The sequence below is a fragment of the Legionellales bacterium genome, from assembly GCA_026125385.1.
Taxonomy (GTDB): Bacteria; Pseudomonadota; Gammaproteobacteria; order JAHCLG01; family JAHCLG01; genus JAHCLG01.
In genome coordinates, this window is record JAHCLG010000005.1 from 1 (window position 1) to 57,671 (window position 57,671).

General features: G+C 39.0%; 47 protein-coding genes and 1 pseudogene (1 of these 48 running past the window's edge). 24 read left to right on the forward strand and 24 right to left on the reverse strand.

Features of this window, described 5'->3' with window-relative positions; genetic code table 11:
* The first annotated feature begins 413 nt into the window (after positions 1 to 413).
* The 3 genes from KIT27_02945 to KIT27_02955 all read left to right on the forward strand — a co-directional run bounded on the left by KIT27_02945 (position 414) and on the right by KIT27_02955 (position 2,665).
* Positions 414 to 842, forward strand: a complete 429-nt coding sequence (locus KIT27_02945) for a hypothetical protein (GenBank protein ID MCW5588601.1) — start codon at positions 414 to 416, stop codon at positions 840 to 842.
* A 270-nt stretch (positions 843 to 1,112) separates the two neighbouring features.
* Entirely contained in the window at positions 1,113 to 1,928 is an 816-nt protein-coding gene (locus KIT27_02950; protein ID MCW5588602.1) for a hypothetical protein, read from the forward strand.
* Between the two features lie 14 nt (positions 1,929 to 1,942).
* A complete protein-coding gene (locus KIT27_02955) occupies positions 1,943 to 2,665 on the forward strand; it encodes a sel1 repeat family protein (GenBank protein MCW5588603.1) in 723 nt (240 codons plus the stop codon).
* A gap of 115 nt (positions 2,666 to 2,780) precedes the next feature.
* Here KIT27_02955 and KIT27_02960 read toward each other — a convergent pair.
* From KIT27_02960 to KIT27_02985, 6 genes and pseudogenes are all read right to left on the reverse strand, one after another.
* Positions 2,781 to 2,993, reverse strand: a pseudogene (locus KIT27_02960) (TraY domain-containing protein).
* Positions 2,994 to 3,250: 257 nt separating this feature from the next.
* The gene (locus tag KIT27_02965) at positions 3,251 to 4,117 is read right to left on the reverse strand and encodes a hypothetical protein (protein ID MCW5588604.1); all 867 of its coding nucleotides are present in this window, start codon (positions 4,115 to 4,117) and stop codon (positions 3,251 to 3,253) included.
* 173 nt (positions 4,118 to 4,290) lie between these two features.
* Positions 4,291 to 5,229: a hypothetical protein gene (locus KIT27_02970; GenBank protein ID MCW5588605.1), complete on the reverse strand. Its 939-nt coding sequence runs from the start codon at positions 5,227 to 5,229 to the stop codon at positions 4,291 to 4,293.
* Between the two features lie 259 nt (positions 5,230 to 5,488).
* Positions 5,489 to 6,997 carry a SpoVR family protein gene (locus tag KIT27_02975; GenBank protein MCW5588606.1) on the reverse strand — a complete coding sequence of 503 codons (1,509 nt, stop codon included), beginning with the start codon at positions 6,995 to 6,997 and terminating at the stop codon, positions 5,489 to 5,491.
* The gene (locus KIT27_02980; protein MCW5588607.1) at positions 6,994 to 8,259 is read right to left on the reverse strand and encodes a YeaH/YhbH family protein; all 1,266 of its coding nucleotides are present in this window, start codon (positions 8,257 to 8,259) and stop codon (positions 6,994 to 6,996) included. Before KIT27_02980 ends, KIT27_02975 begins: the two co-directional genes overlap by 4 nt.
* Positions 8,260 to 8,267: 8 nt before the next feature.
* On the reverse strand, positions 8,268 to 10,196 hold the full coding sequence (locus tag KIT27_02985) for a PrkA family serine protein kinase (protein ID MCW5588608.1): 1,929 nt from the start codon (positions 10,194 to 10,196) through the stop codon (positions 8,268 to 8,270).
* A 239-nt stretch (positions 10,197 to 10,435) separates the two neighbouring features.
* On the opposite strand from KIT27_02985, the gene pepN reads away from it, so the two are divergent.
* From pepN to KIT27_03010, 5 genes are all read left to right on the forward strand, one after another.
* Positions 10,436 to 13,075: an aminopeptidase N gene (gene pepN / locus KIT27_02990; GenBank protein MCW5588609.1), complete on the forward strand. Its 2,640-nt coding sequence runs from the start codon at positions 10,436 to 10,438 to the stop codon at positions 13,073 to 13,075.
* A 92-nt stretch (positions 13,076 to 13,167) separates the two neighbouring features.
* Positions 13,168 to 13,557 (forward strand): type IV secretion protein IcmD, encoded by a 390-nt coding sequence (locus KIT27_02995; protein MCW5588610.1) that lies wholly within the window; start codon positions 13,168 to 13,170, stop codon positions 13,555 to 13,557.
* A 98-nt stretch (positions 13,558 to 13,655) separates the two neighbouring features.
* Positions 13,656 to 14,027: a response regulator gene (locus tag KIT27_03000; protein ID MCW5588611.1), complete on the forward strand. Its 372-nt coding sequence runs from the start codon at positions 13,656 to 13,658 to the stop codon at positions 14,025 to 14,027.
* Complete coding sequence (locus KIT27_03005; GenBank protein MCW5588612.1) at positions 14,014 to 15,456, forward strand: PAS domain-containing sensor histidine kinase; 1,443 nt, start codon at positions 14,014 to 14,016, stop codon at positions 15,454 to 15,456. Before KIT27_03000 ends, KIT27_03005 begins: the two co-directional genes overlap by 14 nt.
* 150 nt (positions 15,457 to 15,606) lie before the next feature.
* A complete protein-coding gene (locus KIT27_03010; protein MCW5588613.1) occupies positions 15,607 to 16,746 on the forward strand; it encodes a hybrid sensor histidine kinase/response regulator in 1,140 nt (379 codons plus the stop codon).
* Between the two features lie 13 nt (positions 16,747 to 16,759).
* Here the strand turns inward: KIT27_03010 and KIT27_03015 are convergent, their stop codons facing one another.
* The 12 genes from KIT27_03015 to KIT27_03070 form a co-directional block, all read right to left on the reverse strand.
* Complete coding sequence (locus tag KIT27_03015) at positions 16,760 to 17,569, reverse strand: nucleotidyl transferase AbiEii/AbiGii toxin family protein (protein MCW5588614.1); 810 nt, start codon at positions 17,567 to 17,569, stop codon at positions 16,760 to 16,762.
* Positions 17,556 to 18,359: a type IV toxin-antitoxin system AbiEi family antitoxin gene (locus KIT27_03020; GenBank protein MCW5588615.1), complete on the reverse strand. Its 804-nt coding sequence runs from the start codon at positions 18,357 to 18,359 to the stop codon at positions 17,556 to 17,558. Before KIT27_03020 ends, KIT27_03015 begins: the two co-directional genes overlap by 14 nt.
* Positions 18,360 to 18,550: 191 nt before the next feature.
* Positions 18,551 to 19,534, reverse strand: coding sequence for a hypothetical protein (locus tag KIT27_03025; GenBank protein MCW5588616.1), 984 nt, complete (start codon positions 19,532 to 19,534; stop codon positions 18,551 to 18,553).
* Positions 19,531 to 19,860, reverse strand: coding sequence for an MmoB/DmpM family protein (locus KIT27_03030; protein MCW5588617.1), 330 nt, complete (start codon positions 19,858 to 19,860; stop codon positions 19,531 to 19,533). Before KIT27_03030 ends, KIT27_03025 begins: the two co-directional genes overlap by 4 nt.
* Before the next feature lies 1 nt (position 19,861).
* Complete coding sequence (locus tag KIT27_03035; protein MCW5588618.1) at positions 19,862 to 20,167, reverse strand: Rieske 2Fe-2S domain-containing protein; 306 nt, start codon at positions 20,165 to 20,167, stop codon at positions 19,862 to 19,864.
* A 6-nt stretch (positions 20,168 to 20,173) separates the two neighbouring features.
* Entirely contained in the window at positions 20,174 to 20,461 is a 288-nt protein-coding gene (locus KIT27_03040) for a hypothetical protein (GenBank protein ID MCW5588619.1), read from the reverse strand.
* A complete protein-coding gene (locus KIT27_03045) occupies positions 20,445 to 21,935 on the reverse strand; it encodes a YHS domain-containing protein (GenBank protein ID MCW5588620.1) in 1,491 nt (496 codons plus the stop codon). Before KIT27_03045 ends, KIT27_03040 begins: the two co-directional genes overlap by 17 nt.
* Before the next feature lie 17 nt (positions 21,936 to 21,952).
* Positions 21,953 to 23,068 (reverse strand): PAS domain S-box protein, encoded by a 1,116-nt coding sequence (locus KIT27_03050; GenBank protein ID MCW5588621.1) that lies wholly within the window; start codon positions 23,066 to 23,068, stop codon positions 21,953 to 21,955.
* A 34-nt stretch (positions 23,069 to 23,102) separates the two neighbouring features.
* Positions 23,103 to 23,555, reverse strand: coding sequence for a response regulator (locus KIT27_03055; protein ID MCW5588622.1), 453 nt, complete (start codon positions 23,553 to 23,555; stop codon positions 23,103 to 23,105).
* A 190-nt stretch (positions 23,556 to 23,745) separates the two neighbouring features.
* Positions 23,746 to 24,717, reverse strand: a complete 972-nt coding sequence (locus KIT27_03060) for a TAXI family TRAP transporter solute-binding subunit (protein ID MCW5588623.1) — start codon at positions 24,715 to 24,717, stop codon at positions 23,746 to 23,748.
* 20 nt (positions 24,718 to 24,737) lie between these two features.
* Complete coding sequence (gene ubiG / locus KIT27_03065; protein MCW5588624.1) at positions 24,738 to 25,445, reverse strand: bifunctional 2-polyprenyl-6-hydroxyphenol methylase/3-demethylubiquinol 3-O-methyltransferase UbiG; 708 nt, start codon at positions 25,443 to 25,445, stop codon at positions 24,738 to 24,740.
* On the reverse strand, positions 25,445 to 26,584 hold the full coding sequence (locus KIT27_03070) for an ankyrin repeat domain-containing protein (protein ID MCW5588625.1): 1,140 nt from the start codon (positions 26,582 to 26,584) through the stop codon (positions 25,445 to 25,447). Before KIT27_03070 ends, ubiG begins: the two co-directional genes overlap by 1 nt.
* Positions 26,585 to 26,740: 156 nt before the next feature.
* Here KIT27_03070 and gyrA point away from each other — a divergent pair, with 156 nt between their 5' ends.
* The 9 genes from gyrA to KIT27_03115 all read left to right on the forward strand — a co-directional run bounded on the left by gyrA (position 26,741) and on the right by KIT27_03115 (position 36,443).
* A complete protein-coding gene (gyrA, locus tag KIT27_03075; protein ID MCW5588626.1) occupies positions 26,741 to 29,308 on the forward strand; it encodes a DNA gyrase subunit A in 2,568 nt (855 codons plus the stop codon).
* A 5-nt stretch (positions 29,309 to 29,313) separates the two neighbouring features.
* Positions 29,314 to 30,399: a 3-phosphoserine/phosphohydroxythreonine transaminase gene (serC, locus tag KIT27_03080; GenBank protein MCW5588627.1), complete on the forward strand. Its 1,086-nt coding sequence runs from the start codon at positions 29,314 to 29,316 to the stop codon at positions 30,397 to 30,399.
* Between the two features lie 6 nt (positions 30,400 to 30,405).
* On the forward strand, positions 30,406 to 31,098 hold the full coding sequence (cmk, locus tag KIT27_03085) for a (d)CMP kinase (protein ID MCW5588628.1): 693 nt from the start codon (positions 30,406 to 30,408) through the stop codon (positions 31,096 to 31,098).
* 79 nt (positions 31,099 to 31,177) lie between these two features.
* The gene (gene rpsA / locus KIT27_03090) at positions 31,178 to 32,857 is read left to right on the forward strand and encodes a 30S ribosomal protein S1 (GenBank protein ID MCW5588629.1); all 1,680 of its coding nucleotides are present in this window, start codon (positions 31,178 to 31,180) and stop codon (positions 32,855 to 32,857) included.
* Between the two features lie 170 nt (positions 32,858 to 33,027).
* Positions 33,028 to 33,717 (forward strand): Fic family protein, encoded by a 690-nt coding sequence (locus KIT27_03095; protein MCW5588630.1) that lies wholly within the window; start codon positions 33,028 to 33,030, stop codon positions 33,715 to 33,717.
* A gap of 92 nt (positions 33,718 to 33,809) precedes the next feature.
* Positions 33,810 to 34,100 (forward strand): DUF1049 domain-containing protein, encoded by a 291-nt coding sequence (locus KIT27_03100; GenBank protein MCW5588631.1) that lies wholly within the window; start codon positions 33,810 to 33,812, stop codon positions 34,098 to 34,100.
* A gap of 2 nt (positions 34,101 to 34,102) precedes the next feature.
* Positions 34,103 to 35,272: a lipopolysaccharide assembly protein LapB gene (gene lapB, locus KIT27_03105; GenBank protein MCW5588632.1), complete on the forward strand. Its 1,170-nt coding sequence runs from the start codon at positions 34,103 to 34,105 to the stop codon at positions 35,270 to 35,272.
* A 7-nt stretch (positions 35,273 to 35,279) separates the two neighbouring features.
* Entirely contained in the window at positions 35,280 to 35,975 is a 696-nt protein-coding gene (gene pyrF, locus KIT27_03110; GenBank protein MCW5588633.1) for an orotidine-5'-phosphate decarboxylase, read from the forward strand.
* Between the two features lie 126 nt (positions 35,976 to 36,101).
* On the forward strand, positions 36,102 to 36,443 hold the full coding sequence (locus KIT27_03115) for a helix-hairpin-helix domain-containing protein (GenBank protein ID MCW5588634.1): 342 nt from the start codon (positions 36,102 to 36,104) through the stop codon (positions 36,441 to 36,443).
* A 159-nt stretch (positions 36,444 to 36,602) separates the two neighbouring features.
* Here KIT27_03115 and KIT27_03120 read toward each other — a convergent pair whose 3' ends face one another.
* The 3 genes from KIT27_03120 to KIT27_03130 form a co-directional block, all read right to left on the reverse strand.
* A complete protein-coding gene (locus tag KIT27_03120) occupies positions 36,603 to 36,926 on the reverse strand; it encodes a hypothetical protein (protein MCW5588635.1) in 324 nt (107 codons plus the stop codon).
* Between the two features lie 163 nt (positions 36,927 to 37,089).
* Positions 37,090 to 37,713 (reverse strand): hypothetical protein, encoded by a 624-nt coding sequence (locus KIT27_03125; protein MCW5588636.1) that lies wholly within the window; start codon positions 37,711 to 37,713, stop codon positions 37,090 to 37,092.
* Positions 37,700 to 38,593 (reverse strand): DNA-processing protein DprA, encoded by an 894-nt coding sequence (locus tag KIT27_03130; GenBank protein MCW5588637.1) that lies wholly within the window; start codon positions 38,591 to 38,593, stop codon positions 37,700 to 37,702. The genes KIT27_03125 and KIT27_03130 overlap by 14 nt, the downstream gene beginning before the upstream one ends.
* Positions 38,594 to 39,003: 410 nt before the next feature.
* Here KIT27_03130 and KIT27_03135 point away from each other — a divergent pair, with 410 nt between their 5' ends.
* From KIT27_03135 to KIT27_03150, 4 genes are all read left to right on the forward strand, one after another.
* Positions 39,004 to 40,578, forward strand: a complete 1,575-nt coding sequence (locus KIT27_03135) for an ATP-binding cassette domain-containing protein (GenBank protein ID MCW5588638.1) — start codon at positions 39,004 to 39,006, stop codon at positions 40,576 to 40,578.
* A gap of 98 nt (positions 40,579 to 40,676) precedes the next feature.
* Entirely contained in the window at positions 40,677 to 41,042 is a 366-nt protein-coding gene (locus tag KIT27_03140; GenBank protein ID MCW5588639.1) for a type II toxin-antitoxin system RelE/ParE family toxin, read from the forward strand.
* A complete protein-coding gene (locus KIT27_03145; protein ID MCW5588640.1) occupies positions 41,042 to 41,365 on the forward strand; it encodes a helix-turn-helix domain-containing protein in 324 nt (107 codons plus the stop codon). The genes KIT27_03140 and KIT27_03145 overlap by 1 nt, the downstream gene beginning before the upstream one ends.
* A 120-nt stretch (positions 41,366 to 41,485) precedes the next feature.
* Complete coding sequence (locus KIT27_03150; GenBank protein ID MCW5588641.1) at positions 41,486 to 42,232, forward strand: SDR family NAD(P)-dependent oxidoreductase; 747 nt, start codon at positions 41,486 to 41,488, stop codon at positions 42,230 to 42,232.
* Between the two features lie 221 nt (positions 42,233 to 42,453).
* Here the strand turns inward: KIT27_03150 and KIT27_03155 are convergent, their stop codons facing one another.
* Both KIT27_03155 and KIT27_03160 read right to left on the reverse strand, forming a co-directional pair.
* Positions 42,454 to 44,127, reverse strand: a complete 1,674-nt coding sequence (locus tag KIT27_03155) for a glutamine--tRNA ligase/YqeY domain fusion protein (GenBank protein MCW5588642.1) — start codon at positions 44,125 to 44,127, stop codon at positions 42,454 to 42,456.
* Between the two features lie 100 nt (positions 44,128 to 44,227).
* On the reverse strand, positions 44,228 to 45,052 hold the full coding sequence (locus KIT27_03160) for a glutaminyl-peptide cyclotransferase (protein MCW5588643.1): 825 nt from the start codon (positions 45,050 to 45,052) through the stop codon (positions 44,228 to 44,230).
* 218 nt (positions 45,053 to 45,270) lie between these two features.
* Here KIT27_03160 and KIT27_03165 point away from each other — a divergent pair, with 218 nt between their 5' ends.
* From KIT27_03165 to KIT27_03175, 3 genes are all read left to right on the forward strand, one after another.
* Positions 45,271 to 46,044, forward strand: a complete 774-nt coding sequence (locus KIT27_03165; GenBank protein ID MCW5588644.1) for a helix-turn-helix domain-containing protein — start codon at positions 45,271 to 45,273, stop codon at positions 46,042 to 46,044.
* Positions 46,045 to 46,114: 70 nt separating this feature from the next.
* Entirely contained in the window at positions 46,115 to 46,552 is a 438-nt protein-coding gene (locus KIT27_03170) for a universal stress protein (protein MCW5588645.1), read from the forward strand.
* Between the two features lie 110 nt (positions 46,553 to 46,662).
* Positions 46,663 to 47,043: a sulfurtransferase gene (locus tag KIT27_03175; GenBank protein MCW5588646.1), complete on the forward strand. Its 381-nt coding sequence runs from the start codon at positions 46,663 to 46,665 to the stop codon at positions 47,041 to 47,043.
* A 114-nt stretch (positions 47,044 to 47,157) separates the two neighbouring features.
* On the opposite strand, the gene KIT27_03180 is transcribed toward KIT27_03175, so the two are convergent.
* A protein-coding gene (locus tag KIT27_03180; GenBank protein MCW5588647.1) for an amino acid adenylation domain-containing protein crosses the window boundary here: on the reverse strand, positions 47,158 to 57,671 show its 3' portion. The gene runs 6,109 nt beyond the window's last position; 10,514 of the gene's 16,623 nt are visible here — the last part of the coding sequence; its start codon lies off the right edge, out of view; its stop codon occupies positions 47,158 to 47,160.

Here is a 57,671-nt window from a genome sequence, read left to right on the forward strand (position 1 = left end):
CACCAGTCTGACTCAATATAATCGATAGCAGTGAAAAGGCGAGGGTGATTATCATAATACCAATGGTATTGGGTAATTTAAAAAAACGATAATTTAAATAGCTGGCAAGTGCGGTAATAAAAAATAGTGAGGCTAATATTGCTTGCAAGGACACAGCTATGCTCTCTTTTGCCGTTAAAAGGAGTAGTTTATAGTAATTTTATCTGCCTTGCTAATCGGATGGATATAGCATTCTACTTGCCTGTAGCCCGTATGAAGCGCAGCGAAATACGGGATGTTAATTATAGAGTTTACTCATCCCCTAGAAACTGCAAAAATAAGCAGACAATATTCATTACGCTTGGGTAGAAGCTCCTTATAGCCTTATCTCGGCGTTACCACACAGAGGATACACGATGCGTTTAAAAAAACTGATGAGTATTTTTTTATTGATAAATGCTTTTTCACTAGTTGTGGCACAGGCGGCGTCGCCTCAAGTGATTTGGACGGCGGTGTTCAACCATATCACTCCGCTTAATCCAAAAACTACTTTAGAGTATTGTCGCCAACACACCCCCAGTGTGATTGTCACCACCATTCAGCAAATTACTAGCAAAAATGGGGTGAAAGGATTAAACGGCGTGACGATCCGTTATTTGTCTTACCGAACTGAGATCAAAGATCATTTATATTTTAATCTCGTGAATGCTATCGTAAGCGGTAAAAATCACGATGGCAGCTCGTGGTCAGAACCCATGAAACTTTATGAACAAACCTTAAGTGCCGCCGGTGAAACGTATACGGTATGGAGTACGGATAAATGCAAGGGCACTTTTCTTGGGACTCCTACAGTGATAGGCTAGAGTGCGATGGCAACTTGTTGATTGATGAACAACAGAATGCAGTTGATACGGATACAGATTGCAATTAAGTCTACAGATAGATTACTATTTTTGGGTATTTCTGTAGACTTAAGATTGAAAAATGCATAAGCTGCAAGCAATTCAAGTGCTGAAAAATCTTGATAAAAATGGAAAAACTTCATTTCTCAAATAAGATTTATGCAAACTATTTTCTCATGACTCACTATTCAAGGTTACAGACTCTTAAAGTAATAACAGGGAGTTAATCACATGATCGATCACAAAAAGCGCTTTGAAGATCGCTTAAAAATATCCTTAAGCGCACAATTTAAAAACGAGAGTGCAACAGAAAACGAAGAGCTTTTTCATTGTGCGCAAGCAAAACAACGTTGCCAAGCCATGCACCAATCTTTGCATGAGGGTAAGTGCATTCTTAAATTCTTGTATTACTCCTTGCAAAAAGTACATGTAGCGCTGAGTGAAGAAAAGTCACAGCACGTTAGTCTGACCCAAAATCTCAATATGTCGCAACTAGAAAAACTAGAGCACGATCTATTCTTACGCATTGAATATTTACAGGCTATGGATGCTGCTGCGTTTGCAGACGAGAAAGAGGCGCATGTAAAATTAGAAACATTTTTAGCTGCTGCGCTCGATAAATTAAATAAAAATTTGCATATTCAAAAAAATGCATTCCAGCATGATTTACAAACTTTGCGTTTTGCCTTTAGCCAGTATATTAAAATTTCTCAGAAGCACCTGACTTCAGCGAGTGATTTATACGATAATTCGAGTGAGAGACAGCATCTGCAAGAATGCAAAAAACGACTTTTATTATTGAATAAATTAGCCAATATAGAAAAAATAAACCATGATAAAGCCATTGATGTGTTTGCCATGTTATTTTCCGAACAACCCTTAGCATGTTTGCGTTATCGAGAATCTCTTCATAGGCTTTATCAGGCACTAGCTGATGAAGTGGAATACCTGTATACTCGTCCAGCATTACGCTATTCTCGTTATCTGCGTCGCGGATTGAGTGACTATGACGAGAATGAAAATAACAGCGAAGATGACGACAAATAATGGAGGTTTTTATCGTGCAAAAATTTAAAATAATGGTAATAATTTTGGCATTCAGTCTTGCTGGGGCTTGGGCCAAAAAACCCGAATCAGATTTTACCGCCACTTGTAGCAAGCAAGATTTAGAACAAATTAAAACCGCCGTAAAATCGGCTAACTGTCGTTTACAATATTTAATGGGCATGATTTATATTCACGGCGTGGTGGTAAAAAAAGATTATGCAAAAGCCTTGGCGTGGCTGAAATTAGCGGCTGAAAATGGCGATGATAATGCACGTGTTTATTTAGGAGTCGCGTATTTTTACGGTAAAGGCGTAAAGCAAGATCCCGAAAAAGCCTTATATTGGTTTCGCCAAGCGGCTCACCAAGGTGATATTAATATCGAAAAATTTTTACAAAAAACTTATTTTAATTCGATCTCCAAAGACAGTCACCATCAAATTATTCCCTATATCGAAGCACAAGCCAAAGCCGGCAAAGCCGATGCGCAATATTTTCTAGGACTGTTGTATACGCAAGGCGTCGGTGGTTTTGCCGAAGACGATGTCAAAGCCTCTTATTGGTTTGAAAAAGCCGCCAAACAAAACATGGCAGAAGCCCAATATAATTTAGCGGTAAATTATTTATACGGTTTAGGCGTTAAACAAGATGATAACCTCGCTATTTACTGGTTCCAAAAAGCCGCCACCAACGGCCTAAAAGAAGCCAAACGCACGTTAAAACTCATCGCCAGCCAATAGGCGTGGCCTGGAAGTAGCCTGGAACGTAGCGTAAGCGGAGATCCAGGATCGAAGTTTTAAAATTTCACTGATCCTGGATCTCCGCTTACGCTACGTTCCAGGCTACACCCTACGATCAATCGTCCAAGCCAAGTGCCTTCTCCACATCCGTATGACTTACGCGCTCGCTGGGGTATTCTAAACGATGAGCAGCTAAATAATGATCTTCGAGATCACCAAGATGCTCCATAATGGCTTCACGAGCATAAAAAGTTTTGGTACGCCCCGTCGCTTTTGCTAAATGAGCAAGGCGTTATTCAATATCGTCAGATAATCGAATGGCTAACATCAACATGACTAAATCCTCAAGAGTTGCTATACATGTATAGCATGGCACAAAAATCCATTGTTGGTTAAAGAAAAATAGCACAGCCTGGAAGCCTGGAAAGTACCGTAGCGAAGATCCAGACTTGATCTCGATTAATCTTCAATCTTTAAACGCGTCACGAAACTTGATTAAATTCAGTATGCGGTTATTTATGTTCCTGGATCACCGCTAAGCTACGATCCAGGAAAATTCCCTGAATAGTTTTCTCATGTTTCTTATTATCTATGCATAGCATACCTATAAGCCAAGATCAGACCGTTCCTACCTGCAGCAAGCCCTTGACTATTTAGCAAGGGAGCCACTAAAAGATTAGCAATTCCTTCTCCAATACTATCATATTTTTTTATGATATATAAAAGAGCACCTATTGCTAGTGATAAACCTCCCCCGAAAAGAATATACTCTTTAACATCATAACCAGATGTATTGTCCGTTAATCCTAATAGCTCACATTGTTGATGTAATTCTTTATTAAAATACGCAAGGGTATTATTTATTACATCTAAAACGAAGGGGGAGTTATTTGATAATTGCTCGGCAGTGTTAAGTTTAAGTTGAATCAAGTTATTACTGGTATAGTTTAAGAATTCGCACACAAAGGTTTTAAGATTTTCTAAAACTATGCCAGGCGTATCGGGAGTTACGAAAGAAAGATCACTAAAATTGTTTTGTTGGAGATAGGTTTTTAAATTCTCTAACGCCGGTCTAATGGCTGAACCGATTGTATTAAAACAAATTGCGGTATTATTGAAAGGAATGTTTGGATTTGAATAACATAGATAAGGAAGGCCACGCGTATTAGTGGCGCTTGCTTTATTTGTCATGCTGGTTAATGCGCCAAGAAAGAAAAATAAAGTGAATTTCTTAAGAGAAAAGGAGCATAAGCTCTTATTAACGCTAAATAAAAAAGAATTAAAAAAATGCTGATTGCTAGTTTCGTCAAACGATTGATTTTTCGTCTGTGGCTTTATCACAATACCTTGTTGTTTTTGCGCATCTTTAATTTTCGCTAATTCCTTTTTTGGCAAGGTGTTTTTATTCGTAGAATTTTTATATCCAAAAAGTTTATAAATATTAGAGAGCATATTAATACCTTTGTTAATTTAGTCGATTAAAAGTAGCCTGGAACGGAGCGTAAGCGAAGATCCAGGATCAGTGAAATTTTAAAACTTCGATCCTGGATCGCAGCACAGCGAAGTTCCAGGCTACGTACTGAATCACCGCTGCGATGCGATCCAAGCTACAGCACTAACCAAGATCACATCCTGTTGGCTGCACCTGAGCTGGAGGTTGGATCTACAGGAGCAGCTGCGGCACCCGCAGCTCCGCCGCCGGCCGCAGCAACAGGCACTACGACACCCGCAGCTGCTCCTGGAAGAGCAACATATCCTGGCGCTGCTGCTGGAGCCTTTTTGCAATCCTTATAACCATAATAACTCCCAACAAAGGCGGCTAGACCGGCAATCCCAAAAATTATATAAAGACCTGTAAAGTCATTCGAAGGTTCCAGCTCATCACACTGGTTATTCAATACTGTACTTAATTTTTTAAGAACGTGAGCTATTGTATTTAATACTAGCGTGCTATTTTTAGCTAAAGATTCTGCCACATTAATAACAAGGTCTAATGGCCCAGATTCTGAATTTTCATAATTGCAAGAAATTGAGGTAAGCATTTTTAAAGCACTTTCGGGTATATCAACCAGAGTATTAAAACCATAACTTACCAAACAAGCGAGCAGATCTTGATACGAAGGTATTTGCCTTGAGGAACCATCGGTATTAATACACAGTGCAGTGTTATTAAACTCCGGTTGTGGATTAGCCAAGCAGGTATATTTAGCGGCAGTGCGCGTTGCTTGGAGTAAGAGGCTAATAATCAATAAAGTTAGGGCATTTTTATTCAGAAGCTTGGAAGACTGATTAATCCCATGTTTAGGTAGTGTATCTTGAATTTTTTTGAGAATGGCTCGTGATAATGTATTGTTACTTTTATTATTTATTTCTGCTATTTTATTCAAAAGCGCTGTGATTGATTCCAGTGACGATGGAGTATTTGGAGTAGGCTTGGAAGGTGTATTAATTCCAGCTTGTTGTTGTGCTTGTTGAATTTTTTTGATGGTATTTGGTGATAATTTGTTTTTACTTTTATTTTTTCCTGCTATTTGTTTAAGAGTGTTAAAAACATTTGCTAACATAATTATACCTCGACTCATTAATATTATATTTATATTTTGCTCATCACAGAATAAGTGGGATGGATTGAGCAACGCGGAATTCGGGAACGGTGAAATTTTAAAACTTTGATCCTGGATCTTCGCTGCGCTACGTTCCAGGCTACATGCTGCGCTCCGTTCCAGGCTACATGCTGCGCTGCGTTCTAGGCTACGTTGCGATGTGCGGGCATTGTAACTCATGGATCTTAGCTTAGTGTGACAGATTAATTCAAGTTCAATCTTATTCTGAACTTTTTTCTGGGCAATGAAAGGTTTTAATAATCTTACCTTGGTGATCGACGGATTCTAAATGGACGTCAAAGCCCCAAAGTGTGTGTAAATGTTTTAGCACTTCTTGAGTTTCGGTTGCAGCGAGTGGTTTGCGATTGTATTGATGGTGACGTAATGTCAGTGAGCGATTACCACGAGTATCCACATTATAAACTTCAATATTGGGTTCGTTCGAACCGAGATTATATTGTTCAGCTAAACTACTGCGCACATGTTGATAACCCGCCTTATTGTGAATAGCGGAAATTTCTAAAAAATCGAGTTCATCATCATCTAAGACACAAAATAATTTTAAATCGCGAATGACGCGGGGCGATAAATATTGGGCGATGAAACTTTCGTCTTTAAAATTGCGCATGGCAAAATCTAAGGTTTGCACCCAATCGCTGTGAGCAATGTGTGGAAACCAATCTTGATCTTCAGCCGTGGGATTATCACAAATACGTCTGAGATCGGTAAAAATAGCATAACCTAAGGTATAGGGATTAATGCCTGAATAATATTTACTATCGAAAGGTGGTTGGTAAATCACGTTAGTGTGCGATTGTAAATTTTCGATCATGAATTCATCAGTCACCGAACCTTGATCGTACAAATCATTAATAATTCGATAATGCCAAAAGGTTGCCCAGCCTTCATTCATCACTTTCGTTTGGCGCTGCGGATAAAAATACTGGGCGATTTTACGAACAATTCGTACAATTTCACGTTGCCAAGGTTCTAATAATGGAGCATTTTTCTCAATAAAATATAAAATATTTTCTTGGGGTTCTTCGGGAAAACGTTTAATGGCTTTGGCATCGTCGTTGGCTTGTTTTTGCGGAATGGTGCGCCACAGATCGTTATATTGTGATTGGCGATATTCCTCTAATCGTTTTTGGCGATCACGTTCTTCTTGCAGCGATAATTTGGGAGGATGTTTATAGCGATCGACACCATGATGACTCAGCGCATGACAGGCATCAATAATGGTTTCTACCGCTTCAACGCCATAGAGTTCTTCGCATTCATGAATATAATTTTTAGCAAATAATAAATAATCGATGATCGAATCGGGGTTAGTCCAAATTTGAAATAAATAATTATTTTTAAAAAAAGAATTATGCCCATAACAAGCATGGGCAATCACTAGCGCTTGCATGGCCATGGTATTTTCTTCCATTAAATACGCAATACAAGGATTGGAATTAATGACAATTTCATAAGCCAAACCCATGGCACCGCGTTGATAATTTTTTGATAAGTTCACCAATTGTTTTCCATACGACCAATGAGCATAACCTAATGGCATGCCATGCGACGCATATGCATCCAACATTTGTTCTGCGGAAATAACTTCAAGCTGATTGGGAAAGGTATCCAAACGATAAGACTCGGCAATGCGCGCGATTTCTTTATCGTACGCATCGAGCAATTCAAAAGACCATTCCGAACCTGTAGAAATGACATTACGTTTCATGCTGGTTGCCTTTTAAATAATTCATGGAGTACGGGAAAAATTTCGGAGCGATTATCAATTTTTTGCATGGCGAAATTGTCAAAGCGTTCATCAAGTTGTTTATAGGCTTCCCATAAACTTTGATGATGTCTTGGCATAATTTCCACATAAGCAAAATATTGTACGAGGGGAATAATGTCTTTTTGTAATAAATCGCGACAATAAGGCGAATCGGCATTCCAATTATCACCATCGGAGGCTTGGGCGGCATAAATATTCCATTCACTAGGAGAGTAACGATCGTCCATGATTTTTTTCATCAGTTCCAAAGCACTCGATACCACGGTACCGCCAGTTTCGCGGGAATAAAAAAATTCTTGTTCATCGGTTTCTTTGGCGGAAGTATGATGACGAATAAATACTAATTCGATTCGCTCGTAATTTCGTGTTAAAAATAAATAGAGTAAAATAAAAAAACGTTTGGCGATATCCTTTTTCATTTCATCCATAGAACCCGACACATCCATAATACAAAACATCACGGCTTGTGTGGTAGGTCTTGGCAGTTTTATGCGGTTATTATAGCGTAAATCGATTTCATCGATATACGGTACGGCAATAATTTTCTTTTTTAAACTGGCAATTTTTTGTTTTAAGGCTTCAATTAAGGCAATATCGCCATTAGTTTTTTCGAGTTGCTCAAGTTCCGTTTCTGCTTCTTTTAATTGTTTTTTATAAGGACTTCCTAAAGCAATGCGACGTGCTTGCGCGCTACGCATGGATCGTACGATATTAATATTGCTTGGAATTCCCGAGGTGGTGTAGCCCGCGCGCACGTATTTATACGAAGGAATGCGAGCAATTTTTTGTTTGATGAGATCGGGCAATTCCATGTCTTCAAAAAATAATTCTAAAAATTCTTCGCGGGAAATTTCAAAGCCAAAATTATCTTCTCCTTCGCCATCTTGGCTGGCATCACCGCCGCCACCACCAGCGCCACCACCACCATCAGGGCGCGACACGCGATCGCCTGAATTAAATTCTTTATTGCCAGGGTGAATGACTTCGCGTTTACCGCCATTAGTATGATGAATAAACGGCTCAGAAAGATCGCGTTTGGGTATTATGATTTTTTCGCCATTTTCAATGTCGGTGATGCTGCGTTTACTGACAGCATCTTCAACTGCTTTTTTAATCTGTTGTTTGAAACGGCGAATAAAACGTTGTCGGTTGACAATATTTTTATTCTTACCATTCAATCTGCGATCGATAATTTGTGACATGCATCACCTCATGACGATTTACGAACACGCAAATACCATTCACACAACAAGCGTACTTGTTTTTTGGTGTAGCCTTTTTCCATCATGCGAGCGATGAAATCTTCATGTTTTTTCTGATCTTCAACAGACGCTTTGGTATTGAAGGAAATAACCGGTAATAATTCTTCGGTGTTGGAAAACATTTTTTTCTCAATCACTAAACGCAATTTTTCATAACTGCGCCAATCGGGATTTTTACCATTATTGTTAGCACGCGCACGCAGCACAAAGTTAACAATTTCATTACGAAAATCTTTAGGATTACTAATGCCCGCTGGTTTTTCAATTTTTTCTAATTCTTCGTTTAATGATTGACGATCAAAGTTTTCACCAGTGTCGGGATCGCGATAGGATTGATCTTGGATCCAATAATCCGCATACGTTACATAGCGGTCAAAAATATTTTGCCCGTATTCAGAATACGATTCTAAATAGGCAGTTTGAATTTCTTTGCCGATAAATTCAATGTATTGCGGAGTTAGATAACCTTTAATAAAGGAAACGTATTTCTCAGCAATTTCCGGTGGAAATTGTTCTTGTTCAATTTGTTTTTCTAGGACATATAATAAATGAACGGGATTAGCCGCCACTTCGCTATGATCAAAATTAAAGACTCGCGATAAAATTTTAAATGCAAAACGCGTGGAGAGTCCTTCCATGCCTTCATTCACACCAGCAAAATCGCGATATTCTTGATACGATTTGGCTTTAGGATCGGTGTCTTTTAAGTTTTCACCATTGTAAACACGCATTTTGGAATAAATGCTGGAATTTTCCGGTTCTTTTAATCGCGACAATACGGAAAACTGTGCCAAAATCTTTAAGGTGTCTGGTGCGCAGATGGCATCGCGCAAGGAAGAGGAGGCCAATAATTTTTCGTAAATTTTAGTTTCTTCAGACACGCGTAAACAATAAGGCACTTTCACAATATAAATTCTGTCTAAAAAGGCTTCGTTATTTTTATTATTGCGAAACGCATGCCATTCGGATTCGTTCGAATGCGCTAAAATAATGCCATCAAAGGGAATAGAAGAAATGCCTTCAGTACCATTATAATTGCGCTCTTGGGTGGCCGTGAGGAGGGGATGCAATACTTTGAGTGGCGCTTTAAACATTTCCACAAAATCCAATACCCCGCGATTGGCTAAGCATAAGCCACCGGAGAAACTGTAGGCATCAGGATCGTTTTGAGAAAAATCTTCGAGTTTGCGAATATCAATTTTACCGACTAACGATGAAATGTCTTGATTATTTTCATCACCAGGCTCTGTTTTTGCAATGGCAATTTGATCGTGTTTCGAAGGATGAATTTTCACTACTTTAAATTGGGTAATATCGCCATTATATTCATGTAAGCGTTTGACAGCCCATGGGGAAAGTGTGGTTGAAATATAGCGACGAGGAATATGATATTTTTCTTCGAGTAGAGGACCATCTTCTTGCGGATCAAATAAGCCTAAGGGAGATTCATGTACCGGTGAGCCTTTTAGCGCATAAAATGGGGTTTTTTCCATGAGCGATTTCAAACGTTCAGCTAAAGACGATTTACCACCACCAACGGGGCCTAGCAAATACAGGATTTGTTTTTCTTCTTCCAAGCCTTGTGCAGCGTGGGTAAAAAACGCCACGATTTGTTCAATCGCTTCTTCCATGCCATAAAATTCCGAAAACGCTTTATACGTTTTAATGACTTTATTGGCAAAAATTCGACTCATGCGTTGATCGTGACTGGTGTCGACATACGTGGGTTTACCTATGGCTTCGAGTAAGCGTTCGGCGGCATTGGCATAAGCCATGCGATCGGTTTTACATAATTCTAAGTATTCTTCGAGTGTTAATTCTTCTTCTTGACGTTTTTCATAGCGTGCTTTGAAATGATTAAAGATTTCGGTGCCCATGGTTTATTCCCCTCGAGTGTGATGCTGAACTGGGATTTACTTGCTCACTTTAAAAGTTACTCAACATCCTACGACAAATCAACCCCTTACATTTGATTATAGACTACAGATGGGCCGAGTAAGAGAGTTTTTGTTTATTTTTTTTGTGCGCTTATCGCGATAGGCCGAGCTTAGCTTGCAACTTAGATTCAGCCTACCTACAATGGCCGTTTTATTATTCAGTAACGAGAATCAGCAAAATGTCACAGACCATGCAAACTATTTATCGCCAAGACTACCAACAACCGCCATTTTGGGTGGATACCATCGATTTAACCGTAGAATTAGGGGAAGAGGTTACCCAAGTGACGTCAAAAGTCGCTTATTATCGTAATCCCGAACAAGCACGTTTACCCTTACGGTTGCATGGGCAAAAATTAACATTAGTCAGCATTCATCTTAATGATTCGCCTTTAACGACAGCGGATTATAGCGTGGATGAACAAGGCTTAACACTGCTAAATCCTCCCGAAACATTTAAATTAACCATCGTCACCCACATCAAGCCCCAAGAAAATACGGAATTAGAAGGGTTATATAAATCCAGCGGCAATTTTTGTACGCAATGTGAAGCCGAAGGGTTTCGTCGCATCACCTATTATCTCGACAGACCCGATGTCATGGCAAAATTTACCACCAAAATTATTGCTGATAAATCCCGTTATCCGGTTTTATTATCGAATGGTAATTTGGTGGCAAAAGGCGAACTCAGCGATAACCGTCATTGGGTGTTGTGGCAAGATCCCTTTAAAAAACCCGCGTATTTATTTGCGCTCGTGGGTGGAAATTTAGTGTGTGTGGCCGATCATTATAAAACTCTGTCGGGGCGGGAAGTGGTGTTGCAAATATTCGTGCAAGCGGGTAACGAAGATAAATGCCAACATGCGCTCGATTCACTAAAGCTTGCGATGAAATGGGATGAAGAAAAATTTGGCTTAGAATACGATTTAGATATTTTCATGATTGTGGCAGTCGATGATTTTAACATGGGCGCAATGGAAAATAAGGGCTTAAATGTTTTTAATTCAAAATTTGTCTTAGCCAATTCCAAAACAGCTACGGATACCGATTATATTTATATTAGTCTAGTTGTGGGACATGAATATTTTCATAATTGGACGGGGAATCGGGTAACATGTCGTGATTGGTTTCAATTAAGTTTGAAAGAGGGTCTAACCGTTTTTCGCGATCAAGAATTTGTTAGCGATATTACTTCCCGCGATGCGCATCGTGTGAATAATATTGTTAAACTGCGTAATTATCAGTTTCCCCAAGATGCAGGTCCTTTAGCTCACAGTGTTCGTCCAGATTCCTATATTCAAATTAATAATTTTTATACCACCACCATTTATGAAAAAGGCGCTGAATTAATTCGCATGATGCAAACCATTGTCGGGGAAGCAGGTTTTCGTCGTGGTATGGATTTATATTTTCAACGTCACGATGGGCAAGCCGTGACTTGCGACGATTTTGCTGCTGCGATTGCCGATGCCAATCAGGTTGATTTTAGCCAATTAAAATTATGGTATAGTCAAGCAGGTACCCCAGTGCTCACCGTATCTTCACAATATTTTCCAGAAACAGCAGAATATCACTTAACCATTCAGCAAAGTTTAGCAGCAACGCCAGGGCAACCTCACAAATTACCCATGCACATGCCAATTAAAATGGGGTTACTCGATGCAAAAACGGGCGAGGCCTTACCCTTACAATTAAAAAATACCCAAGAAACTCACCACGAAATGATTTTAAATTTCACGCAAGTATCACAAACATTTGAATTTGTGAATGTAACATCAAAACCGCTTCCTTCCGTGTTACGAGATTTTAGTGCGCCAGTCAAACTGAACATCGACTACCGTGAAGATGAATTAATATTTTTGTGGCAGCACGATAAAAATAATGTCAATCGTTGGGAGGCAGGACAACGCTTAGTGTTATCGCTCATCTTACGACTGATTAATGATGTTAAAGCACAAAAAACCTTGCACTTAGATGAAAAGTTTATTCAAGCCTTTCATGCCATCATGGAAGATAAGCAGATTGATCCTTATTTCAAATCGCGTTTATTGCGCTTCCCCAGTGAAACTACCATTGCTGAAATGGTTGCCGAAATTCATCCTGATATTCATCGCCAGGTGCGTCATTTTTTACTTGCCACTATTGCACACTCTTTATCTTCGCAATTAATGCAAGCGTATCAGGCGACTCGTGCTCAGCAGCCTTATTCTTACACGATGAGCGAAGTGGGACGTCGCGATTTAAATGGTTTTTATTTGCAACTGTTAGCCGTTTTAGATACGCCTGAGATTGCGGCGATGGCTTATCAGCAATTTAAAACGGCCGATAACATGACGGATACTATGGCCGCTTTAACGGCATTAAACGATATGCAATGCCCAGAGCGTCAACAAGCACTCGATGAATTTTATCAAACATGGCAAAGCAACCCGCTGGTGATGGATAAATGGTTTGCTTTACAAGCCATGTCGGTGTTACCCGACACGCTCGATAATATAGAAAAATTACTCAAACATCCTGGATTTAATTTGAAAAATCCCAATAAAGTGAAAGCGTTGTTAGGGAGCTTTTCTTTGCATAACTTACATTATTTTCATGATGTCAGTGGCAGAGGCTATCAACTCTTAGCCGATGCCATGATTGAATTAGAACCCTTAAATCCATTAATCACCGCCAGAATGTTGGAACCGCTAACGCGCTACCAACGTTTGGAAGCCAAACGCTCCGAGCTGATGAAAGCGCAATTGCAACGCATTGCAAAATTGCCTAAATTATCGTCCGATGTGTTTGAAGTGATTGAAAAAGCCTTGAGTGAATAAAAACTGCCAAGGCTTAATATTTTCTTAAGGTTAATAGATTAAAATGCGACAAGTGTACTTACTTTTGGGCGCTTAATATTGAGGTAAGATCGATGAAACAAAAACTGACATTATTTTGGCTGGGCTTATATGTTATTGTTTGTGGTTTATTCTTGGTGGACCCTGCCTTTGCGAGTTCTGTAAATCCCAATTCATTGGGTGCCATGGCTAACACGTTAACGTCTAACTTTGGTGCTTTAGCACGATTAATCACGGCGGGTTCGTATGTGGCTGGCATGGGATTTGGCGTAGGGGCTATTTTAAAATTTAAAGCCCATAAAGACAACCCCACCCAAATTCCGATTGGTACCCCAATTGCTTTAGTATTTATTGCTGCGGCACTAATTTTCTTACCCGAAATTTTCAAAGCCACGGGTTACAGCTTATTCCAAAGCGGTGGCAGTGTCGGTGGTATTTCTGGGGTGACTTCATTTACCCAATAATAATTATTTTACTGACCGCACGTTCATATATTGATTTTGGGCTAGAAATTGAATAACCTAGCCCAATCTGCATAGAAAAGCTAAGGATGGAACAGTCGATGAGACTCCTCATAGTCGATGATGACTTAAATTTTCAGTATATTTGCCAACGGTTATTGCAATCGAATCCGGCTCTCGAAGAAATTGGCTTTGCTTGTCATGGTGAAGAAGCTCTCAACAAAATTAATCAATACGATTTAGTTTTATTAGACATCAACATGCCAGTGATGGATGGTTTTGAACTCTTAAATGCGTTACAACACTCGTCCTTTGCTCCGCCCCCGATTTTAATGATGTTAACGTCTTCCGAAGAAACACGCGATATTAAAAAAGCGCTTGGCTACCAATTTGTAAAAAAATTTTTAATTAAGGAAGTCGATAATACATTAATGGCGAATACCTTAAATGAGGCCATTAATGAATATTTATGAAAAAATTTTTATTAAATCCCCAGTAGCATTATTATTAGTGAATAACGAACGCAAAATTTGCTTAGCCAATGATGCTGCAGAAGCTTTGTTTGAATATTCAAAAGAAGTTCTTTTAGATGCTAAAATTGATATATTAATTCCCGATTCCAGTAAATCTATTCACCCTGATTATGTAACCCAATATTTTAAAAATCCTTTTCCTCGACGTATGGGGGTCGGTTTGGATTTACATGGTAAGAAAAAATCGGGCGATACCTTTCCAATTGAAGTGGGATTAAATCCGCTGGATGATGATGGTGAATTATTGGTGATGGCTTCGATAATTGATATTACTGAGCGAGTAAAAGCCGAAGAAAAATTTCGTAGCGCGGTGGAGGCCGCACCCAATAGCATGTTGATGGTAAATTCTAAAGGGGTGATAGTATTAGTCAATGAACAAACAGAAAGCTTATTTGGCTATCCTCGATCTGAGTTATTGGGAAAACCCATTGAAATGTTAGTACCCGATAAAGTCAAAGAAATGCATCCCACGTTTGTGCAATATTATATTAAAAATCCCACACCTCGTTCCATGGGAGCGGGGCGTGATTTATTCGGCCAAAAGAAAAATGGTGAGCAATTTCCTGTGGAAATTGGTTTAAGACCGGTATTCGCCCGTGAAGATACTTATATTATTAGTAGTGTCATCGATTTAACAGAACGTGAAGCTGCAAAAAAACGTTTAATTGAAAAAAATGAAGAATTGCAACAGTTTTCGTATCGCACCTCACACGATTTAAAACAACCTTTAGTTAATATCTCACATTTATCGCATTTTGCGTTAGAAGACATTAAGAATGAACAAATTGATAGTGCTATTAACAATATTAATAAAATTCATCATTCAGCAAAAACATTGAAACGTTTATTGGATGATATTTTTTCGTTAACTAAAGTAGATTTTATCAAAGAAGAATCGGTGGAGTTTGATTTTCAGCAATTCTTAGATACCTGTTTAGTAGAATTGGATATTCAACTTGCAGATTCTAAAGTCAAATTTATCACGAATTTTAATCATACGCGATCGCTCATTGTTCAACACACTCGCTTAAAACAAATATTAAATAATTTAATTTCTAATGCCGTTAAATATAGCCATCGTGAAAAATCACAACAATTTGTTAAGCTTAATACCTTTAATGATAATCATTTCTTTTATATTCAAGTGCAAGATAATGGCCTTGGTATACCAAGCGATAAAATTGCTTCTGTGGGTAATATGTTTGTGCGGCTTCATCATAATCACTGTGAAGGTAGTGGTCTTGGGTTGTATTTAGTCAAAACCCATATCGATCGCTTGAATGGTGAGATGAGTATCGATTCTGCCGTCAACCAAGGAACCACGGTAACGCTTAAATTTATGTTGCCTGAGAAAACAGTAGGAAAATGAATAATTTGTAGATAATCAAGCTTAGTGATAAAGTTATCTTACTATACTCAGTGAACGTTTGTTAGGGATAAAAAGATAGCCTAAGTAGACTATAGTTCGATCAGTTATTTTATATTGATACCTCAATAGTCATAAGGATGAGGACAAATCATGCAAGATGTAGTGAAAATTCTGATCGTCGACGATAATGAAGTCGATAGACTAATATATAAAGAACACATTCATAATTTCCCACATCAAAAAAATTATGAAATTACCACAGCCGACACGGCTGAAATGGCGTTAAATTTATTAGCCACTGCACAGTTCGATTGTGTATTAATTGATTATCATTTACCTGACTATACCGGCTTAGAATTTATTGACATGATTAAGCAAAATTTTAACGCTTATCCCCCCATTATTATGTTAACCGGTCAAGGTAATGAAGATGTCGCATCTCAAGCCTTAAAATTAGGAGTGAGTGATTATATTATTAAATCACGCCTCACCCAAGAAGCCTTGCATCGTGCTATTACCAATAGTGTCATTAAACGCTATCTTGAAGATCAATTACGCGAAAAAAATGCTAGTTTATCGCTGGCTAATACCAGTTTACAAAAAATGAATGATGACTTGCATAAATTACATCACGTTTTATCGCATGAATTAAAAACACCTTTAACCGCACTTTATGAATTTATTAATATCTTATTAGATGGGATTATGGGTGAATTAAGCAAAGAACAAAAAGAGATATTAAAAAATGTCCTAGAGTGTTGCGATCAACTAAAAATGTATATTAATGATTTGACTGATTTAATGTTACTCGAATCAGACAAAATGATTTTAGAAAAGGCAGATTTTCTCATTGAAGAATTAATCAATCATTCAATCAAGCTAACTCATACCAATGCCGAGTCCAGGCACATTCAGATGAGTACAGAATTCAATAAATCCATTCATACAATCCATGCTGATGAAAAACGCATTTTGCAAGTTATTATTAATATTTTGAATAATGCCATTAAATTTTCTCCAGAAAATAGCACTATTCATATTAAAGTTTCCTCGACCACGGATAATTATGTGACCATTGCAATCAGCGATGCTGGTTGTGGGATACCCAAAGAGCATCTCAGTAAAATTTTTAATGCCTATTATCAAGTGGAAAACGAAGCAAAGCGCAAAGGTCTAGGGTTGGGGCTTAATATTTGTAAATTAATTATTGATAAACATCAGGGTAGGCTTGAGGTCGAGAGTGAAATTAATCAAGGAACCACCTTCAAAATTATTTTGCCGCAATTTTAGGGAGTATTGAGGATTATTTTTTCCATGGTTCCCCTGGAAGTTGATTAATAAGCTTATCAAATATTACGTGAAACGCTTTCTCTGGTTCCCAAGCACTAGTTGCTGGTAGCACTTGCTTTGCATCACTCAAAAAATCTTTCGACTGACTTTTTTCAAATAGATTTTTTTCATACTCTGCACGACTGATTTTAATTTTATGCTGATTATTATAGTATGTGAATGCTTCTAAAATACTATGACAATTCACGTTAAGTTTGGTAATCGCCATCCAAAGATCATATAAGTCTCGCCCTTTAGCTCGCTGATAAAGTGCTCTTAGTTTTGTGCCCATTAATTCTTCTAGCGTATACGTTCTTATGCTTGCCTTACCTGAAAACCAAGGATTTTCCACTTGATAGTCTTTTTCTTGAAAGCCAAACACCGTGAACGACTCAACGGTATTAATTTCAATTTTGAGGCGAAGCGGTATTGGAGGGATGTCTTCAGAATTGAAGCGATAAATAAATTTCACTGATCTTGCTGTTTGTTTCCAGGATGCTTTCTCTAACCACGGATCAATAGCATTACGAATCGCCCCCATCACTTCACCTATTGGCTCATCTCTAATTTGTACCAAATCAATATCTTCGCTATATCTAGCTAAAGAATCACAATAAAGTTTATTCAGTGCCGTCCCACCACGAAATGCTAATGTTTCTTGAATAATCGGTTGTTGAAATAGTAAAACTAGCGCGCGACTTAATACTAAATCCTGCTCTACTTGTGATTGGAAAACCCAAGGCGCATATTGTCGCCAATGAATAATATGTTTATTCGGTATCATCTAAGTCGCTCTCCACCTTGGCGTTAATATAAAGTTGCCATTTTTTGCATTTTTCAGCATTATTTATCCCTAGATAGGGTACTAAGGGTATCCTCCTTGATTTTATGGTTTTTAAATATGCTAATAGCGATTGCGCCGTATCCTCATGGCCTAATAATTCTAGTAAATAACCCAATCGCTGTACCCATGCAGATTCTTTAAACACGGTTGTCAATTCAAGCAGTTTTTTCTTGTCTAGTTGCTCTCCCAACTCATGAAGAACGGTGGCAACCCGATTAATGCCAGCACTCTGCCGCATAAATCTCACCAAATCCATTGCGGTGGCTTCTATGGTCGAAACCAACAATGTCCCTGTGGGTGTTTTTAAGAATTCTACAGGTGTTTTGTGGCAAGCTGCATTTTGAATAAATTGAATAGCAACTTTTCCACAAATAATATCAGGGCGAGTAGCAGGCAACACAACTTGAACATTTTGAGGTTGTTGATGAGCGGCACCATGAAACATGGCAGCGCTTAGTAATCCAACATAATAGATTTTGTGCCAGTGCGACATTAAATCATCAATGAAATAATTGGGCGGTAAGCAACCTAATGTTCTAAATTCAGGAGTTAAAATTAGATAGTAACCTTTCGCAGGAGTTGTTATCTCTTTGTTATATAAAAGGCGCTCCAACATCCGTCTAGCAGCTTTGTTTGTTATTCCAAGATCGTTTTGCATCTGCCCAATAGTAAAGGCAATCCTGCCTCGTCCTATTAGTTGATCGATGTATACCTTTGCTTTATAAGTCATATCATAATATTTGCTTAAAGCCCCTTTTTAAGGGGCTTTATATAAAAGTTATGCATATTTTAAGCGGGGATTTTCGCTAAGTCAAACAAATCTTGATCATCTTGTATTTGCTCATGGAGTTGCTTTATGAAAAAATAATTTGAATTCTCTCAAAATCGACAGCGAAATTAATCAAGGAACCACTTTCAAAATTATTTTGCCGCAATTTTAATACTACACTGAGTTAAATACCCTCGATAAAATCGATCTAATTCTTCAAGAAGGAGGGTTGAATTATTTTTTTGTGTCGGCAATAGTGGTTGCAAAGCCGCACTTAACTGCTCAATCGTCTGGTACATGCTGGGGTATAACTGCTTAACCCACTGTTCTATTGAGATGAGATTTTTTTGCTGTAGTTGAATGAGTAACTGCACGAGTGCTTGTGAATAATTTAATTGCCATTGGCAATCCCTATATAACGATAACAGATATTCGGAGAATAAATAATCTTGCTGTTCGAGTGCTAATGGCACCAGTTGATAAAAACAAAAATAATCGAACATAGGCTTAATCACTAGATTGGTTTTAATGAGTGTTTCGCCAAAATCATAGCAAATTAATTGCGTTTCGAGGGTTTTACGTAAAGGTTGCCATGCTGGATGGGTTTGCCAAGTATGGCGTGAAACGCGCTTAAAATCAGCAATATTTGCCGTTACGGTAACAATTTTATTGACAAGACTTTGAATATGACGCATTTCATCGGCAGCTTGAAATAATGCAGCAATAGCTAATTTTCCACTCGGGGCGAGTTGGCCAATATAACTTGCAAGCATTTGCAATCCATGAATGGGAAAGCGTAGGGTGCCAAAAAAATCTTGAAGAAACTGTATCCAGGCTGGCGATAAATTATTGAGATACTGTGGTTCTTGCATGGTTAACAATAATTTTTGAGTAAATTCTTCTTGTTTGCTTTGACGGGTGACGTAGCTACTATAAGTGGTTTTAGCAGGATCTGAAAATTCCTCCCAGTCCGTTGCTTGTAAAGGGGATTCTAATACATATTGTTGATACCACTGTTTAAATGGCGTATTAATTTCAAACGATTTTTCTGGATGATAAAGTAATTTTTCGCTGGTTAAGGTGTAATCATCGGGAATTTTTCGTTGTTTTTCTAAATGCCAATAAGTTTTTTTCATGATCGGTTTTTCTCTTGATCAAGTGGTTGATAAGACCAAATCAGTTTGTCAGCAAGAATTTGCAATTTACCCCGAAAGGCCGTCATATTTTTTTCCAAATCTTGAGGTAAATAAAAAGTATCATTTAAATATTTTTCAATACAAGCAAGAGTAACTTCACAATACTTAGGCACTAATACGCGCCAATACGCTAATTTATCTTCAACCACAACAGGATAATTTAATTCGCGAATGGCTTGAATAATTGCTGCCGAGGTGGTGTTGGGCAGTAGGACTGGACCAACTCCATCACTCAGATCCCAGTTATTAGTATTATCAGTCGACATATTATTCACTCCATTCTAGCCATAAATTATCATCAATCACTTGCAGCGGAAATGAGCGTAATTGTATACAAGGAGGATTAATGCCACAGCCATTGGTCACATCATATTGCCAATGATGTGCACTACAAGTTAATACGGTATTTTCTAGATGACCTGCACTTAATGGCACACCTAAATGTAAACAACGATCTTCATAAGCGTAATAATGATTATTCGCGGCGATAATTACAATGTTGGTGTCATGGATTTTAAATGATCGCATTTCACCTTGCCACAATTCTGAAAGCGGAAATAATTTGATTAACATACTGTATTAACCTTTTAAATCCACTGAATTTACGATTTGCACAACATCAATTCGATCTAAGGGTTTTATTCCAGCAGCCAAAATATTTTTATTAAGTTCTAATTCACGCCCTTGATGAATAACTTTGCTAATGCTGCCGCTTGGCACGCGGACAGCAGCCGCTTGCTGTAATTTTTGTGCTGCGGTGAGTACAGTATCGAGTGAATTGGCTAAAATTAATAGGCCTAAACTATCTCCTTGTAAGAAACCGTATAAAGGAATGAGTTGAGATTCATGATCATTTTTTTGTGTCATGCTGATTTCTCCTTAACCATGAATAATTCCCTCGCATTATATCTTTTCCCCAGATAGTCGCGTCTAAATTAAAATAATGTTTGGCTAATTCAAATACGTTACCAGGCGCTAGACCTCCGAGAATGCGCGAAACTACATCTTGATGCTGAGAATATTTTTCCTGCTCTTGAGTAAAAATCCATTCACACGGTTCAGAGCAAAAAATATATTTTTTATTTTGATGAATTTTTATTCGCGCATGATTATGCAGGGGCGTGCCATTGCACAATACTAATTGACACAATTGGCAAAACCCAATCGGGGTAGCGCCATGCGTATACCACATCACTTCGGGTGGTGACGCTTCCCAACGTTTATCCAGATGTTGCCAAATAGGAGCAATATGAGGCCACGATGTTGGATATTTTTCGTTTAACCATTCGCGCTCTTGTGGATTTGGCATAACAAAATCAAACCAAGTCGTCGCGCGATACGTATAAGCACTGGCATAAACCATATGATGATAATATTCAATATTTTCTAAAAATAAATCCCAATAAAATGGTTTTTGCATGCCGTATTCTTGTAATGAGCGCACATAGTGATCGATAACCCATTCCTGCATAAATTCTTTAAATGACGATTGACGAGCGTGACAAGGAGTAAAATAATCCATGGCAAATCCCGTCATAATCGAAAATAATAACCAGCTACGCCAAAACCATTTATCTAATAAATATTGCGCGTAATCGCGATCGTGTTGAGCAATAATTGTTAATACCGCAGGACCAATTTGAGCATGACGAGCTTCATCGGTTTGAATACTGCTGAGCATTTTTTCAAATAATTTATCATGAGTACCATGAGCAAGTGCTGATAAAGCAATAAATTGTAAATTGGTAAATCCGGTTTCAAACACAAAATTCGTGGCTAAGGCAAATTCAATTGGATTGGCGGTTAATAATAATTCTTCGGCAAAATGTCTGGCAGCGATGGCAATCCAGTTATTGGTATGATAAAACTGGTGCGTCCAATTAAAAGCGGGATCAAATCGTAATAAGGAATGCATTAAGCGTAGCGGGATTTGGGTATGACGTAATTCATCGAGTGCACCAAAGCACGCCATATTGCGCCACGCGCTATCACGACCAAAACGCATAGCGCGTAAATTTCCCACGACCGCCATAAATTCTGCTAAAGGAAAAATTGCCGAATGCAATTTGAGTGTGCTTAACCATGATGGAGGTAATTGTTCGATATCCTGAAGGCGTCCAAATAATTCACTGACTGCTTTGACGCTACGTTCTTTATCCTCTTGTAAAATTACATACTGTTGATAGGTGGTTTTATACGGTTCTTGCCAGCTCGACCAAGCCGCATGCGAAAGCCACGGAGTGCCACTGATTTCAGCAGGATAAAGCTGAGTTTCATCGATATACGTGACATCCCAATCCAATTTACTGCATAAATCTGCAATCTCTTCTGCGCTAGCCACGGCAACTCTCCTATTGATTAGGCGGCAGGTAAGGTAAACGTAAAAATAGCACCTTGATTGGGAATGGCTTTGGCAGAAATCGTTCCCCCATGAATTTCTACAACCTTTTTGCAAATACTTAAACCAATGCCCGAGCCGGTATATTTTTTATCGGTATGTAAGCGTTTAAAAATATCAAATATTTTTTCAGAAAAACGATTATCAAAGCCAATACCATTATCACTAACATTGAATTGCCAAAAATTTTCTTTCGCTTGCCAATCCAGGTGAATTTTAGGTGCAAGATCACTGCGATATTTTATGGCATTACTGATTAAGTTTTGCAAAAGTTGAATGATTTGAATTTTATTTCCCATAACTAAAGGCCAAGGTTCTCCGTAAGTGATGGTGGCTGTATTTTCCGTAATACTACTGTGTAAATTCACTAAAACAGTTGTTATCACTTCGCTCATATCAACGGGCGATAAAGTGAGAGATTCGTTTTTAATCCGGCAATAAGACAGCAAGCCTTCGATGAGTTGTTTCATTTTTTTACCGCTAAAGTCGATCATTCTCACTAATTCTTTTGCATCATCATCTAAATTATTTTCAATTTTACGGGTGAGTAAATCGAGCAAGCCGACAATGTTTCTTACCGGTTCTTGTAAATCATGAGAAACAATATGAGCAAAATTTTCAAGCTCGGCATTGGTATTCAGCAAGCGATTGATTAAAGTTTGTTGTTGCTGTTCGTATTGTTTAATATCGCTAATATCAACGCAGGAGCCAATGTAACCACAAAATTTATTTTCTTGGTCAAAATAAGGAGTGCCTTGATCGAGCAGCCAGTGATAATGCCCATTTTTACTGCGTAAACGATATTCCATGCGAAAGGGTTCGCGACGATTAAATGCCGTTAAATAGACATCGATCATATTTTGCAAATCTTCCGGGTGAACACCTTCCGTCCAACCGACACCAATTTCTTGCTCTAATGTTTTACCGGTAAAACTTAACCAGACATCATTAAAAAAATAGCACTCAGAATTAACATCAGACATCCACAGCATGACTGGCGCTGAGTTTGCCATTGTAATAAAACGCTTTTCAATAATGTAGTCATCTGCAGATGAGTGATGATGTTCAATTACCATATCGCTTCCCCTTATCTTACGAAACTTTTTTCATCTAACCTGGTAGTAAGTTTGTGCCTAGCCAATAATGAACGAGATCAGTGATAGTACGATCGATTTCATGAAATTCTACGGGTTTTTGAATATAAGAATTCGCTCCATTGGCGTAACAGTAACTCACATCGTTGTGGCTGTTTGAGGTTGAAAAAATAATGATGGGAATTAATTTCAAAATACAATCGCTTTTTAAATAGCGCAATAAATCTCTGCCATCTAAGCCGGGTAAGTTTAAGTCTAATAAAATCACACTGACTGGCAATTGCTTATAATCAAATTTTTTATGATCATTTAAAAAATCGAGAGCATCTTTGCCATTGACATGGTGAATGAGTTGAAGATTAAATTGATGACGCTGAAAAACTTGCTTGAGGAGAAAAAAATCGATTTCATTATCTTCAATAATTAGAATGCGATCCATTTCAGTTGCTATATTAACGGTGCTTAACATTATTTCCCTGTTCCCTGTATCTTTAAGCCGATTAAATCTCTGTTAATACTTAGGCATTAAAATTGAAGCGTATTGGCGTCGCTCTCAACATTGTTTTGGGTATAGAACCTAGATTTAAGTGCAAATATTATGCAAAATTAATAACTTATTTTACACGAATAAAGTACAGTGGCAAATAACGATGGTGAATTTAAAAACCTAATTTCCAACCTCGCTCTTGATAATAACGTAAAGCCGCATGGGCAAAGGGTGCCGCATTGCCGGTGAGCGTCAGCGCAGGTTGTAAATTATGGATGAGAGGATCTGCATATTTTAGCGGGGAAAAATGGGTAAATAGCATTTTGGTGACCTCATAAACTATCCAATCCGGGGTATTGGTGGTCGTGATAAGAGTGGCTTGCACACCAAAGGTGGTGACTGCGCTAGAATTACCCCGATATAAGTGTGGTCTAATAGTCATAGTAGTATAAAAAGGAAATTGCGCGGTAACCTGATGAATTTTAGCGGTGGGAATAGTAATTAAGCGAATCGGACAAGTTTGCGAAATATCGTATAAATGTTGATTCGGATGTCCCACCACCTCAATCAAGGCATCAATTTTTCCCTGGCATAGCGCGGCTTTTTCGTTTTCAGTGGGGATATTATTCACGATATGAAAATCATTTTCTTGCCAGCCCAGTAAATGCAATAAGGTTTTAACGGTGGCATAACTGCCAGAACCTTCTTGGCCAATATCAATGATTTTATTTTTTAACTCTTCGTAAGAACGTATTGCTGAATCGTTGCGCACAATGATGGTTAACGGCTCGTTATAGAGTGAAAACAATGAGCGCAAATTTTTATACTTGAGTTTGCTATCCTGTAAATAAGTGGGATTACCTTGATAGGCATGAAATTGCCAGTCCGATTGTATAATGGCAAATTGAATTTTTCCCTGTTCTAAGGCTAATAAATTTTCTAAGGATCCATGGCTTGCAATAACCCCACAATGAATCGTTTTTTGATGCTGATTAATGACATTACAAAGGGCTTGTCCCAGCGGATAATATAAGCCCTGTTTCTTTCCCGTACCAATAGTAATAGTATGAATAGGGAGATTAGCAAAGCAAAGCGTGCTTAAAAATAACAGACTAAAAAACAATTTCCTTATTAAAATTAACATACACGTATTCCTTGTCGATTTTATGCAGGTGGTTCAAGTCGACAATAGGCTAAATAATTAACCTGACAATTTTGATCTAAACTGAATTGTGAAGTAAAAGGATTATAACGAATTCCTTGCAACTCTTGTAGACTAAGCCCCACTTGTCGACACCACTGACTTAATTCAGAAGGTTTAATAAAACGTTCATAACTATGGGTGCCACGAGGCAATAATTTTAACAAATATTCTGCACCCACAATGGCTTGTAAATAAGCGCTTAGATTACGATTAATCGTCGAAAAAAATGCGGCACCTTGAGGTTTAAGCATAATTTGACACGCCTTGATAATCGCTAAAGGATTGGGAACGTGCTCCAATAATTCCATGCAGGTGACTAAATCAAAAGCGCGAGGATGTGTCTGAGCATATTCTTCAATATTGGCAACACGATACTGAATATTTAATTGTTGTTCTTCGGCATGAAGTTTGGCAATGGCAATGGCTTGCTCTGCCATATCAATTCCTGTTACCTGATTATTTCCTGCTTTTGCTAAACCCTCGGTTAAAATGCCACCGCCACATCCAACATCTAAAATGTTTTTATTTTGTAAAGTCAGCTGTTTTTCGATAAATTTCAGGCGCAAAGGATTGATCGCGTGGAGGGTTTTAAAGCTGCCTTTTTCATCCCACCAATCATAAGAAAGTTCATTAAATTTTTTAATTTCTTGAGGATCGACATTGATCATTAATTTTTTGCTCCGACTGAATATAATAAACGAATGATTTCGTCATGATGAAAATTTTGAGCTAATTGTAACGCGGTAAGTCCAGGGATTATTTCACGATTAACATCGACGCCTTTTTCAATCATGAGTTTTACTAAATCAGTTTTATTACGTTGAATTAAATAAAATAAAGTACCGCGCGCGCGATTGGGTGAAGCGCCTTGTTCGAGTAATTCTCGCACCAGGTTCCAATCATGGTGTTGTGCCGCCCATAATAAGACACTTTGTCCGTGCTTATCGAGGTGATTAATATCGGCTTGGTGAGCTAGTAAAAGGTTTACCATTTCGGGTAGTTGATATTTAACGGCGACAAATAAGGCCGTTTCTCCTTGTTTATTTTCACTGTTGACTGAAATTCCTTGAGCCAATAATTCTTTTACCAACTGAGCTTGATTATTTTTTGTGGCACGAAATAACGCTGAATATTCCGCCTGTTGAATTTCATCAGCAGGAGTTGTGGTATCGCTCACTAACGGTTGAATGTGTTTGGCCTCCAACCATTCATCCCAGTACGATTCGTATCCAACATAGTGAACACGAAAACGCTGTTGATCGATGGCTTTAATAGAGGCTAAATACCATTGATTATGCCATTTCGCTAACACCGTTTGGCCAATGGCGAGTTGAAGCGGTTGCGGATGAGTAATGCTGGGTTCTGCTATCTTTTGAGAAGGCGTTACTAAAATGCGATTGATTTTAATCCATTCATCATGATGACGGCTAAATCCTAAGTAATGAACTTTCCATTCATTGGCCTTTTTATCTATGATTTTGGCACGATACCATTGATTGCGCCATTGCACTTTGATGATATCCCCCACAGCAAAATTAGGCTGAGACGTTTTCGCAGGAGTTGATACCACTTCTTGCTGTGCACTAGGTAACCGCAAGCGATCGTTTCCTACCCATTGATCCCATTCTTCAGAAAATTGAGGTAATCGCACATGCCATTGCTGATGCGAATTTTTGCCAATAATGACGCCAGGATACCAATAGCCTCGCCATTGCACTTCTACGTTTTGACCTATCTGATAAGGAGTCGCGAAGACTTTCAGGCTAATTGCTAATAATCCAATAAGTACGATACGACGTATGGGCATGCCGATATTCCTATGACAATGAATACAGCACAGATAACATATCTTAAGCAAAAAGTGAAGGCGATTGTTGTATTTTGGGTTTACGAAAAGTTGCGGTCTTTCCTTTGCAGTTATGCTAAAATTGCGCGATTTTAGTGACGGTGATTAAGGACATTTATGGCGATTGATATCAAGCAAATTAATATCGAACAGGAATTAAAACAATCTTATTTAGATTATGCGATGAGTGTTATTATTGGTCGTGCCTTACCCGATGTGCGTGATGGCTTAAAACCGGTGCACCGTCGCGTATTGTTTGCGATGAGTGAACTCAATAACGATTGGAATAAACCGCATAAAAAATCGGCGCGCGTCGTCGGTGAAGTGATTGGTAAATATCATCCTCACAGCGATACCGCGGTTTACGATACCATTGTGCGCATGGCGCAACCCTTTACCATGCGTTATTTATTAGTTGATGGGCAAGGTAACTTTGGTTCGGTCGATGGCGATTCTCCGGCCGCGATGCGTTACACTGAAGTGCGCATGTCACGGTTAGCTCACAGTTTATTGTCCGATCTCGAAAAAGAAACGGTCGACTTTCAGCCCAATTACGACGGTAGTGAATTTGCACCGATTGTTTTTCCCACGCGTATTCCTAATTTACTCGTCAATGGTTCATCCGGTATTGCCGTCGGCATGGCTACCAACGTGCCGCCACATAATTTAGGTGAAGTCATTAATGCGTGCGTCGCTTTAATCGAAAAACCCGATTTAGATATCCAAGCATTATTAGAATACATCCCAGGCCCCGATTTTCCCACCGCAGGCATCATTAATGGTCGTGCAGGAATTGTCGAAGCCTATCGCACCGGACGTGGGCGTATTTATGTGCGTGCGCGTGCGGAAATAGAAACGCACGATAATCATCGTCAAGCGATCATTGTCACTGAATTACCTTATCAAGTGAATAAAGCCCGTTTGATCGAAAAAATTGCCGAACTCGTCAAAGAAAAACGCATTGAAGGTATTTCAGGCTTGCGCGATGAATCCGATCGCGAAGGCATGCGTATCGTGATTGAAATTCGTCGAGGTGAAAATGCCGAAGTCATATTAAATAATCTTTATTCACAAACTCAATTACAAAATGTCTTTGGAATTAACATGGTCGCGTTGGATAATGGACAACCCAAAACCATGAACCTCAAACACATTCTTGAGGCTTTTATTTCACACCGTCGCGAAGTCGTCACGCGTCGGACTATTTTTGATTTACGCAAAGCCCGTGAGCGCGCTCACATTCTAGAAGGCTTAGGCATTGCCTTAGTCAATATCGATGAAATTATCCAGCTCATAAAACAATCGGCCAATCCGCAAGAAGCGAAAGCAAAATTAATTAATCAAGCTTGGGCGGCGGGAATGGTTGCCGAAATGTTAGCACGCGCTTCAAGCGATGCCTGTCGCCTCGAACACCTCGATCCTCACTATGGTTTACACAATAATCTTTACCACTTATCACCCGATCAAGCACAAGCGATTTTAGATTTACGCTTACATCGCTTAACTGGACTCGAACAAGATAAAATTATTGAAGAATATAAAACGATTTTAGATACCATCATGGAATTATTAACCATCTTAGCCAATCCCGATAAATTAATGGCGGTGATTAAACAAGAATTACTCGATATTAAAAATGAATTCGCCGATGAACGTCGCACTGAAATCATGGGTGGTCATCAAGATTTAACGACTGAAGATTTAATTAACGATGAGCAAATGGTTGTCACGCTGTCGCATTTAGGCTACGCTAAAATCACGCCCCTCGATGTCTATTCAGCGCAAAAACGCGGAGGCAAAGGAAAAATTGCGGCCAAAGTCAAAGATGAAGATTTCGTGCAAAACATGCTAATTGCCAGTACGCACGATACGATTTTATGTTTTTCAAGTTTGGGTAAATTATATTGGCTCAAAGTGTATCAAATTCCCCAAGCCGATCGCAACGCCCGCGGTAAACCGATAGTCAATTTAATTCCCTTGCAAGCGAATGAACGCATCAGCGCCATGCTGGCTTTAAATCATGCAGAGGAAGGAAAATTTGTGGTCATGGCTACCTCACAAGGCACCATCAAAAAAGTGGCGTTAAGTGAATTTTCCCGTCCGCGTCCGAGTGGATTAATTGCCATCGATTTACACGAAGGCGAAGAATTAGTGGGTGTTGATTTTACCGATGGCCAATCGGAAATTATGTTATTCAGTAATGCCGGTAAAGCCGTGCGTTTTAACGAAGATACGGTGCGCGCCATGGGACGCACCGCTCATGGTGTGCGTGGCATGAAATTATCGCCTTCGCAACGTGTCATTAGTTTAATTGTAACGAAAGAGGGTGGTTCTATTTTAACAGCTACCCAGCGCGGTTATGGTAAACGCACAGTGCTTGATGAATATCGTATTTCTGGTCGTGGTGGACAAGGGGTTATTTCCATTCAAACCAGTGAACGTAATGGCGAAGTCGTGAGTGCTATCCAAGTATTTCCTGGCATGGAGGTCTTATTAATCTCCGATCACGGTACTATGGTTCGCACACGTGTGGATGAAATTTCACAAGTGGGTCGCAATACGCAAGGCGTGCGCTTGGTCAATTTACAAGAAAGCGAAACCTTAGTCGAAGTAAAATTAGTTGAAGACATGCCGGATAATCCCGATGAAACTGCAGTAGACCACCAAGACAATGAAACGGAGTAAATGCCATGCATCGAGTTCATAATTTTAGTGCAGGTCCGGCGGCGTTACCGTTGAGCGTGTTAGAAAAAATGCAGGCGGAATTGTTGGATTGGCAAGGGCGTGGTTATTCAGTGATGGAAATGGGGCATCGTACACCGATGTTTCGTGAAATCGTCGATCAATCTGAACGGGATTTACGCGAATTAATGCATATCCCCAAAGATTATTCAGTATTATTTTTACCCGGTGGTGCGCGCGTGCAATTTGCCATGTTACCGATGAATTTATCCGCAAATTACCCGTGTATCGATTTTATTGAAACGGGTTTTTGGTCGCAAACGGCGATTGCAGAAGCTAAACGCTATGCCAATGTTAATATTGTCGCTAGCAGTAAACAGGATCATTATTCGTATATTCCAGCACGCGACACATGGCAATTAAATCCTAATGCCGCCTACTGCTATTACACCGCCAATGAAACGATTGAAGGAGTGGAGTTTTACGATATTCCCGACGTCGGAGACATCCCTTTAGTCTGTGATATGACATCCAATATTTTAGCACGCCCAATTGAGGTGTCACGCTTTGGTGTTATTTTTGCGGGCGCACAAAAAAATGCAGGCATTGCCGGATTAACCTTAGTTATTATTCGCAATGATTTATTACAACGTCAAAAATTACCGCACACGCCGAGTGTATTCGATTATGCCTTAGAAGCTGAAAAATCGTCGTTACTCATTACTCCGCCTACTTTTTCATGGTATGTCACCAGTTTAGTTTTAAATTGGTTAAAAGAGCAGGGCGGTCTTGAAGCTATCGCGAAAATAAATCAACAAAAATCCGATTTACTTTATCAAATCATCGATGAATACGATTGCTACACCAATCCTATTCAAAAACAGTGTCGCTCGCGATCCAATGTGGTGTTTCGTCTCGCCAATGCAGAATTAGAACATCAATTTTTGCAACAAGCGGAAGCCCGTGATTTATTTTTTCTCAAAGGTCATGCCGTCTCTGGCGGAATTCGCGCTAGTCTATATAATGCAGTCCCTTTAGAAACCGTGCAAATCCTTGCAGAATTTATGCGTGAATTTGCCAATACAATAGGATAATCATCCATGGGTTTTTCAATTCCAGTAATTACCATTGATGGCCCCAGTGGCACGGGCAAAGGTACCATCGGGCAAATGCTTGCAGAACATTTAGGTTGGCATAGGCTAGACAGTGGCGTGCTCTATCGCGCCGTGGGCTTGGCGGCTAAACAACAGTCGATCGCTTTCGACGATGAACAGGCGTTAGCAACATTAGCCCAACACCTCGATATTCGTTTCTCTGGCGACACAATTTTTTTAGCAGGACAAGATGTTTCTTTAGCGTTGCGCCATCAAGACATCAGTGTACTGGCGTCAAAAGTCGCGGCATTGCCTTTAGTACGCGAAGCACTCACCCTTCGACAACGACATTTTCGGCAACTTCCTGGTTTAGTCACCGATGGTCGTGATATGGGTACCGTTATTTTTCCCGATGCCACCCTTAAATTTTATCTCGATGCTTCTGCTGATGTGCGCGCACTGCGTCGTTATAAACAGTTGAAAGCTAAAAAAGTAAGTGTTAAACTCGGCAGTCTTTTGGCTGCTATCAAAGAGCGTGATGAAAGAGATCGAAATCGCAGTGTTGCCCCACTTCGGCCTGCTGAAGATGCAATCCTTATCGATACCAGTGATCTTGATATTAAAGAAGTCTTTAATATCGTCCTTTCAGAAACCGATAAAATCTTAACAGCATCCCAAAATGAACAAGGGCGCGCATAAATCTCCCATTATTTATGTTGCGAAGGTCTAACATTAACAATCCGTGTTGCCAAACACGGTGTATTTCAGGATTATTCATATGAGCGAAAATTTCGCGCAACTGCTTGAAGAAAGTTTTAAAAATGTCGATATGAAAATTGGCAGTATTGTCAAAGCCACAGTGGTTAATATCGATCATGACAGTGTTACCGTTGCTGCTGGTTTAAAATCAGAAAGTATTATTCCCATCCAACAATTTAAAAAAGACAATGGCGAGCTTGAAGTTATCCTTGGTGATCAAGTCGATGTTGCCATTGAATCTTTTGAAGATGGCTATGGCGAAACCATTTTATCTCGCGAACGTGCCAGACGCGCCGAAGCGTGGACTGAATTAGCGAAATGTCATGAAAGCAAACAAACCGTATTAGGTATTATCAGCGGTAAAGTGAAGGGCGGATTCACGGTTGAGTTAAACGGTATTCGTGCTTTCTTACCAGGCTCTTTAGTCGATGTGCGCCCCGTGCGCGATCCTTCTTATCTTGAAGGCAAAGAACTCGAATTTAAAGTCATCAAAATCGATAAAAAACGCAATAATGTTGTCGTTTCACGTCGCTCTGTGGTGGAAGAAGAAAATAGTGCTGAACGTTTTGCGATGTTAGAAAAACTCAGCGAAGGTCAAGAAGTGGTGGGTATCATTAAAAATCTCACCGATTATGGTGCATTCGTTGACTTAGGCGGCATCGATGGCTTATTACATATTACCGATATGTCCTGGAAGCGCATCAAACACCCCAGCGAATTAGTTAATGTGGGTGAAGAAGTTCGCGTTAAAATTCTGAAATTTGATCGCGATAAAAACCGTGTTTCTTTAGGCATGAAACAATTAGGTGATGATCCTTGGTCGGATTTAATCCGTCGTTATCCAGAAGGCGCTCGTCTCTCTGGTAAAGTCACCAACTTAACCGACTATGGTTGCTTTGTGGAAATTGAAACGGGTGTGGAAGGATTAGTTCACGTCTCTGAAATGGATTGGACTAATAAAAATATTCATCCAAGCAAAGTCGTACAACTTGGCGATGTCGTAGAAGTGATGGTATTAGATATCGATGAAGAACGTCGTCGTATCTCCTTGGGTATCAAGCAATGCAAAGAAAATCCTTGGAAAGTCTTTGCTGATAACCACACTAAAGGTGAAAAATGCAGCGGTAAAATTAAATCGATTACCGATTTTGGTATTTTCATTGGGCTTGAAGGTGGTATCGATGGTTTGATTCATTTATCGGATATTTCTTGGGATGTGACTGGCGAAGAAGCCGTGCGCCATTACAAGAAAGGCGATGAAGTGGAAACGGTCATTTTGGCAATTGATGCTGAACGTGAACGTATTTCTTTAGGCATTAAACAACTAGCCGATGATCCGTTTACCACCTTTGCAGAAGCGAATCCTAAAGGCCGCTTTGTAAAAGGAAAAGTAACTGAAGTGGATGCCAAAGGCGCCACCATCGAATTGGCTGAAAATGTTGTGGGCACGCTAAAAGCCACAGAAATCAGTCGCGAAAAAGTCAGTGATGCGCGTAGCGTGTTAAATGTTGGAGATGAAGTCGAAGCAAAAATCACCAACATCGATCGCAAAACTCGTAGTATTACTCTTTCGATTAAAGCCAAAGACACTCAAGAAGAAGCGGCGGCGTTAAAACAATATACGCGCAGTTCCGATTCCGCTCCGAGTGCGACCTTAGGTGATTTATTGAAAGAGCAAATGGATAATCAAGAGAAATAATCTTGTTAATCCATTAGGGCGTGTCGACAATTCACTATGCTGACACATGGCTTGTTGATTTTTGAGCACTAGAATGAAGCACAAAAAACCAACGAGATACGATCAGCAGAGTAGAATCGTCGGCGCCCCTTAACTATTTTTATCCTGAAAATCCAGGTTATAATCATTCAATGAATACTATCCACGATATCATTCCTAATCCAACGAAAGCGCTATTCTTAGCGCAACGTCAACTTAGCGAATTAGTCTGTGATGCTGTGAATTTAGAAGGTATTCACTATACCTTACCTGAAGTCCAAACTTTATTAGACGGGATTACGGTGGGTGGTCATAAGCTGAGTGATGAACGCGTTACCTTAAATCAAGCCAGTGCCTGGAAACACTTGTTTCAACTCATTAAACACCATCAATTTGAATTATCTAAACACATCGTCTGTGAACTTCACAACATTGCAGGTGCCAATGAATCTTTAACGTGGGGAAGTTTTCGCACCGGCAACGTCACCATTGCTGGTACGGATTACCTACCACCCGCACCCAATGAACTCGATAAGTGCTGGAATAATCTCATCGTAGAAGTGACACAGATAACGGATATTTACGATCGCGCAATTACGTTATTTTTGCAAATGGCACGCTTGCAATTTTTTTATGATGTTAATAAACGAATGGGACGATTTATGATGAATGGCTTGCTACTGCAAGCAGGCTATCCCGTGATTAATCTCCCCGCCAGTAAGCAACAAGAATTTAACCAATTAATGCTAGCTTTTTATCCCAGTAATCATATGCAACCGATGGTCAGTTTTATGAAAAACTGCCTTGATCCGCGCATTATTAATATCATGTGCGAACAATAAATTTGTTCAAAGGTTTTTAATTTCAGGCAAGACTTTGAATAGCCTCTTAAGAATATGTTAGAATCCAGCCATTCATGGACAGGGAAATTAACATGCGAATTATTCGATACAGCATTTTATTTATTTTACTCATCCTCGGTGTAACCTTTGCATGTTTAAATGCCTCTCCGGTGATGGTCCATTATTACATTGGTAATAAAGAATTACCGCTAGCACTGCTGCTGGCATTCGCCTTAGGAGGCGGTGCATTTTTAGGTATTATGATTAGCCTTTTTCCCTTATTGCGCTTAAAAACAGAAAATTTTCGTCTCCGCCAACGCATTAAAACGGCGGAACAAGAAGTGGCGAATTTGCGATCGATCCCCATCCAGGATAAACATTAAGAATGAATAGTTTATTCTTATTATTACTACCTGTTGCTGCAGCTTCGGGTTGGTATTTTGCCAAGCGCACACCCACCCATAAAAACAGTCATAAACCACAAGGTATTTCACATCGTGATTATTTTGTGGGATTGAATTATTTATTAAACGAAGAGCCCGATAAAGCCGTTGATATTTTTATTAAAATGATTGAAGTTGATAGTGACACGGTCGAAACGCATTTAGCTTTAGGAAATTTATTTCGTCGGCGCGGCGAAGTTGAGCGCGCGATCCGCATCCATCAAAATTTAATTGCTAGACCGCACTTACAAAAAGAACATCGTATTCAGGCACTGTTAGAACTGGGGCAAGATTATTTGCGGGCAGGAGTGTTTGATCGCGCGGAACGTTTATTTTTAGAAGTATTAGATATGGGGGAACACACTACGCCTAGTTTGCAGCATTTGCTGCATATTTATCAGCAAGAAAAAGATTGGGAACAAGCCATTAGTGTTGCGCAACAATTAGAAAAAAATGGTAGCCAAGATATGCAGCCGGTGATCGCACATTATTATTGTGAAATGGCTGAACGTGCACTTGCCAAAAATAACACTGATTCGGCGCAACGTTCCTTAAAGCGCGCACTTGCTGTCGATCGCAATAATGTGCGAGCGAGTTTACTACAAGCGCATATGGAACTCACGCAAGGAAAATATAAAGCAGCCATTCGTTGCTATAAGCGCGTAAAAAATCAAGATTCTGAATTTTTATCGGAAGCTATTTTACCCTTGGTGCATTGTTATGAACAATTACAAGATGAATCTGAGATGATCGATTTTTTGCGCCAATGCTTAGATGAACATCCGCGTATTTCCGTGGTATTAATTTTCACGGAACGCTTGTTAAAAACTCAAGGCGAAAAAGCAGCGAGTGAATTTTTGGCAGAGCAATTACAACGCAGGCCATCCGTGCGCGGTTTAAAACATTTAATTGAAATTCAGTTAAAAAATGCCGATGGACGAATGCGAGATAACCTTACCATTTTGCGCGATGTCACGCGTTTACTTTTGGAAAATAAACCCATTTATCGTTGTCGGCAATGTGGATTTGCCGGTAAAACATTACAATGGCAATGTCCTACGTGTAAAAATTGGAATACGGTAAAACCCATTCACGGGTTAGAAGGGGATTAATTCATCGATGAAGCACTCTCAATTAATTATTAGTTGTGATTTTAATTCGGCTAGAGAAACGTTCGATTTTGTAAAAAAAATTAATCCAAGCTCATGTCGATTAAAAATTGGCTCGATTTTATTTACTCAATCTGGCCCAAAGTTAATTGAGAAGTTGCAACAACAAGGGTTTGAAATTTTTCTCGATTTAAAATTTCATGATATCCCTAATACCGTGGCCGGTAGTGTTCGCGCGGCAGCACAGTTGGGCGTGTGGATGTGTAATGTTCATAGTAGTGGCGGGCGAGAAATGTTAATCGCAGCGGTGGAAGCGTTAGATCGTTTTCACCACAAACCATTATTAATTGGCGTTACTGTATTAACGAGTTTTGATCAAGCGGGTTTAGCAGCAATCGGAATTACTGCAGATCTAGCGCAGCAAGTTTTTAATTTAGCGCAATTAGCGTATGACTGTGGATTAAATGGTGTGGTTTGTTCAGGTTATGAAGCAAGTTTAATTCATCAACATTGTCCCAAACCCTTTTTATGTGTGACGCCGGGAATTCGTCTTGATGATCAACATCACGATCAAAAACGCGTAATGACGCCACTGCAAGCCTTACACGCTGGCAGTGATTATTTAGTCATAGGACGCGCCATTACGCAAGCTCCCGATCCCAATCAACGCATTGAAGAAATTAATTTGCAGCTTTGCAGAAATTAAACCTATTCGATATATTCCATTTTCAGCTTGAGATATACAGAATTTTCCTGATTTTTTATTAAGCTCATTTTTTTATACTGTGAAGCACTGTCACGTGACAGGTTTACCTCTCAAAGGAGAACTATTATGTCGTTATTTAGAACGTTATTATTCAGTGCAGCACTCATGGGATTAAGCACGCATACCATTGCTAATGCTGCCAATTCGCATCATTCACCGCAAGCACCTCAAGAAAAAGTGGTGGTAAAAAAGGACAAGGAAAAATCTGCAGACCTTGAAAAAGTGAATATTAATACCAGCGATGCCGAGCAAATCCAAAAAATAAAAGGATTAGGGCCTAAAAAAGCGTTGGCGATTGTGGAATATCGCAAAGCCAATGGCAATTTTAAATCGCTTGAAGATTTAGCGAAAGTTCATGGTATTAGTGAGAAACTTGCACAACGGATTGGTGAACACATTACTTTTTAAAGTTTCTATCCATGAGCTTAATTGTCCTGGAATAAAATACCGTGGGGCAAAACCCGCGGTATTTTACTTTATTGGATTTTTCTGTAATGAATGCATGCGCAAGGAGGTAACTAAAAAACAGCTTCAGGCGTTGTCTTAGTGAGCCATTTTCTATACACGCTAATGTAGCCAATTAAAAAAATGCTTTTTCAATTTGATGTCCGGTAATACTTTTTTAACAATACCTAAGGCATCATGTTGGCGAGACGCAAAATCGCCGAAAAATTCCTGTGGATCGATTTCGATTGATTGCACCGGGTGAGGTCGCACATTCCTTTCACTATACACCACATCCACCGCTTGGCTTAACCGGTAGCGCTTTTGTTGCGGCTTAAAATTATAAACCAAGGTCACGTACAATAGCTTATTACTATTTTCAATCAAATCGCTAAGATTAATCGTGACATCAATATCCGAATTAAAATAACGCTGCTCGACTTTCATCGTTGCTCTCCTGCCACTGCGGTTAGGTTAAGTATAGATCGCAGTAAAGAGTTTGAATGGGGTGTATCACGATATGAGTATATTAACTGCACGAAAAGAGGTGAAATGTTTTATAAATGGGTAACACACTCTAGTGCTCTTAGCTCTAAAACATATGATGAGTCTAGCTAGGAATATTTCTCGCAATAAATATTCCTACAATGTTTGTATTTGGAAATTGTTTTTGTAATAAATTTTGAGCGGCTTTGAATCCTGCGCCGCTGGCTATTACATCATCAAAAATAATTAATGATTGTGGGGTAGGATTGAATTGAGATGGGTCTAGTGTAAGATTAGCTAAATGTTCTTCGATTGAAGGTCTATTTAATGTCAAATGAGCCGCTTCTCTATCATTCTTTATGCTGAGCATATCTCGCATATCAAATGAGTCTGAAAGTTGCATTTCATGCAATAGTTGTAACAATCGATTGTCATAGTCAGGATGAGATTTAGTATGTGAAGGTGGAATTGGTATCCAGGTAAATTGCCTGAGCTTAGACCAAACGGAAAGTGATACAAATATTGTTGAAATTTGTTTTATTGCCTGCTGTTTATAACTCCAATCAGAATGATTCTTGCGAGTCACTGGTTTTTTAAAATTGAAAATAAGTTGATTCATCGGGCTGTGATTATAGCCTTGTCTGCTTGCATATTCGCCTAGAAAATAACAGTGATCAGTTTTTTCTAAATAAATATGCTGTGCAATTAAATATTGATCGATCTTTAAAAGTTTATTAATTGTTCCCACTCGCTAATCCTTGCAAGATATCATCAACATCGTAAACTCGAATAGCACCGTCAGCTTCTAGCTTTTGAGGCCAAGACAACGCGGGGTTTTCAAAATTATTGTTAAGGATAAATACTTTTCGGCCCTGTTTTAAAGCAGCTTTAGCTTGGATAAGCGTACCCGAAGTTTGACCAGCCTCAACAATAATAGTAGCCTCTGATAGTGCTGCCATTGTTTTATTTCTTTCTGGAAAAAATAAACGAGTAAATGGAATGCTTTTGCTTTCATAAGACACAATAGGCACTTGGCTAATTAAGAGATGATGGCGACTGATTTCTTCTTGCAGTTTGGCGTTTTCTTTAGGGTAACGTAACCATAAAGGTGTGCCAATCACGGCTATTGTTTTTCCTTTCATTTCAATAGCTGTGCTGTGAGCTACGGTATCAATTCCTGCTGCTAATCCAGCATAAATAGTAAAACCCGCCTCAACCAAAGATTTGACTAAACGTCGAGTGCGCTGTATACCTTCATATGAAGGATGGCGTGTACCAACCACAGAAACACCACGAGTAAATGCTAAATCCCAATTGCCTTGATAATAAAATAAAACTAACGGATAGTCTGCATCGTATAGCTTTTGAGGATAATCCATTGTACCATCGATCCTTACACCAAAATGCAGGATGCCATTATTTTGTAATTTTTGAATAGTACGTTCATAGAACTGAGTCGCTAAAGCTTTATCAACTAAATGACTCGGTAATTCTGAGTTTGAATTTTTTAATTTTTCTCGGAATTGCTTGAAAGATGAAATACCATTGGCCCATAGTGCCTCAAAAGCACCAATTTCTATAGAGGGGTTAATAACATCATTTTCTAGAGAGTAATTTATTGCATGCATCAGCGGTTACTCAATTTATTACATTACGGTAGTATACTGCATAAAAAAAGTTAACGGCAAGCTAAGCTTTTAAACATAAGGCATCAGCTTCATTGGATGATAAGTACTGGTATGCTAGTGTGACAAGGACGTTAATCTATCATCATATACATTGCATTTTATTCCAGCCTTGCTATACTCACTCCATACTTCGTCCACTCAATAACGACAATTAAGTCTAAAGAAATGATAGGCAAACAACAGTTTAATCAAGCACAATTGATTATCATCGCCCATAGCGGTGATGCTTATCTGCTGTCCCATCAAAACGATCCTAAGCTCACCATCAGGCGGGTTGTGTTTAAACGCTAGGATAGATCTATCCAAAAATTTCATTTTTTTATCGACTCGTGAGCAAAGGTTTATTTATTATGATTAAAATCACTAATTTTTCGATTCAACGCGGCGCTAATGTTTTAATTGAAAAAGCCGATGTATTAATTACCGCCAAAAGTAAAGTAGGGATCATTGGCAAAAATGGCACCGGAAAATCGAGCTTTTTTGCCTGTTTTCGTGGTGAGCTTGAGCCTGCCAAAGGGGATATTCATGTCCCCAATCAATTACGCGTGGCTCATTTAGCGCAAGAAATTCCAGCTCTCGATATTTCAGCGCTAACTTATGTGATGCAAGGCGATCATGCCGTTGCGAAAACCTTGCAAGCGATTGCTGATGCCGAAGCCAGTGGCGATATGGATGCGTTAATGGATTTATATACGTATTTAAACGATATTGATGGTTACACCGTTGAGGCGCGTGCTGGAAAAATTCTTCATGGCCTTGGATTTACTGATGACGATTTTCAAAAAAAAGTCAGCGAATTTTCCGGTGGTTGGCGGATGCGCTTGAATTTAGCGCAATGTTTATTAACGCCTGCCGATTTATTATTACTCGATGAACCCACCAATCACTTAGATTTAGAAGCAATTGTCTGGTTAGAAAAATGGATTATTCAATTTCCAGGTACGGTATTAATTATTTCGCATGACCGAGAATTTTTAGATCATGTGACCGATCACATTTTGCATTTTGAACAAAAAACCATTAAAGCGTATACCGGAAATTACACGCAATTTGAAGACATGCGCTTGCAAGCTATGATTTTAAATAACGCTCAATACGAAAAACAACAAGCACAATTAAAACATTTAATGCATTTTGTCGAACGCTTTCGCGCCAAAGCTTCTAAAGCACGTCAAGCACAAAGCCGCTTAAAAGCGGTGGAGCGCATGGAATTGCTCGCACCTATTCATCTGGATTCACCCTTTAAATTTGAATTTTTACCCCCCGAAAAAATCGTTAATCCCATGTTCGTGGTGGAAAATGTCGATGTCGGTTATGATCCACAAGCGCCCTTAATTAAAAAAATTAAATTCAAACTCAGTGGCGATGCGCGAATTGGTTTATTAGGAAAAAATGGTTGTGGTAAATCGACTTTTTTAGCGTGTTTAATGAATCAAATAGAGCCTTTGCAAGGCCAACTGAATCCCATGAATGGAGTAAAAATTGGGTATTTTGCTCAACATCAAGTGGATCATTTAGATTTAAACTTATCACCCGTAGAATTATTGCAAGATGCTGCACCCAAAACTTCCACACAAAGTATCCGCGATTTTCTTGGCGGATTTGCCTTTAATAATGATCGCGTCTTTGAAAAAATTACCTATTTTTCAGGCGGAGAAAAAGCGCGCTTAGCGTTAGCATTAATTGTTTGGCAACGACCTAATTTATTAATTTTAGATGAACCCACTAACCATCTCGATTTAGACATGCGTGAGGCCTTAAATTTAGCCTTGCAAAGTTTTCAAGGAGCTTTAATTGTGGTTTCGCACGATCGTTATTTATTACGCAATACCGTCAATGAATTATGGCTAGTCCACGATAAAAAAATGCAAGAATTCTCTGGCGATATTGATGATTATGCTAAATGGGTGGGGAATAATACCTAAAATACGTCGTATTTTTTAGTAATGATGCTTTTATAATAGAAACTTGAGTCTTGTTCTTGAAAATCATAGCACCAAGTGCTACTATTATAAGGTGTTTTATGAAAATATTCAAATATAAGCATTTTGCCAAATGGGCTAAAAAATATAATTTAACCGACCAAAGCTTGAAAGAAATAGTGACTGAGTTAGAACAAGGGTTGTTGGGTGCATCCTTAGGTAATAAATTGTATAAAATGCGTGTCGCTGGCAAAGGGCGAGGTAAACGAGGTGGATTTAGAATTCTTATGGCATTTGAATCTCATCATCGTGCATTATTTATGTTTGGATTTTCGAAAAATGAAGTTGATACACTTTCACCCAGAGAGCTTCAATTATATCAATTATTAGCAAAATACTATTTAGCGGCAAGTCAGGATGAATTATTAAGATTAATCACAAAGGGTGAACTTATTGAGGTGCAATAATGGCAACGCAACAGAAAACTAAACAACGTTTACTCGCAACCGCAGAAGCCATGGCTCATGGTCTCTACGATGCTAATATTATCAATGCAACGACACTGCGTGAATTTAATGCGTTGTGTCTCCCGCCAGTAAAAGAATTTTCTCCATCTCAAATTAAACGCTTACGTCTGCGTGAAAAAATCAGCCAAGCAGTATTTGCTAAACTCTTAAATACATCGCCATCCACTATTCAAAAATGGGAAAGAGGCGAAAAAACACCCAATGGCATTTCTTTAAAATTACTTAATATTGTTAATAGCAAAGGCTTAAAGGTATTATTATAATTTTCTGGTGTTTATCCAACTCAGGTATGTTTTTGGAAATGGATCATTTACCCTATCAAATAAACCTGCTAGATTAACCCCTATAGTGCTAAAAATTGGTTACTCTAAGGAGTGAATGTTATGAAATCTTTTGCAGTAGTTACAGGTGGCGGAAGTGGTGTTGGTCGAGCGTTAGCAATTAATTTAGCTAAAGATAATAACCTTCAGGTTTTAATTGTGGGGCGTACATTAGAGACATTAAACAAGACCAAAAAACTGGCTGACAATAAAATTCAGATTGTGCAAGCGGATATAGCAACAGAGCTAGGGCGAGCCGCTATTTTAGAAGTCATTCCCAAAGACGCAAGAATAAAATATCTTATTCATAATGCTGCTGTTATAGAGGCTTCTGAACTCAAAGATATTCAACTTAAAGATTGGCGTTACCAAGTTGAGGTTAATTTAGAAGCTCCTTTGTTTTTAACACAAACATTTTTACCCTATTTAACAAATGGCCCTATTCTCAATATTTCTTCGGGTTTTGCTCGTATACCTGCTCATGGTATCGCACCATATTGTATTACTAAAGCTGGTTTATACATGTTATATCAATGCTTATCTTTAGAGCTTGAACAATTTAATATTAAAATAGGCAGTCTGGGACCAGGCGTAGTTGATACCCCTTTCCAAGATAAAATAAGAACGTTCTCTGCCAAAACATTTCCCGCATTGCCCAAATTTCAAGCATTGAAAGAAAACAATAAAATGAATTCCCCTGAAAAAGTCGCTAAATTTATTACCTGGGTATTATCCGCAACGGATGATAAACAATTTTCAGAAAAAGAATGGAGTATAGCAGATGAATGGCATCATAAAGAGTGGGCTTAATCCTATAATTTTTTAAACGGCACTTAAAAATTTATGCAAGAAATTAATAAACTGATTGCTGTGTGTGGTATTGGCTCGCTTTTAGAATGGTATGATTTTTCATTATATGGATCTATGGTGCCAGTAATTTCACGTAAATTTTTTAGTGGTCACAATGTAACTATTTTATTACTCATTACTTTTTTAAACAAGCTCCCAAATCTTGCAACCCCACTCAACGTCTAATCCCCATGCGAAAGATTCCACGAATCACGTAAATCAATGACCCGATTAAAAACCAAATGATCAAGAGAACTTTGCTCATCGATGACAAAATAACCCAAGCGTTCAAATTGATAATGTTGCATCGGTTGTGGGTGGAATAAGTTTTTTTCTACGTAACAGGTCGATACTATTGTTAGTGAATTAGGGTTCAAAATAGAGGGTAGCGTTTCTAGATCGAATTCACTGGCGGGGTCGGTGACTTTAAATAAACGATCGTATAAACGGATTTCGCAGGTGCGATGTTCGCTTGCAGAAACCCAATGAATAACGCCTTTAACTTTGCGATCCGCTGGATTTTTTCCTAAGGTCTCGGGATCATACGTGCAATAAATTTCACGAATGTTTCCGGCCTCATCTTTTACCATGCGATGACATTTCACGATATAGCCATAACGCAAACGCACCTCATAATTTAAGGCTAACCGTTTGTATTTATTATTAGGAGGTGTTTCTAAAAAATCTTCTTGTTCAATATACAATTCGCGAGTGAACGCTATTTTGCGCGAACCCATCGTGTCATTTTGCGGATGGTTGGGCGCATCGACATATTCAACTTTATCCGCCGGCCAATTTTCAATAATTAATTTCAGTGGTTTTAATACGCCCATGGCGCGCGGTGCGTGTTGATTTAAATCATTACGCACACATTCTTCTAAGACACTGACATCAATCACAGAATCACTTTTAGAAATGCCAACTAAACGACATAACTCATGAAAGGCACGAGGAGTAAATCCACGGCGTCTTGCACCAGCAATGGTTGGCATGCGAGGGTCGTCCCAACCATCGACCCATTTATGATCGACTAACGCTTTTAATTTACGTTTGCTGGTAACGGTGTGCGATAAATTCAAACGTGAAAATTCAATTTGCTGTGGGTAGGGCGCAGAAGTTAACTGTTGCACGCACCAATCGTATAACGGACGGTGATCTTGAAATTCTAAGGTACACAGCGAATGCGTGATGTGTTCAATGGCATCGGATAACGCGTGTGCGTAATCATACATAGGATAAATACACCATTGATCGCCGGTGTGAGGATGTATAGCTTTTAAAATGCGATAAATAATCGGATCGCGTAAATTAATATTGGGTGAGCTCATATCAATTTTTGCGCGTAATACATGTTCGCCTTCAGCAAATTCACCCTGGCGCATGCGAGTAAATAAATCTAAATTTTCCTCAATTGAACGATTGCGATAAGGGCTATTACGTCCTGGTTGCGTCAACGTGCCACGATAGTCGCGAATTTCTTCGAAACTTAACGAGCACACAAACGCTAATTCTTTTTTAATTAAAGAAATGGCAAATTCGTAGAGTTGTTCAAAATAATCAGAGGCGTGAAATAAGGCATCCCATTTAAATCCTAACCATTCAATATCGCGTTTAATCGCATTAATGTATTCGATATCTTCTTTGGTGGGGTTAGTATCGTCAAAACGCAAATGGCATTGGCCGCCATATTGTTGAGCCATGCCAAAATTCAGACAAATCGATTTCACGTGACCAATATGCAAATAACCATTAGGTTCCGGTGGAAAACGGGTGATGACTTTACCGCCATAGGTGTTGGCGGTTAAATCGGCTTCAATGCGTTGTTCGATAAAATGTTTAGGTTTATTGTCGCTCATGATTTTGGACTATTTTTAGGGCTAAAGTGGGTGGATATTACCGTAATTAGAGCATGTTGACAATTCTACTGTGTTTAAGTATACGGGTACTCAACAGGCACTAGCGCTCACGCACCACTTGCAACTCTAGCAGTTCTGGCCAAAACTTTCCTGAAATATAAAAATGTTGTGAGTGCGGATCGTAGGCAATACCATTGGGGACTTCTGCTTTTGGATAACGATGGAGCTCTTCGCGCCAGAGAGCTGTAATATCCAGCCACTGTTGTACCACGCCACTCTCAGGATCAATCGCCACAATCACACCACTCTGAAAAATATTCGCATACACTAACCCTTTTACATAGTCTAATTCATTTAAATTAATCACAGGCTTATTCGCAAGAGTGACTAAGCGATATTTTTCCAGCGCATGCGTTTTAGGATTGACATAAATTAAGGCGCTGGTGCCATTGCTTAATATTAAAGATTGACCATCACTGGTTAAACCCCAGCCTTGAAAAGGCAGGGTGAATTGCGTTTGCAATTGCAGGGTTTTAGCATCATAGACGTAGACAATATTGCTTTGATAGGTGAGTTGATAAATTTTATGATTTAATTCTGTGATACCTTCAGCAAAAATAGTATTGGGTAATTGAATCGATTGCGCTATTTTCTGCTCGGCTAAATCATAACGAGATAAACACGACTGACCCAATAAACCACTGCTGAGAAGTAAACTCGAGTCGGAATAAATCAGTCCTTCGATATAATAATGTGGCTGTAAAGGAAACGTTTTGATTACTTGATAGCGAAGTTGTGGTACTTGATTTAATTCGGAAGGCGGCGATGGCAGCGTCAATTGCGAGAATAAAAAGGGATGCCCAAGACTTACTCCCAGCAGCAGTAAAAAAATAATAACGAAACCCTGTTTAAAAGAAAAACGCATCGTTATGCCTTGTAGAAAAAAGGATGATGGTTATTGTAATCGGCAGGAGAGGCGTGCGCTAGATCTTAGGCTGGACAATCATAGTTAAATAAAGCGGACAATGCTTGATAGGTGATTGGGTTATATCCTGTGATCTTTGCGCACGACTGTGCAACATTTGGATGTATAATGTTCAAGGTTTTCGAGTGTTTTCGCTCCTCAATCCTAGGTGATGAAGGTTGACAGCAATTCACCTAAGCATTAGCCTTACCACACTTTACTCTATATACTTTGCGACTCCCATGCCGGATAAACCGTTTCAAATTGCTTGCGATAATTGTTCTTTAGCGAATCTTTGCATGCCGATGGGATTAAGCCAAGCAGAAATTCAGCGTTTCGATCACTTCATTCAACGGGAAAAAATTTTTCATAAAGGGGATACTATTTTTCGTCAGGGCGATCCTTTTCATACGATAGCCGTTGTGCGCTCAGGTGCGCTTAAATTGTATCAACTGGATGAAGAAGGCGAACTCACTGGGTTGCAGTTTGCGCTGGCGGGAGAAATTGTGGGCTTGGATGGAATTAAAGATGAACAGTATCATCTTTCTGCAATAGCCATTGAAACAACCGCCATTTGTCAAATTACCTATCAGGATTTATTACACTTAGCCCAAGAAATTCCTTCCTTGCAAAAATCTTTATTTAGTCTTTTTAGCCAGCAATTGAATCATCATTATCACGTTAATTTAAATGCGACAGCCGAACAACGTTTTGCTAAATTTTTATTAAGCATTTCCGCACGAGTTGCTCGGCGCGGTTATTCTGCCACTCAATTTAATTTAAGCATGTCGCGGCAAGATATTGCGTGTTATTTAGGCTTAGCCACAGAAACCGTGAGCCGGTTATTTAAACGGTTTAGCGATGAGAATATTTTAGCGGTAAAAAAGCGGGAAATAAAAATACACGATTTGCGCCAACTACAAATTATTTCTTGTGGCCATTCTCATCCATAATTGATCTAGGTCAAGTGGTATGGTTTTATATTTGCTACACTTACTTTTCATTATTTAAAAGGAATCTATTATGAGCGATTATCATCATATTCTTTGTGCGGTAGATCTTAGCGATGACAGCCATTTATCGTTGCAAAAAGTCAGTGAATTTGCCAAAAAACATGGCGCAAAATTGAGTCTTATTCATGTGATCGAATATTATCCGACCACGGTTTATCAATATGCGTCAAGTTTTGATGTCGAAGCTAAGCTCACCCAAGATGCTGAAAATCAATTGGCCCGCTTAGGACGCGATTTTAGCGTCGATAGTGAAGATCAATATGTCATGATTGGCTCACCCAAATTTTGTGTCCCCAATAAAGCCAAACAAATTGGCGCAGATTTAATTGCCTTAGGTCGTCATGGCCGTCATGGGATCACGCGATTATTGGGCTCAACCGCTCAAGCCATTGCTAATCATGCCGAATGTGATGTATTAATTTTTCGTCACGCCGATCACAAGAAATAAAGCATCCTGTTCCCGCGGATAAAACCGCGGGATGCCTCTAAAATGTTGTGGGGTGACATTCGCTACATGAAAAGTTTATACTGATTAAAACACCCGAGGAGTAGCGTTATATGGATACCACCCCACTGCAAATTTCACCGCATTTTCAAGCGTTATTTGAAGATGCGCAGACTCGTGTCAAAGAAATTTCGATTGATGAAGTTGAACAATTATTACAACACGACTCCTTATTTTATTTATTAGATGTGCGCGAAAAAGAAGAATTTGATGTCACTTCAATTCCTGGCGCAATCCATTTAAGCAAAGGTTGGCTTGAAGCAAAAATTCATTTAACGGTACCCAATCAGCAAGACATGATTATTCTTTATTGTGGTGGTGGTCATCGTTCCTTGCTTGCAGCCGATAATTTACAAAAAATGGGATACAATAATGTATTTTCGATGAGTGGCGGTATTAAAGCCTGGGCGCGTGCTGGCAAAAAATTATATTAGGGCGTGTATATTATTTTATTGTAGCTAAAATTCAAGTATGAAGAGTCTATACCGCTCGCCAATGAAGATGCGGGGAGTCGGAGATTAAGTCGCAGGCGATCGGTATAGTGAGTTTCACGTTAAATAACCTACCTTAATTAAATAATTAAAATACAATTGACAGAGAGTAAAATAATCATGCGGATAGGTGATGATGTTATTTTTTTCTAAAATTTCACTGGCGTTGGTATTGTCATATACGGGTGGGATGGCGGTTTGACTGAAATCCGCGTGCAAATAAGCCTCACGAAAACGATATAAGGCATTGGTTGCATCAATGGTTGTTAATAATTGTTGCCATTCTGGTAAACTCACTTGACGTAAAGAATGATTAAAGATTTTTTCTGCAAACGAAAAATAAGTCGCATAATCGATTTGATGCGGGTTCGCTAAATTATAACAATCATACGGATGACGTTCTAAACTTAAATACCCGATGGCTTTTGCAATATAATCGACGGGCATCATTTCAATGGTTGCCGGAAAATTAATTTTAATTCCTAATTGCAGGCACGATTTAAATATTGCCCACCCATGATTATCCTGATAATTACTGATCCCAGTGCTCGAATCCCCAGTCACATTGCCCAAGCGGATCATCATCAAATCTAATCCTGCGTCACGTGCGTTGGTCAGCAAAGTTTCCGCTACCCATTTGGATTGCACATAGCCCGCTTCAAATTGATCAAGCATTTCTGTAATGCTTTGCTGCGGCAAGGTTTCGGGATAGCGCTGTTGCTCTGGAAGAATTGCGCTACAGGTGGAAATAAAACATAAACGTTTCGCATGATGCACCGTTGCCAATTTGATTAATTCCACTACGCTCAATACATTAGTTTCACGTAGCGTTTGATAGGGAGCAAGATGATGAACATACGCCCCATTATGAATAATTAAATCAATGGATTTTTGCAATTGATGCCATTGCGCATGTTCTAAACCCAGTTGGGGCTTGCTTAAATCACCCGTAATGATGTTAATACGAGTTAAATCTAAGCTTAATTGATATTCGTGTAAGGTGTTCTGCAGTTTTTGTTGGGCTTCTAAGTTATTATTAGCTCGAATTAAACAATAAATAGTTGCTTTTGATTGTTGCAATAGGGCTTGTAAAATATAAATTCCTACAAAACCATTCGCACCCGTTAATAAAATACGAGACACTTTATTTTTTTGCGGGGTGATTTTTATTGATGATAAATAATTTTCTGCTAAGTGAATATCCTGTTCGATTAGTTGGTGTAATGCCGATCGATCATCCACTGCTGATTCTCCGCGCACTAATGTCGCCAATTCTTCTACTGTCGCATGAGTGAATAATTGTTTTAAGGTGATTGATGGCAGAGATTGTTGCGCAATCAGATTTAACAAACGAATGGCTTTTAGTGAATTACCTCCTAATCTAAAGAAATTATCAGCAACTCCCACTCGTTCTAATTTTAAAACTTCTTGAAAAATAATGCATAATTTTTCTTCAGTCGCGTTGCGAGGTGCAATATAAGTATTTGAACTTTTCATATCGGGAGCAGGTAATCGTTTACGATCCACTTTGCCATTGCTGGTAATGGGTATTTCTGCCAACTTCATATAAAAATCGGGGATCATATAATCGGCTAGAAAAGTTCGTAAAAACGATTGCAGTTCCTCACTGGCAATATTGTTGGGGCTAACATAATAGGCAACTAAAAACTTATCAGCACCATTGTTACTCACGTTGACACACGCTTGAATAATGTCAGGATGTTGTTGCAAACACGCTTCAATTTCCCCAAGCTCAATACGAAAGCCGCGGATTTTCACTTGATCATCCACTCGTCCTAAATAATCAATGTCACCATTCGCAAGCCGACGCACTAAATCGCCACTGCGATAAAGTCTTGCGTGCGGATTTTGACTAAACGGATCGGGAATAAATTTTTCTTGAGTTAATTGTTCACGATGCAAATAACCGCGCGCTAAACATTCGCCACCAATATATAATTCACCGGGAATATTAATGGGTAACGGTTGTAATTGTTCGTCTAACACATATAACTGCACATTACCAATGGGTTTACCAATGGTGATGGGTTGATGAGGTTGGCAATTTTGATAGCTCACGCAGACTGTGGCTTCGGTTGGACCATAACCATTGACGTAATAACGATTGCATGCCCAGGTATTCACTAATTCTGGAGAGCATGCTTCACCGGCGGTAATTAAACAGTGTAAATTGGGTAAATCAACATAATCGGTCGCGTTTAATAAAGCTGGAGGTAGTGTGGCATGCGTAATATTTTTTTCAATAATCGTTTGAGTGATGGATTTGTGAGGTGGCATTTCATCGGCTGATAATACAATTAAGGTTGCACCTGCTGCAAATGTGCTTGCCCATTCACAGACTGAAGCATCAAAATTCATCGAGGCAAATTGTAAAACGCGAGCCGCGCTATGCAATTGATGGGGTTTACGAATTTGGGTTACTAAATTCGTTAATGTTCGATGTTCAATCATCACCCCTTTTGGTTTTCCTGTTGAACCTGACGTATAAATAATATAAGCCAATTGCTGAGGAGATGGCTTGGCTACAATATCGTTGCATGCCTGAGAGGATAAATCCATATTATCTAATGCAATTAATTTAGTGGAATCATAATTTAAACCTGGAATAAGCGAAATAATATTGCCTTTTGAAATAATAGTGATTGCATTTGAGTCATCCAGCATAAATTGCAAACGTTCAAGCGGATAATGAGGATCCAGCGGTAAATAGGCAGCGCCAACTTTTAAAACTGCCAAAATCGCAATAAAAAACTCAGGACTACGTGGTAAACAAATTGCAATAATAGCATCGGGTGGAATTTTTCTTAAATGATGAATTAATGCATGCGCGATTTGATTGGATGTTGTATTGAGTTGCTGATACGTTAATTTTGAATCCATAAATTCTAGCGCAACATGATAGGGATTCTGCTGAGCCTGCTCCAGAAATAAATCAACAATCGTTTTATCGCAAGGGTACGTGGTTTTAGTTTGATTGCAATCATAAACAAGCCATTGGTACTCTTGTGGTGATAATAATGAAAGATTACGGATAGGTTTATCCCAGTGGGTAGGTAATAATTCAAGTAAGGTGTGAAAATGCTGCGCAAAACGTTGTATGGTTGGTTGAGTAAATAATGCCGTATTATAATTAAAGCTTGCCTGCAAACCATTTTCTTGTTGCGTGAACATGACGGATAAATCTAATTTGGCCACGGGAAAATAGCGATCAATATTCAAACTGTCAAGTGAACCTTGCTGGAAATGGATTTGATTTGAGCCAAACTTTTGTAGACTGAATAATATTTGGAAAAGCGGATGACGGCTTTGATCTTTAGGCAGGCTAAGTTCATCCACTAAGCGTTCAAAGGGAATATCTTGATGTTGCTGTGCTTGCTGCACCGTTTGATTGACGTGCTGTAATAAATCAATAAAACTTTGATGAGGGTCGAGTTGTTGGCGCAAAATTAAATTATTAATAAAAAATCCCAACATATTGTCGACTTGCGGATAATGACGATTGGCGGTGGGCGATCCAATAATAATATCCGTTTGCCGTGAATAATAATGCAAAAGAATAAAAAATGTTGTTAGCAAAGTGGTGTAAAGAGTAACGTTATTCTGTTCGCTTAATTGCTCTAATTTATTGCTTAGAGAGGGTGGCAATGATAAATAAATCGTATTTCCTTGAAATTGCGCAAAGGCAGGTCGTGGGAAATCGGCTGGCATTAATAAAGTTTCAATATTGTGTAATTGTTGCTTCCAAAAATTTAATTGCGTTTGTAAATGTTCTTCAGTTAAAAAGTTGCGTTGCCAATAGGCAAAATCAATATATTGAACAGTTAAATTGGGTAGCTCTAATGGAGTTTTTTCAACAAGATGACGATAATATGCTTCCCATTCATGTTCTAAAATATCAATTGACCAACCATCAATTGCAATGTGATGAATGTTAATCACAAAAAAACTTTGTTGCGGTGTGTGAAAAATTGTGGCCTTAATCGGTAATTCATCGCTTAAGATAAAATGATGTTGCACAAATTGAGCTAAGCATTCATCAAGTGTCGGCGCTGCAATGGTAAGTTCAGGGATTTCAAGATTTTGTTCAGTAATAATTTGATAGGGATTGCCCAAGTCATCTGCGCGATAAAGCGTGCGCAAAACTTCATGCCGTTGCACCACTGATTGTAACGCGTGTTTTAATGCGGCAAGCTCAATTGTGCCGTGAATTTCAAAAATGAGAGGAATATTATAATTGGCCGATGGCCCTTCATATTGCTGAATAAACCATAAGCGCTGTTGGGCAAATGACAGTTGTAGTTTTTGTTGGCGCGAAATGGTTGGAATAGCGATCGTCGCTTGTTGTTGTGCTAATACTTCGGCTAATTGTGCAATGGTCGGAAATTGAAAAATCCATTTTAATTCGCATTCTTTGTGTAGTTGATTACGAATTTGCGCGCACAGTTTTAATACTAAAATCGAATGACCACCCAATTTGAAAAAATTATCGCTAACACCAACTTTTTCAACTTTTAATAATGTTTGCCAAATAGTGGTTAATTGAGTTTCTAATTCATTACGTGGCGCAATATATTCTGTTTGGGCTGAAATAATGGGCTCTGGTAACGCTTTGCGATTTACTTTTCCAGTGGGAGATAAGGGAATGGCTGCAATTTTCATGAAATGCGCGGGGACCATGTAATCGGCTAACTGTAAACTTAAAAATTGCTTTAGAGTCGTGGGATCAAGGAGCGTGTTTGCAACATAGTAGGCCACTAATTGTTTATCTCCAGCAATGACTATGACGGCAACACACGCTTGAATAATGTCAGGATGTTGTTGCAAACACGCTTCAATTTCCCCAAGCTCAATACGAAAACCGCGGATTTTCACTTGATCATCCACTCGTCCTAAATAATCAATGTCACCATTCGCCAGGCGTCGCACTAAATCGCCACTGCGATAAAGTCTTGCGTGCGGATTTTGACTAAACGGATCGGGAATAAATTTTTCTTGAGTTAATTGTTCACGATGCAAATAACCGCGCGCTAAACATTCGCCACCAATATATAATTCACCGGGAATATTAATGGGTAAGGGTTGTAATTGTTCGTCTAACACATATAACTGCACATTACCAATGGGTTTACCAATGGTGATGGGTTGATGAGGTTGGCAATTTTGATAGCTCACGCAGACGGTGGCTTCGGTTGGACCATAACCATTGACGTAATAACGATTGCATGCCCAGGTATTTACTAATTCTGGAGAGCATGCTTCACCGGCGGTAATTAAACAGTGTAAATTGGGTAAATCAACATAATCGGTCGCGTTTAATAAAGCTGGAGGTAGTGTGGCATGCGTAATATTTTTTTCAATAATCGTTTGAGTGATGGATTTGTGAGGTGGCATTTCATCGGCTGATAATACAATTAAGGTTGCACCTGCTGCAAATGTGCTTGCCCATTCGCAGACTGAAGCATCAAAATTCATCGAGGCAAATTGTAAAACGCGAGCAGCGCTATGCAATTGATGGGGTTTACGAATTTGGGTCACTAAATTCGTTAATGTTCGATGTTCAATCATCACCCCTTTTGGTTTTCCTGTTGAACCTGACGTATAAATAATATAAGCCAATTGCTGAGGAGATGGCTTGGCTACAATATCGTTGCATGCCTGAGAGGATAAATCCATATTATCTAATGCAATTAATTTAGTGGAATCATAATTTAAACCTGGAATAAGCGAAATAATATTGCCTTTTGAAATAATAGTGATTGCATTTGAGTCATCCAGCATAAATTGCAAACGTTCAAGCGGATAATGAGGATCCAGCGGTAAATAGGCAGCGCCAACTTTTAAAACTGCCAAAATCGCAATAAAAAACTCAGGACTACGTGGTAAACAAATTGCAATAATAGCATCGGGTGGAATTTTTCTTAAATGATGAATTAATGCATGCGCGATTTGATTGGATGTTGTATTGAGTTGCTGATACGTTAATTTTGAATCCATAAATTCTAACGCAACGTGATGAGGATGCTGCTGAGCCTGCTCCAGAAATAAATCAACAATCGTTTTATCGCAAGGGTACGTGGTTTTAGTTTGATTGCAATCATAAACAAGCCATTGGTACTCTTGTGGTGATAATAATGAAAGATTACGGATAGGTTTATCCCAGTGGGTAGGTAATAATTCAAGTAAGGTGTGAAAATGCTGCGCAAAACGTTGTATGGTTTGTGGAGTGAATAGCGCAGTATTGTAATTTATATCGGCTCGTAAATTATTTTCTTGTTGCGTAAACATGACGGATAAATCTAATTTTGCCACCGGATAATATTCATCAATATTTATACTGCTTAATAAACCTTGATTAAATGTTAAGGTAGTATCGCCAAATTTTTGCAGACTAAAGAATATTTGAAAAATAGGGTGACGACTTTGATCTTTAGGGGTATTTAATTCATCCACTAAGCGTTCAAATGGAATATCCTGATTCTGTTGAGTGGCTTGAACAAGTTGAGTAACTTGATTGAGTAAATCGAGAATAGAATGATTAGGGTTTATTATCTGGCGCAAGATTAGCGTATTAACGAAAAAACCCACCACATTCTCAATGTGTGGATAATGACGATTTGCCGTTGGTGAACCAATCACAATATCCGTTTGCCGCGAATAATAATGTAATAAAATAAAAAATGCAGTTAATAAGGTGGTGTAAAGTGTTACCCCCTGTTGCTCACTGAATTTTTCTAAAGCCTGTGATAAATTTTCAGGCAACATTAAATAAAATGTTTCCCCTTGAAATTGTGCGAGTAGAGGACGGGGAAAATCGGTGGGAAATTGCAAGGTTTCTACTTGTTGTAAATGCTCTTTCCAAAACTTTAATTGAGCTGCAATACGTTCTTCGGTTAAAAACTCTCTTTGCCAATGCGCAAAATCGGCGTATTGAATGGGTAGAGGTGATAAATTCAACGCTGTATTAGCAGTATAATGCTGATAAAAGGCCTGCCATTCACGCTCAATAATATCAATCGACCAACCATCAATGGCTATATGATGAATATTAATTGCAAAAAAACGACGCTTTTCAACGTAAAAAATAACAGCCTTGATTGGTATTTCTTCTGATAAATTAAAATGATGTAAGGAAAATTTTTTTAAATAATCATCGAAAACGGCAGAGCTAATTGCGTGTTCATCAACATTGATTTCTTGATGGGTAATTAATTGATAGGCATTACCAAATTCGTCAGTGCGATAAATCGTGCGCAATACTTCATGACGTTGCACCAGGGCTTGCAAACTTTGTTTTAATGTATCGATATCAATCTCACCACGAATTTCAAATAAGAGCGGGACATTATAATTAGCCGATTGCCCCTCATATTGTTGAATAAACCACAAACGTTGTTGCGAAAACGAGAGCGGTAATTTTTGTTGACGGGAGACGGTGGGAATGGTTGTGAGCGGTTGCTGTTGGGTTAATACTTCTGCTAATTGCTCAATGGTGGGAAATTGGAAGATCCATTTTAATTCACATTCTTTATGTAATTGATTGCGAATTTGCGCACATAATTTTAAGACTAAAATCGAATGGCCACCGAGTTTGAAAAAATGATCACGAATACCAATGCGTTCGACTTTTAATAATGTTTGCCAAATCTCGCATAGTTGTGTTTCTAATTGATTGCGTGGAGCGACATACTCAGTTTGTGCCGTTATTATAGGTTCGGGTAAGGCTTTGCGATTAACTTTGCCGGTTGGTGAAAGTGGAATGGCATCGATTTTCATGAAATGGGCGGGGATCATGTAATCGGCTAATTGGGTGGCTAAAAATTGTTTTAACAAATTGGTATCGAGAGAATTATCCGCGACATAATACGCCACTAATTGTTTATCGCCTGCAATTAATTTCACCGCGACACAGGCTTGAAGTATCTCAGGATGTTTTTGTAAACACGCTTCAATTTCTCCAAGCTCAATGCGAAATCCGCGAATTTTCACTTGATCGTCAATGCGACCTAAATAATCAATTTCACCATTGGCAAGCCGTCGTACTAAATCGCCACTGCGATAGAGTCGAGCGTTGGGATCGTCAGCAAAAGGATGAGGAATAAATTTCTCTTGAGTTAATTCATCGCGGTGTAAATAGCCGCGCGCTAAACCTTCGCCTCCAATACACAATTCACCGGCCACATTAATGGGAACGGGTTGAAGTTCACTGTTTAAGACATAATATTGGCGATTAATAATCGGCGTACCAATGGTGACACGCTCAAAGGGTTTACACACTTTGCAACTGGAAAAAATGGTCGATTCAGTTGGGCCATAACCATTGACATAATAATAACGCGCCGCCCATTTATCCATTAATTCTTGCGGGCACGCTTCACCGCCGGTGGATAAACATTCTAAATCGGGTAGTTCACACACTTCGGCTGTGGCTAATAAGGTGGGCGGTAAAAAAGTATGCGTGATTTTTTTATTCCGTAAAATATCGGTGATGAGTTGTTGCGGGGGTAATTCATCGGGCGCAAGTAAAATTAAACTGGCACCATGCGCGAGGGTGGTTGCCCATTCTAATACTGAGGCATCGAAATTAATCGAAGCAAATTGCAACATGCGTGCTCGCGGATGAAATTTAAAAACATCAATAATATGCGTGACAAAATCGGTTAATGAATGATGTTCGATTAATGCGCCTTTGGGTTTACCCGTGGAACCTGAGGTATAAATAATATACGCCAAATGTTGAGGATGGATCACGCGATTTAAATTATCATGATTAAACGAGTTTAAATTCAGGGTATCCAGTGCAATAATTTTTTGAGGATCACACGGCAAACTGTGTAATTTTGCGGTAAGTGTTTGCTCGGAAATAATTAATGCGGCATTAGAATCTTCCACCATGAATTGCAGGCGATCGGTTGGATAATTCGGATCGAGTGGTACGTATGCCGCTCCCGATTTTAAAATGGCTAATAAGCTAATAAATAAATTAAGGCTGCGCGGTAAACACACGCCAATCACGGTATCGGGCGCGATGCTGCCTAAGTGTTGTTGTAAATAATGCGCGAGTTGATTGGCTTGTTGATTTAACTGTTGATAGGTTAAATGGTGTTGTTTAATTTCTAACGCAATATTATTAGGAAATTGTTGAGCGTTTTCTTCAAATAAATCAATCAATGTTTTTTGTGAATCATACTCACGTTGAGTTTGATTGCAGTCGTATATTAACCATTGATATTCTGCGGGTGATAATAAGGATAAAGTTTTAATGATTTGTTGAGGTTTGCTTACCATATGTTGCAACAAAGTTTGAAAATGTTGCATGAATCTGTGGATGGTTTTTGATGTAAATAAAGCTGTGCTGTAATTGAATGCGCCAACGACACCATCTGAATTTTTTTCAAACATTACCATTAAATCAAACTTAGCAATCGGGAAATAGCGATCATGATTTAGAGTATGTAATTTGCCAGGAGTAAATCCTAGTTCAGCATCACCAAATTTTTGTACACTGAATAAAATTTGAAAAATCGGGTGACGGCTTTGATCTTTAGCAATATTTAATTCATCCACTAAACGTTCAAAGGGGACATCTTGATATTGCTGTGTGGTTTGTACCAGTTGAGTGATTTGCTGTAATAATTCTAATAGGGAATGATTTGGATTAAGGCTATGACGCAAGATGAGCGTGTTAACAAAAAAACCCAGCACGTTTTCAATGTGGGGATAATGCCGATTGGCTGTTGGAGAGCCTATCACCAGATCGGTTTGTCGTGAATAATAATGCAAGACCACAAAAAATGCGGTGAGCAATGTGGTGTAAAGCGTTACGCCGTGTTGTTCACAAAAGTGATCTAAAGCTTGTGAAAGGTTATCGGGTAAGGTTAAATACAACGTTTCTCCGTGAAATTGAGTGAGTCCAGGGCGCGGAAAATCGGTGGGAAACTCGAGCGTTTCCATGTGCTGCAAATGCTGCTTCCAAAATTTTAATTGAGAAGTAATCCGTTCTTCGGTAAAAAATTCGCGTTGCCAACATGCAAAATCGGCGTATTGGACGGCTAATGGGGGTAACTCAAGCGGTGCGTGATGAGCAAAATGATGATAATACGCTTGCCATTCGCGTTCTAAAATATCAACCGACCAGCCATCAATTGCAATATGATGGATGACGATAGCAAAATAATGGCGTTGTTCAACATGAAAAATAGCGGCTTTAATCGGTAATTCTGCTGATAAATTAAAATGATGTAAAAAAAATTGTTGTAAATAATCATCGACTACCGCAGAGTTAATCGTGTGTTCATCAATACTGATTTCTTGATGAGTGATTAGTTGATAGGCATTGCCAAATTCGTCCGTGCGATAAATCGTGCGTAATACTTCATGGCGTGCAATTAACGCGTGTAAACTGCGTGTTAAATAATTAATTTGCACTTGACCACGAATTTCAAATAAGAGCGGGACATTATAATTAGCCGATTGCCCCTCATATTGTTGAATAAACCACAAACGTTGTTGCGAAAACGAGAGCGGTAATTTTTGTTGACGGGAGACGGTGG

What these genes read in the sequence shown, in the direction of transcription:
- KIT27_03020 (MCW5588615.1), bottom strand. Translation starts at nt 18,359, where the DNA reads ATGACTTATAAAGCAAAGGTATACATCGATCAACTAATAGGACGAGGC.
- KIT27_03030 (MCW5588617.1), bottom strand. Translation starts at nt 19,860, where the DNA reads ATGTCGACTGATAATACTAATAACTGGGATCTGAGTGATGGAGTTGGT.
- lapB (MCW5588632.1), top strand. Translation starts at nt 34,103, where the DNA reads ATGAATAGTTTATTCTTATTATTACTACCTGTTGCTGCAGCTTCGGGT.
- KIT27_02950 (MCW5588602.1), top strand. Translation starts at nt 1,113, where the DNA reads ATGATCGATCACAAAAAGCGCTTTGAAGATCGCTTAAAAATATCCTTA.
- rpsA (MCW5588629.1), top strand. Translation starts at nt 31,178, where the DNA reads ATGAGCGAAAATTTCGCGCAACTGCTTGAAGAAAGTTTTAAAAATGTC.
- KIT27_03025 (MCW5588616.1), bottom strand. Translation starts at nt 19,534, where the DNA reads ATGAAAAAAACTTATTGGCATTTAGAAAAACAACGAAAAATTCCCGAT.
- KIT27_02980 (MCW5588607.1), bottom strand. Translation starts at nt 8,259, where the DNA reads ATGTCACAAATTATCGATCGCAGATTGAATGGTAAGAATAAAAATATT.
- KIT27_03120 (MCW5588635.1), bottom strand. Translation starts at nt 36,926, where the DNA reads ATGAAAGTCGAGCAGCGTTATTTTAATTCGGATATTGATGTCACGATT.
- KIT27_03175 (MCW5588646.1), top strand. Translation starts at nt 46,663, where the DNA reads ATGGATACCACCCCACTGCAAATTTCACCGCATTTTCAAGCGTTATTT.
- pyrF (MCW5588633.1), top strand. Translation starts at nt 35,280, where the DNA reads ATGAAGCACTCTCAATTAATTATTAGTTGTGATTTTAATTCGGCTAGA.
- serC (MCW5588627.1), top strand. Translation starts at nt 29,314, where the DNA reads ATGCATCGAGTTCATAATTTTAGTGCAGGTCCGGCGGCGTTACCGTTG.
- pepN (MCW5588609.1), top strand. Translation starts at nt 10,436, where the DNA reads ATGTCACAGACCATGCAAACTATTTATCGCCAAGACTACCAACAACCG.
- KIT27_03100 (MCW5588631.1), top strand. Translation starts at nt 33,810, where the DNA reads ATGCGAATTATTCGATACAGCATTTTATTTATTTTACTCATCCTCGGT.
- KIT27_03000 (MCW5588611.1), top strand. Translation starts at nt 13,656, where the DNA reads ATGAGACTCCTCATAGTCGATGATGACTTAAATTTTCAGTATATTTGC.
- KIT27_03150 (MCW5588641.1), top strand. Translation starts at nt 41,486, where the DNA reads ATGAAATCTTTTGCAGTAGTTACAGGTGGCGGAAGTGGTGTTGGTCGA.
- cmk (MCW5588628.1), top strand. Translation starts at nt 30,406, where the DNA reads ATGGGTTTTTCAATTCCAGTAATTACCATTGATGGCCCCAGTGGCACG.
- KIT27_03050 (MCW5588621.1), bottom strand. Translation starts at nt 23,068, where the DNA reads ATGGTAATTGAACATCATCACTCATCTGCAGATGACTACATTATTGAA.
- KIT27_03035 (MCW5588618.1), bottom strand. Translation starts at nt 20,167, where the DNA reads ATGTTAATCAAATTATTTCCGCTTTCAGAATTGTGGCAAGGTGAAATG.
- KIT27_02995 (MCW5588610.1), top strand. Translation starts at nt 13,168, where the DNA reads ATGAAACAAAAACTGACATTATTTTGGCTGGGCTTATATGTTATTGTT.
- gyrA (MCW5588626.1), top strand. Translation starts at nt 26,741, where the DNA reads ATGGCGATTGATATCAAGCAAATTAATATCGAACAGGAATTAAAACAA.
- KIT27_03145 (MCW5588640.1), top strand. Translation starts at nt 41,042, where the DNA reads ATGGCAACGCAACAGAAAACTAAACAACGTTTACTCGCAACCGCAGAA.
- KIT27_03005 (MCW5588612.1), top strand. Translation starts at nt 14,014, where the DNA reads ATGAATATTTATGAAAAAATTTTTATTAAATCCCCAGTAGCATTATTA.
- KIT27_03130 (MCW5588637.1), bottom strand. Translation starts at nt 38,593, where the DNA reads ATGCATGCAATAAATTACTCTCTAGAAAATGATGTTATTAACCCCTCT.
- KIT27_03135 (MCW5588638.1), top strand. Translation starts at nt 39,004, where the DNA reads ATGATTAAAATCACTAATTTTTCGATTCAACGCGGCGCTAATGTTTTA.
- KIT27_03170 (MCW5588645.1), top strand. Translation starts at nt 46,115, where the DNA reads ATGAGCGATTATCATCATATTCTTTGTGCGGTAGATCTTAGCGATGAC.
- KIT27_03055 (MCW5588622.1), bottom strand. Translation starts at nt 23,555, where the DNA reads ATGTTAAGCACCGTTAATATAGCAACTGAAATGGATCGCATTCTAATT.
- KIT27_02975 (MCW5588606.1), bottom strand. Translation starts at nt 6,997, where the DNA reads ATGAAACGTAATGTCATTTCTACAGGTTCGGAATGGTCTTTTGAATTG.
- ubiG (MCW5588624.1), bottom strand. Translation starts at nt 25,445, where the DNA reads ATGATCAATGTCGATCCTCAAGAAATTAAAAAATTTAATGAACTTTCT.
- KIT27_03115 (MCW5588634.1), top strand. Translation starts at nt 36,102, where the DNA reads ATGTCGTTATTTAGAACGTTATTATTCAGTGCAGCACTCATGGGATTA.
- KIT27_03155 (MCW5588642.1), bottom strand. Translation starts at nt 44,127, where the DNA reads ATGAGCGACAATAAACCTAAACATTTTATCGAACAACGCATTGAAGCC.
- KIT27_02945 (MCW5588601.1), top strand. Translation starts at nt 414, where the DNA reads ATGAGTATTTTTTTATTGATAAATGCTTTTTCACTAGTTGTGGCACAG.
- KIT27_03060 (MCW5588623.1), bottom strand. Translation starts at nt 24,717, where the DNA reads ATGTTAATTTTAATAAGGAAATTGTTTTTTAGTCTGTTATTTTTAAGC.
- KIT27_03095 (MCW5588630.1), top strand. Translation starts at nt 33,028, where the DNA reads ATGAATACTATCCACGATATCATTCCTAATCCAACGAAAGCGCTATTC.
- KIT27_02970 (MCW5588605.1), bottom strand. Translation starts at nt 5,229, where the DNA reads ATGTTAGCAAATGTTTTTAACACTCTTAAACAAATAGCAGGAAAAAAT.
- KIT27_02985 (MCW5588608.1), bottom strand. Translation starts at nt 10,196, where the DNA reads ATGGGCACCGAAATCTTTAATCATTTCAAAGCACGCTATGAAAAACGT.
- KIT27_03040 (MCW5588619.1), bottom strand. Translation starts at nt 20,461, where the DNA reads ATGACACAAAAAAATGATCATGAATCTCAACTCATTCCTTTATACGGT.
- KIT27_03070 (MCW5588625.1), bottom strand. Translation starts at nt 26,584, where the DNA reads ATGCCCATACGTCGTATCGTACTTATTGGATTATTAGCAATTAGCCTG.
- KIT27_02965 (MCW5588604.1), bottom strand. Translation starts at nt 4,117, where the DNA reads ATGCTCTCTAATATTTATAAACTTTTTGGATATAAAAATTCTACGAAT.
- KIT27_03010 (MCW5588613.1), top strand. Translation starts at nt 15,607, where the DNA reads ATGCAAGATGTAGTGAAAATTCTGATCGTCGACGATAATGAAGTCGAT.
- KIT27_03140 (MCW5588639.1), top strand. Translation starts at nt 40,677, where the DNA reads ATGAAAATATTCAAATATAAGCATTTTGCCAAATGGGCTAAAAAATAT.
- KIT27_03160 (MCW5588643.1), bottom strand. Translation starts at nt 45,052, where the DNA reads ATGCGTTTTTCTTTTAAACAGGGTTTCGTTATTATTTTTTTACTGCTG.
- KIT27_03015 (MCW5588614.1), bottom strand. Translation starts at nt 17,569, where the DNA reads ATGATACCGAATAAACATATTATTCATTGGCGACAATATGCGCCTTGG.